We start from the raw sequence: 50358 nt of genomic DNA on the forward strand, positions 1-50358 counted from the left end.
CCGACGGCGGGGCCGGCATGCTGTCCGCGCTCGGGGCGCGGTTCCTGGACGAGGACGGCGAACCGGTGCCGCCGGGCGGCGGTGGCCTCGCCGGCCTCGCCCGCGCGGACCTGTCCGGCCTGGACCCGCGGCTCTCGGCCGTCGACCTGGTCCTCGCCAGCGACGTGGACAACCCGCTGACCGGGCCGAAGGGCGCGGCGGCGGTCTACGGCCCGCAGAAGGGCGCCTCCCCGGACGACGTGGACCTGCTGGACGGCGCGCTGGCCCACTACGCGAAGGTCCTGGAGGCCGAGGTCGGTCCGCGCGCCGTCGAGTACGCCGTGGCGCCGGGCGCGGGGGCCGCCGGTGGCATCGGATACGGCGCCCTGCTGCTCGGCGCCCGCTTCCGGGCCGGTATCGAGGTCATGCTCGACGTGCTCGGCTTCGCGCCCGCGCTGGAGCGGGCGACGCTCGTCATCACCGGCGAGGGCTCGCTGGACGAGCAGACGCTGCACGGGAAGGCGCCGGCCGGGGTGGCCGCGGCCGCGCGTGCCGCCGACAAGGAGGTCGTGGCGGTGTGCGGCCGCCTCGCGCTGCCCCCGGAGGCGCTGGGCCGGGCGGGGTTCCGCCGCGCCTACCCGCTGACCTCGGAGGAACCGGACGTGGTGAAGTGCATCGCGGACGCGGGACCGATCCTGGAGCGCGTCGCGGAACAGGTCGCACGCGACTTCCTGACCTGAGCCGGCACCCCCAGGGACAGCGAAGGGCCCCGGACCAGTCGATGGTCCGGGGCCCTTCGTCTTTCGGCTACGACTACGGCAGCTGCGCCGCGCGTGCCTCTCGGCGGTTGTCGCGGAAGTTGTTCACCCGGCGGGCCGTGGCGAACAGCGGGATCACCGCGCCCGTCACCAGCTGCAGCGCACAGCCGGTCTGGAGGAGCAGCTGGCCGCCCGGGGCGTCGAAGGCCCAGGCGGCCAGGAGACCCACCCCGAGCACGATCCAGGACAGCATCGCCACCGCGAGGCGGCCGCGCGGCTTCGGATACTCGACCCGGCTCACCATCAGCCACGCCGTGCCGAGGATCGCCATCAGCGTCGCGAAGAACGGCAGCTCAAGGAGCACGATCGAGACGACCGTGAGCGCGCCGAACGGCGAGGGCATGCCCTGGAACATGCCGTTCGGCGGTGTCACGCACGAGAAGCGCGCGAGTCTCAGCACCACGGCCAGCAGTACCACGACCGCACCGACCGCGGCCACCTTCTGGTACGCGTCGTCCGCCACCATGCCGTAGACGAGGACGAAGTACGCCGGGGCCAGGCCGAAGCTGATCAGGTCCGAGAGGTTGTCCAGCTCCGCGCCCATGGGGGAGGAGCGCAGCTTGCGCGCCACCAGGCCGTCGAACAGGTCGAAGATCGCCGCGCAGAGCATCAGGATGACCGCGGTGGCGGCGCTGTGGCGCGCCATGCCCGCCGACTGGTCGTCCCCGGTGAGATGCGGGATCAGGATGCCGGTGGTGGTGAAGTACACCGCCATGAAGCCGCAGGTGGCGTTGCCGAGCGTGAGGGTGTCCGCTATCGACAGGCGGAGAGAGAGCGGCATCTCCTCCTCGTCGTCGCCGATCTCGTCGGCCTCGGGCACCCAGCCCGCCTGGGTCTCAGGATCAATCACGGTCAATGCGAGTCACCCCAGCCACGGTCTTCTGGCCGACCTCGACCGCGACCTCCACGCCCTCGGGCAGGTAGATGTCGACGCGCGAGCCGAAGCGGATCAGCCCGATGCGGTCACCCTGCTCGACCTTCGTGCCCTGCGGGATGTACGGCACGATGCGACGGGCCACCGCGCCGGCGATCTGGATCATCTCGATGTCGCCGAGTTCGGTGTCGAAATGCCAGACTACGCGCTCGTTGTTCTCGCTCTCCTTGTTGAAGGCGGGAACGAAGCCACCGGGGATGTGCTCCACCGACGTCACCGAGCCCGACAGGGGCGCGCGGTTGACGTGGACGTTGAGCGGGCTCATGAAGATGGCGACGCGGGTGCGTCCGTCCTTCCACGGCATGATGCTCTGCACCACACCGTCGGCGGGGGAGATGACACGGCCCTGGGCGATCTCACGCTCGGGGTCGCGGAAGAACCACAGCATGCCCGCCGCGAGAGCGGTGGCGGGCACGGCGACGGCCTTGGCGGCGCCGGAGCGACGGGCGCGGAGCAGGCTGACGGCTGCGGTGGCGACGGTCGGGAGAAGCCACGGCGATGCTCCGCGCGCGAGGCGTACGCCGGCCAGGCTGTCTCGATGTGCAGAGGTTTGGCTGTGGGGCATGGATGACCTTCGTAGCGGATGATGCCGCGCAAGGAATCGGGGACGGCGGCTTTCCGGGGATCGTACCGGTCGGGGGCTACAACTGGGCAAGCCAGGAAGCCGAGTCGGCGGCCGAAGACCGTTGACGGGGTGTGATCTTCTTCTCGAAGAAAACACCCCGTACCGGGATAATCAGCCCTGGAATCGATACTCTTCGAGCAACCTGCGCCCGATGATCATTTTCTGGATCTCGGCGGTACCCTCGCCGATCAGCAGCATCGGGGCCTCGCGGTAGAGACGTTCGATCTCGTACTCCTTGGAGAAGCCGTAGCCGCCGTGGATCCGGAAGGCATCCTCCACGACCTCCTTGCAGTACTCCGAGGCGAGGTACTTCGCCATCCCCGCCTCCAGGTCGTTTCGTTCCCCGGAGTCCTTTTTGCGTGCAGCGTTGACCATCATGGCATGCGCGGCCTCGACCTTGGTGGCCATCTCCGCCAGCTTGAACTGGATGGCCTGGTGCTGGGCGATCGCCTTGCCGAAAGTGTGACGCTGTTGGGCGTACTGGACACCGAGCTCGAACGCGCGCTGCGCGACACCGCAGCCGCGTGCCGCCACGTTGACCCGGCCGACCTCGACTCCGTCCATCATTTGGTAAAAACCTCGGCCGGTGACGCCGCCGAGCACCCGATTGGCCGGAACCCGCAGCCCGTCCATGATCAGCTCGGTGGTGTCGACACCCTTGTAGCCCATTTTGTCGATCTTGCCCGGGATGGTGAGGCCGGGGCGGACCTCCCCGAAACCGGGCTCCTTCTCGACCAGGAAGGTCGTCATCGACTTGTGCGGGGCCGTGCCCTCGGGGTGTCCTTCGTCACTTCGCACGAGGACGGCCACGAGCGAGGACGTGCCGCCGTTCGTCAGCCACATCTTCTGGCCGTTCAGGACGTACTCGTCGCCGTCCCGGACCGCCTTGGAGGTGATCGCGGAGACGTCGGAGCCCAGACCCGGCTCCGACATCGAGAAGGCGCCGCGGATGTCGCCGGCCGCCATGCGCGGCAGGAAGTGCTCCTTCTGCTCCTGCGTGCCGTGCTGCTTGAGCATGTACGCCACGATGAAGTGCGTGTTGATGATGCCGGAGACGGACATCCAGCCGCGGGCGATCTCCTCGACGCACAGCGCGTACGTCAGGAGGGACTCGCCCAGGCCGCCGTACTCCTCGGGGATCATCAGGCCGAAGAGGCCGAGCTCCTTGAGGCCGTCGACGATCGCTTGCGGGTACTCGTCGCGGTGCTCCAGCTCGGTGGCGACCGGGATGATCTCCTTGTCCACGAAGTCGCGGACGGTGGAGAGGATCTCCTGCTGGACGTCGGTCAGACCGGCGGTCTGGGCGAGACGGGCCATCGCTTACTTCCCCTGTTCCTTCAGCTCGGGGCGGCCCGGCTGCTCGCCGCCGCGCTCCTTGATGTACGTCTCGGTCGGCACCATCACCTTGCGGCGGAAGATGCACACCAGCGTGCCGTCCTGCTTGTAGCCCTTGGTCTCGACGTAGACGATCCCGCGGTCGTTCTTCGACTTGGACGGCCACTTGTCGAGCACGGTCGTCTGGCCGTAGATCGTGTCGCCGTGGAAGGTCGGCGCCACGTGCTTGAGCGACTCGATCTCCAGGTTGGCGATCGCCTTGCCCGAGATGTCCGGGACGGACATGCCGAGGAGCAGCGAGTAGATGTAGTTCCCGACCACCACGTTCTTGCCGAAGTCCGTCGTCTTCTCGGCGTAGTTGGTGTCCATGTGGAGCGGGTGGTGGTTCATGGTGAGGAGACAGAACAGGTGGTCGTCGTACTCCGTGACCGTCTTCCCGGGCCAGTGCTTGTACGTCGCCCCGACCTCGAACTCCTCGTACGTGCGTCCGAACTGCATCGCGCTCACGCCTCCGGGATCTCGAACTTCGACGTGCGCTGCATCCCTGCGGCCCGGCCCTTGCCGGAGATGACCAGGGCCATCTTGCGGCTGGCCTCGTCGATCATCTCGTCGCCGAGCATCGCGGAGCCCTTCTTGCCGCCCGCCTCGGACGTGTAGTAGTCGTACGCGTCCAGGATCAGCTCGGCGTGGTCGTAGTCCTCCTGGGACGGCGAGAAGATCTCGTTGGACGCCTCGACCTGGCCCGGGTGCAGCACCCACTTGCCGTCGAAGCCGAGCGCGGCGGCGCGCTGGGCGACCTCGCGGTAGCCGTCGATGTTGCGGATCTGCAGGTAGGGGCCGTCGATCGCCTGGAGGTTGTTGGCGCGGGCGGCCATCAGGATCTTCATCAGGATGTAGTGGTAGGCGTCCGCCGGGTAGCCGGGCGGCTGCTCGCCCACGACCAGCGACTTCATGTTGATGGACGCCATGAAGTCGGCCGGGCCGAAGATGATCGTCTCGACGCGCTGGGAGGCCGTCGCGATCTCGTTGACGTTGTTGAGGCCCTGCGCGTTCTCGATCTGCGCCTCGATGCCGATCTTGCCGACCTCGAAGCCCATGGTCTTCTCGATCTGGGTGAGGAGGAGGTCCAGGGCGACGACCTGCTGGGCCGTCTGCACCTTCGGCAGCATGATGCAGTCGAGGTTCTGGCCGGCGCCCTCGACGACCGTGACGACGTCGCGGTACGTCCACTCGGTCGTCCAGTCGTTCACGCGCACCACACGCGTCTTCCCGGTCCAGTCGCCCTCGTTGAGGAACTTGACGATGGTGTGCCGCGCCTCGGGCTTGGCGAGCGGCGCGCACGCGTCCTCCAGGTCCAGGAAGACCTGGTCCGCCGGGAGACCCTGCGCCTTCTCCAGGAAGCGGGGGTTCGAGCCGGGCACGGCCAGGCAGGAGCGCCGCGGGCGGAGCCGGTTGACGGGCGTGGTCATGCGGGGACCTCCAGAGGGTCGAGCTTGTTCGCTTTCCGGATCTCGTCGACGATGCGGCCGATGATTCCGGTGATGTCGAAGTCCTTCGGGGTGAAGACCGCGGCCACTCCGGCTTCCCGCAGCTGCTCGGCATCCCCGTTCGGGATGATGCCACCGGCGATCACGGGTATATCTGTGGCACCGGCCACACGGAGTCGTTCCAGGACATCCGGAACCAGTTGCGCGTGCGACCCGGAGAGGATCGACAGGCCGACCGCGTGCACGTCCTCGGCGAGGGCCGCGTCCACGATCTGCTCGGGGGTCAGCCGGATGCCCTGGTAGACCACCTCGAAACCGGCGTCCCGGGCGCGGACGGCGATCTGCTCGGCGCCGTTGGAGTGCCCGTCCAGACCCGGCTTGCCGACCAGGAACCGCAGCTTGCCGCTGCCCAGCTCGCGGGCGGTGGCGTCCACCCTGGCCCGCACCTCGGCCAGCGCCGAGCCCGGCTCGACGGGGACCGCGATCGGAGCCGAGGAGACCCCGGTGGGCGCCCGGAACTCGCCGAACACCTCGCGGAGCGCGCCCGCCCACTCGCCGGTCGTGACCCCGGCACGGGCACACTCCAGGGTGGCCTCCATGAGGTTGTCGGTGCCCTTGGCGGCCTCCTTCAGCCGCTCCAGGGCCTTGCAGGGCCGCGGGTGGTTGAACGGCGGCTGGTAGCGCGTGTCGCGCCAGTGCCCGATCGCCGCGACCACCCTCGCCTCGACCGCCGGGTCGACCGTCTGGATCGCGGTGTCCAGGTCGGCGGTGAGCGGGTTCGGCTCGGTCGTCTCGAAGATGTTGACGCCGACGATCTTCTCCTGGCCGGATTCGATCCGGGCCCGGCGCTCGGCGTGCGAGGAGACGAGCTGCGACTTCAGGTAGCCCGACTCGACGGCGGCCATCGCGCCGCCCATCTCCTGGATCCGGTCGATCTCCGCGAGGGAGTCCTCGACCAGCTGGGCGACCTTCTTCTCGATGACGTGCGAGCCCTCGAAGATGTCCTCGTACTCCAGCAGGTCGCTCTCGTGCGCCAGCACCTGCTGGATGCGCAGCGACCACTGCTGGTCCCAGGGCGTCGGCAGGCCGAGCGCCTCGTTCCACGCGGGAAGCTGCACGGCACGCGCGCGTGCGTCCTTCGACAGCGTCACCGCGAGCATCTCCAGCACGATCCGCTGGACGTTGTTCTCCGGCTGCGCCTCGGTCAGGCCGAGCGAGTTGACCTGGACGCCGTACCGGAAGCGGCGCTGCTTGGGGTTCTCGATGCCGTACCGCTCACGGGTGACCTGGTCCCAGATGCGGCCGAACGCCCGCATCTTGCACATCTCCTCGACGAACCGGACGCCGGCGTTCACGAAGAAGGAGATACGGGCGACCACATCGCCCATCCGCTCCTGCGGCACCTGGCCGCTGTCGCGCACGGCGTCGAGGACCGCGATCGCCGTCGACATCGCGTACGCGATCTCCTGGACCGGCGTGGCGCCCGCCTCCTGCAGGTGGTAGCTGCAGATGTTGATCGGGTTCCACTTCGGGATGTGGGAGACCGTGTACGCGATCATGTCGGTCGTCAGGCGGAGGCTCGGCCCCGGCGGGAAGACGTGCGTCCCCCGGGACAGGTACTCCTTGACGATGTCGTTCTGAGTCGTGCCCTGGAGCCTGGTGATGTCCGCGCCCTGCTCCTCCGCGACGACCTGGTAGAGCGCCAGCAGCCACATGGCGGTGGCGTTGATCGTCATCGAGGTGTTCATCTGCTCCAGGGGGATGTCCTGGAACAGCCGGCGCATGTCACCGAGGTGCGAGACGGGCACGCCCACCCGGCCGACCTCGCCGCGGGCGAGGATGTGGTCGGGGTCGTAGCCGGTCTGCGTCGGCAGGTCGAACGCCACCGACAGGCCGGTCTGGCCCTTGGCGAGGTTGCGCCGGTACAGCTCGTTGGACGCCTCGGCCGTGGAGTGCCCGGCATACGTGCGCATGAGCCACGGCCGGTCCTTTTCCTTTTGCGCCTGCGGCGCAGTGCGCTCTGTGCCGATGTCGACGTTCCTCAGCCCGCGGTCGCTGCGCTCCCTTGTCTTCGTCTCTTTCGACATCGGCGCGCACTGCGCCGCAGGCGCGGGCTCCCGCGTGCCTTCGGCATTCTGACGCTCAGTCATCTATGACCTCGGGTGTCTCAGATGTTGCGGAAGCGGTTGATGGCGTCGAGGTGCTTGGCACGCATCTCCGCGTCGCGCACGCCGAGGCCTTCCTCGGGGGCGAGGCAGAGGACGCCGACCTTGCCCTGGTGCAGGTTGCGGTGCACGTCGTAGGCGGCCTGGCCGGTCTCCTCCAGGGAGTAGGTCCTCGACAGCGTCGGGTGGATCTTGCCCTTCGCGATCAGCCGGTTGGCCTCCCACGCCTCGCGGTAGTTGGCGAAGTGCGAGCCGATGATCCGCTTCAGGGACATCCACAGGTAGCGGTTGTCGTACTCGTGCATGTAGCCCGAGGTGGAGGCGCAGGTGGTGATGGTGCCGCCCTTGCGGGTGACGAAGACCGAGGCGCCGAAGGTCTCGCGGCCGGGGTGCTCGAAGACGATGTCGATGTCCTCGCCGCCGGTGAGCTCACGGATGCGCTTGCCGAAGCGCTTCCACTCGCGCGGGTCCTGCTCGTGCTCGTCCTTCCAGAACTTGTAGCCCTCGGCGTTGCGGTCGATGATCGCCTCGGCGCCCATGGCCCGGCAGATCTCCGCCTTCTGGGGGCTGCTGACGACACAGATCGGGTTGGCGCCGCCGGCCAGCGCGAACTGGGTGGCGTACGAGCCCAGGCCGCCGCTCGCGCCCCAGATCAGGACGTTGTCGCCCTGCTTCATGCCGGCGCCGTTGCGGGAGACCAGCTGCCGGTAGGCGGTGGAGTTGACCAGGCCCGGGGCGGCGGCCTCCTCCCAGCTGAGGTGGTTCGGCTTCGGCATCAGCTGGTTGGACTTGACGAGCGCGATCTCGGCGAGGCCGCCGAAGTTGGTCTCGAAGCCCCAGATGCGCTGCTCGGGGTCGAGCATCGTGTCGTTGTGCCCGTCGCTGGACTCCAGCTCGACGGAGAGGCAGTGCGCGACGACCTCGTCACCGGGCTTCCAGGCGTTGACGCCGGGGCCGGTGCGCAGGACGACGCCCGCGAGGTCGGAGCCGATGATGTGGTACGGCAGGTCGTGCCGCTTGGTCAGCTCGCTGAGGCGGCCGTAGCGCTCCAGGAAGCCGAAGGTGGACAGCGGCTCGAAGATCGAGGTCCACACCGAGTTGTAGTTGACGCTCGATGCCATGACGGCGACCAGGGCCTCGCCCGGGCCCAGCTCGGGCAGGGGGACCTCGTCGAGGTGGATCGACTTGCGCGGGTCCTTGTCGCGGGTCTCCAGACCGGCGAACATGTCCGTCTCGTCCTTGTGCACGGTGATCGCGCGGTACGACTCGGGGAGCGGCAGGGCGGCGAAGTCGGCCGGCGTCGAGTCCGGTGACTGGATCGCGTCCAGAATGGCCTGAGTGGTCACGGTGTTGCCTCCGGCGATGCTTGCGCCCCTTGAGGGAAGGGGCGCTGAGGGTTACGTCGGTGCTGCTGAGGGTTTCGGGAAAGATGCCGTCGGTTCGGCGGGGGTGGTGCTTCGGCAGCGCTTTGTGGCGCGGGAGGTTGCCTGTGACGCAGGCGTCCGGCGGGTGAGCTGGTGGGCTCTCCGGGACAGGCCGGACACCAACAACGTATGACACCGCGTGTCAGGCGGCAAGGCACTGAGTGCCAGAACCTGCTCTCAGATGAAATCTTTACGTAACAAATGAGCGATGATCGATCAAAGATCCCATCGAGTAGGGGAAAATGGCCCGTCTTGCGGGAGACGTCCGAATGTCGGGGACGCGCTGTGAGGCGCAGGTCACAGCCGTGCGGGACGGGTCACAGCAGGTCGGCGAGGCAGGCCAGATAGACCGCCATCGCCGTCCGCGGCTCCCGGACCGCCCGCCCCGACAGCTCCTCGATCTTCGCGAGCCGGTAGAGCAGGGTGTTCCGGTGGATCGCCAGCCGTTCGGCGGTCCGTACCAGGTGGAAGCCGCACTCCGCCCAGGCGATCAGCGTCTCCCGCAGCACCGGCCAGTCCTCGCGCTCGCGCATCCCGGCCAGCAGGGCCGCCGCGTACCGGGCCCGCTCCTGCCGTACCGCGGCCGCCACGAGCTGCGGCACCCGCAGCTCGGCCACCGCGAAGACGCTCCGGCCCGGTTCGAGGCGTGACCCGGCACGCAGTGCCATCGCCGCGTCCCGGTAGGAGTCGTGCAGCCCGCCGACGCCCCGCCCCGGCTCCCCGATCCCGACCCGGGCCGCCACCCCGTGCCGCTCGGCGAGCCGCTCGACCAGGGCCGCGCACCGGGCCTCCGGTCCGCCCGGCACCGCGTACCGGCCCTCCGGCCCGCCCGGCACCGCCGCGCACAGCACCGCGTACCGCCCGGCGGCCAGTTCCCCGGCCAGGTCCTGTCCGCCGCCGAACACCTCGCGCACGGTCCGCAGCAGCGACAGCCGGGACACCCCGCCGGCCCGGACGCCGGCCCGGACCTCCAGCACCACGGCGGCCCGCGGCGACCGCGGGTCCAGCCCCAGCTCGGCCAGCCGCGCCTCCACCGACTCGGCGTCGACGACCTCGGGGTCGTACAGCGCGATGTCCCGGACGACGTCGTCGACCGCCCGCTCGTGCAGCAGCCGGGAGCGCAGCAGGGCGGCCTCCTCCAGCAGGATCTCGGTCTGCCGCCGCACGACCAGCCCGAACCGGCGCACCTCCTCCGGATCCCCGGTCAGACACACCGTGCCGACCGCCTCCGCCCCGACCGTGATCGGCAGGCTCATCCCGGACCGCACCCCGCGCATCCGCCGCGCCTCCTCGGCCGTGTGGGTGGCGGGCCGCCGGGTGCGCAGCACCTCGTACGACGCCTCGTGCACCGTGCCGAGCCGGGCGGTGTCCCCGCAGCCGATGACCACCGCGTCCCGGTCGGTGATCAGCACGTTGAACCCGGTGATCCGCCCGATGTCACAGGCGATCTCCTGGGCGAGTTCCGGCGTGAGGACGGCGTCGACGGCAGCCATGGACGGAACGTACAGGCGAAGCCCGTGAGAACGGGAGACCTCCCGTGCACTTCGTACGATGACGCGACCGTCGCGGATCCCTACCTTTCTCCGACAACGGGCGGCCCGCACCCACCCGTCCCCGTCCCCCTCCCCGTCGTCTGGAGACGGTCATGTCCGCAGCAGCACAGGTGTCACTCGAGAAATCCAGGCCCACCAGAACCCACTGGCTCATCACCCTCTACGCCGGCGGCGGAGAGTTCTGCGACGGCTACATCCTCAGCATCATCGGAGTCGCCCTCCCGCTCATCAACAGCCACTTCGGCCTCGGCTCCACCATGTCCGGGTTCATCGGATCGGCCTCGCTGATCGGCATGTTCGTCGGCGGACTGGTCTTCGGGTACGTCACCGACCGCATCGGCCGGCAGAAGGTGTACCTCGCCGACATCACCGCGTTCATCGTGCTGTCCGGCGCCCAGTTCTTCGCGTCCGACCCCTGGACCCTCGCCCTGCTCCGGTTCGCCATGGGCATCGCGATCGGCGCCGACTTCGCGATCGCCGGCACCATCGCCTCCGAGTTCGCACCCCGCAGGTCACGGGGGCCGCTGCTGGTCGTCATGGTCACCATGTGGTCGGTCGGCGCGGCGACGGCCTACGTCGTCGGCTGGCTGATGCTGCGCTCAGGGCACGACGACTGGCGCTGGATGCTGGCCAGCAGCGCGGTCCCGGCCGCCCTCATCCTGCTGCTCCGCTTCGGCACCCCGGAGTCCCCGCGCTGGCTGATGAACCAGGGCCGGACGGACGAGGCCCGCCAGGTGGTCCGCCAAATGCTCGGTCCGGACGCCGACTTGAGCGACCTGGAGACGGAGTCGACCGTCCGCAGCCGCTACACCGACATCTTCCAGGGCGTCTATCTGCGCCGCACGGTCTTCGTCGGGGTCTTCTGGGCCTGCCAGTTGCTCCCGATCTACGCCATCACCACCTACGAGCCGACCATCCTCAGCTCCCTCGGCCTGGACCACGGCAACAGCGCCTACCTCGGCTCGGTGGCGCTCCAGATCTTCTACATCCTGGGCTCGCTCTCCGGGATCCTCTTCGTCAACAAGGGCCGCAGACCACTGCTGTTGTGGAGTTTCGCGCTCTCGGCGGTGCCCCTGCTGGTCCTCTCCCTGCTCGCCGACCCGAGCCCGGCCGCCGTACTCGTCCTCTTCGCGGTGTTCGGCGTCGCCTCGTTCTCCAGCCAGTGTCTCCAGGCCATCTACCCCTCCGAACTGTTCCCGACGGGCGTGCGCGCCACCGCCAACGGCTTCGCGACCGGCGCCAGCCGCGTCGGCGCCGCGATCGGCACCTGGGGCGCCCCGGTCGTCCTCGGTGCCAGTACTCGGCTCGCGATGCTGCTCGGCGCGCTGATCTGCGGGGTCGGCTGGCTGGTCTCCTACCGGCTGGCACCGGAGACCAGCGGCAAGTCCCTGGCCGAGTCCAGCGGCGACGGAACGGTCACTCCCACACCCGTGAAGGAGCTTTCGTGACCCCCACGTCCGTCCTCGTCGTCGGCGGCGGAGTCGTCGGCCTGGCCTGCGCCCACTACCTGGGCCGGGCCGGGCTGCGGGTCACCGTCCTGGAACGGGACCGCCTCGGCAGCGGGGCCTCCCGGGGCAACGCCGGCGAGGTCTGCCCCGACCTGGTCGAGCCGCTGGGCGCCCCCGGGGTGGCCGCCAAGGCCCTGACCGGCCTCTTCCGCCCCGCGAGCCCCCTGTGGATCAACCCCGTCCCCTCCCTCCCCCTCCTGGGCTTCCTGGCCCGCCTGGGCCTGCACAGCACGGCTCGCCGCCACGGCACCGGGGCCGCCGCCCTCGCCTCCCTCGCCGAGGACACCTTCGCGCTCTTCGAGGAACTGGAGGCGCTGGGCGTGGACGGCGGGGCGGAGAAGGAGGGCTTCCTGTTCGCCTACCCGACGGACGAGGACGCGGCGCACGGCCTGGCGGCCTTCCGCGGCCTGGGCGCCCCCGCCCGGGAGCTGCTCCGCGGCCCGGCCCTGCGCGAGCTGGAACCGGCCCTCGGCGCCGCCGCCCGTGCCGGGTTCCTGGTCGAGCGCCAGTGGTCCCTGGACCCCGGCCGCTTCGTGGACGCGCTGGCCGACCGGCTGCGCCGGGACGGGGCGGAACTGGTGGAGGGCGCGAGGGTGACGGCCGTACGGGACGGACAGGTCCGTACGACAGCGGGGACGTACACCGCCGACGTGGTCGTGATCGCCGCCGGCGTGTGGTCCCGGGAGCTCTGCCGCCCCCTGGGCGTACGCCTCGACCTGGCCGCCGGCAAGGGCTACAGCTTCTCGGTCCCGGCCGACCCGCTGCCCCGCCGTCTGATCCACCTGGGCACGGCGAAGGCGGTCCTCACCCCGCTGGGCAAGCAGGTGCGGGTGGCGGGCACGATGGAGTTCGACCGAGACCCCGACCGCTTCCGGCAGCGCCGGGTCGACGCGATCGTCGCGGCGGCCCGCCCCTGTCTGCCGGGCGCGGACTGGGAGGCCCGGGAGAGCGAGTGGATGGGCCCCCGCCCGATGACCCCGGACGGCCTGCCCCTCATCGGCCCGCTACCCGGTCACCCCCGCGTACTGCTGGCAACGGGTCACAACATGCTGGGGTTGATGCTGGCTCCGGCGACGGGACGGCTGGTCACCGGGTTGGTGACAGGGGAGGCCCCCCTGGAACTGGCGGCAAGATTCGCGCCCCGAAAGGGGCGCGGGGAACTGCGCGACCAGCCACAACCCACCCGCACCCGCAGGACGACATGACGCGGCACCCCTCTAGGCGCGCTCCTTCAGAGCCTGCTCAATCGTCCGCATGACCTCGTCCAACGGCGCATCCGTCCGCGCCACCGTCACCAGCACCTCCCCCTGGGAGGCCACCGACGCCGACGCCGGCCGAGGCGCGGCATCCCGCCCCGCCCCGATCCCGTTGCCGAAAGTCTTCCGCACGATCGCGAAGGCATGATCGAGCTGCGCCTCCACATCCCCCTGCCCGCCCGCCCGCAGCCAGCGCCGCAGCACGTGGTTGTGGGCGGTGACCACCGCCGACGCCGCGACCTCCGCCAGCAGCGGGTCGTCGTTCGCGTCGTCCGCGTGGGCGTGCTCGTCGAAGTGGCCGAGGAGGTAGCGCGTGAAGAGCCGCTCGTAGCGGGCCACCGAGGCGATCTCGGCCTCGCGCAGCGTCGGCACCTCGCGGGTGAGCTTGTAGCGGGCGACGGAGATCTCCGGCCGGCCCGCGTACATCTTCATGACTTCCTTGATGCCGCGGCACACCGTGTCGAGCGGGTGCTCATGGGCCGGGGCCGCGTTCAGCACCGCCTCGGCACGGATCAGCGTGTCGTCGTGGTCGGGGAAGATCGCCTCTTCCTTGGAGCGGAAGTGACGGAAGAACGTACGGCGGGCGACCCCGGCCGCGGCCGCGATCTCGTCGACGGTGGTGGCCTCGTACCCCTTCGTCGCGAACAGTTCCATCGCGGCGGCCGCCAGTTCTCGGCGCATCTTGAGCCGCTGGGCCGCCGCGCGACTGCCTGCGGCACTCTCCGGCGCGTCGGGCGTGGCTGGTGTACGTGAGGACCTGGCGGGCTGGGACATGACCCGAACGTACTGCATGTGCGCAGCTTGATGCGCATGTCCCGGGTTTCCCCCGCCCACGGAGGGCGGGGGAGTACCGGGCCGGGCGGGCGGGAGACGGCCGCCGGGGTCGAGCAGTCCGCCCCAGTCCTTCTCGTCCCGGAACCAGTCGCCGACGCCGTCAGCGGCGGGCATATTCGCGGAAGCCACGGCCGGTCTTGCGGCCGAGGCAGCCCGCGGCCACCAGGTGCTCCAGCAGGGGCGCGGGCGCGAGACCCGGGTCCCGGAACTCGCGGTGCAGGACCTTTTCGATCGCGAGCGAGACGTCCAGACCGACCACGTCGAGGAGCTCGAAGGGGCCCATCGGGTAGCCGCCGCCGAGCTTCATCGCCGCGTCGATGTCGTCCAGCGTCGCGTAGTGCTCCTCGACCATCTTGATCGCGTTGTTCAGGTACGGGAACAGCAGCGCGTTCACGATGAACCCGGCCCGGTCGCCGCAGTCGACCGCGTGCTTGCGGATCTTCGCGCAGACCTCGCGGACGGTGGCGTGGACGTCCTCGGCCGTGAGCACGGTCCGGACGACCTCGACCAGCTTCATGGCCGGCGCCGGGTTGAAGAAGTGCATGCCGATCACGTCCTGGGGACGCGAGGTGGCGCGGGCGCAGGCGATCACCGGCAGCGAGGAGGTCGTGGTGGCCAGGACCGCGCCCGGCTTGCAGATCTTGTCCAGCGTCGCGAACAGCTGCCGCTTGACCTCCAGGTCCTCGGCGACGGCCTCGACGGCCAGGTCGACGTCGGAGAAGGCGTCGTACGAGCCCGCCGGGGTGATCAGGTCCAGGGTCTGGGCGGCCGCCTCGGCGGTCATCCGGCCCTTGCCGACGGAGCGGTCCAGGGACTTGCCGATACGGGCCTTGGCGGCCTGGGCCTTCTCCTCGCTGCGGGCGGCGAGGACGACCTCGTACCCGGCCTTGGCGAAGACCTCGGCGATGCCCGAGGCCATGGTGCCGGAGCCGGCGACGCCGACCGAGCGGACCGTACGGCCCGGGGTGGACGCGGCGCCGTCCAGCGGGGTCCCCGCGTCCCGGACGACGGTGGCGCTGCCCGGGGCCTCGTAGGTGTAGAAGCCGCGCCCGGACTTGCGGCCGGTCAGGCCCGCCTCGCTGAGCTGCTTGAGGATCGGGGCGGGGGCGTGCAGGCGGTCGCGGGACTCGGCGTACATGGCCTCCAGGACCGTACGCGCGGTGTCGACGCCGATCAGGTCGAGCAGGGCCAGGGGGCCCATCGGCAGGCCGCAGCCGAGGCGCATGGCCGCGTCGATGTCCTCGCGGGAGGCGTACTTCGCCTCGTACATCGCGGCGGCCTGGTTGAGGTAGCCGAACAGCAGCCCGTCCGCGACGAACCCGGGGCGGTCGCCGACCGCGACCGGCTCCTTGCCCAGTTCGAGGGCGAGATCGGTGACGGCGGCGACGGCGCTCGGCGCGGTGAGGACCGAGGAGACGACCTCGACCAGCTTCATCGCCGGGGCCGGGTTGAAGAAGTGCAGGCCAAGGACGCGCTCCGGGCGGGCCGAGTCGGCGGCCAGACGGGTCACGGAGAGCGCGTTGGTGCCGGTGGCGAGGATGGTCTCCGGGCGGACGATGCCGTCCAGCTCCCGCAGGACCTGGTGCTTGGTGTCGTACGACTCCGGGGTCACCTCGATGACGAGGTCGGCGTCGGCCGCGGCCCTGAGGTCGGTGCCGGTGCGGACCCGGGCGAGGACGTCGGCGCGCTCCTGCTCGGTGAGCCTGCCGCGCGCCACGGCCCGTGCGGTCGAGGTCTCCAGGGCGGCGGCGCACCGGGCGGCCTGGGCCTCGCTGACGTCGATGCCGATCACCTCGCGGCCGGCCTTGGCGAGGACCTCGGTGATTCCGGTGCCCATGGTGCCGAGGCCGACGACGGCGACGGTCTTGAGCGGGGACAGGGAAGGGTCGGACAGGGGAGTGGCCATCGCGGGACTCCAGGAATGAGGGTGACGACTGGAAGCGCGCCCGGGTGCGCCGAGGGGCGCACCGGGTGCGGAGAGAGCTGCGTGAATGCGGGTGTCTTTGCCGGGCTTCAAGCGCACACGCCCGGTGCTGCTGCCTCGGGCACGCACACGCCCGGGAGCGGCGGATTCCGACCGGCCCTGTCCCGGAGCCGAGTCGTACTGCGGTACCGAGGTACCGAACCGACCTTGGTGCTCACGGCGGCTGCGTCACCAAACCGGTGTGAGCGTTGGTGCGAGTGGGTGACTCGCTCGATTGAGCTTAACCGGCGGGTAACGAGCACGCCAGTCCCCCGACTTTGTGATGTACGTCCCTCTCCTCCCGCAACCCCTCTACGCTGGGCTTCGTGGACGAAGAGTTGCGATCACTCACGGAGCGTCTGCGCCAGGAGTCGCAGGGAACGGCCGCCTACGACCGGCTCCTGGGCACCGAGGACCACGACGAACTGGCGGAGGTGCTCACCGCGGCCGGACAGCCCCTGTGGGCCAGGGAACTGGCGGCGTACCGGCTGGGGACGGCCGGGGACCGGCGGGCGTTCGAGACCCTGGTCCTGCTGCTCAACCACCGCGACCCACCCCGCTGCGCCTCCGCCGCGCACGCCCTGGCCCGCCTCCAGGACCCGCGTACGGCTCGCGCGGCCGCGGCCCTCGCCACCAACGAACTCCGCGTCGCCTACGCCCTCCACCCGGTCCGTCTGCTGGTCGAACTCCGCGCCCCTGAGTCCGTCCCGGCCCTCATCACCACCCTGGAACGCCGGCTGCGCCCGCACGACCCCTACCGCAGGGTCGCCCTCGCCTGTGTGGAGGGCCTCGGCACCCTGGCCGACCCCCGCGCCCGCCGCGTCCTGAACGAGGCCCTGGCCCACCCCACCCTCGCCGAGGCGGCGGTCCACGCCCTGGCCCACATCCCGAGGCCGAGGTGACGTCCCGTCGGCCGGTCAGCCGGCGACGACCGCGAAGGCCTCGATCTCCATCAGGAACTCCGGCCGGACGAGGGCGGCCACCTGCACGGCGGAGGAAGCCGGGAGGCGGTCGTCGGGTATGTGGGCGGCACGGGCTGCCCGGATCGCCGGCATGCAGGCCATGTCCGTGACGAAGTAGGTGAGTTTGACGACGTCGTCGAAGCCGGCGCCCGCCGCCGCCAGGCAGCGGCGCAGGTTCTCGAAGACCTGGCGGGCCTGTGCGGCCGGGTCGCCCTCGCCGACCGGCCTGCCGTTCTCGTCCAGGGGCAGCTGCCCGGAGACGGCGACGAACCTGCCGGTGGCCGCCACGACGTGTGTGTACTGGGTGGCGGGGGCGACACCGTCGGGGGCGGGGATGCGGATCGGATCACTCATGCGTCCATGGTGGACCACGGGTCCGACAACGCCCCCGACGGAACGTCAGGACCGGCTCAGCCGCGGAATCCCAGCAGCCCGTGCAGGGTCGAGCCGCGGGAGGATGTCGAGGCTGTCTTGGTCGTCAGGGGCTTGGGGTCCGGGGACTTCCGGCAGGTCGCGTCGGCGGTGCCGTCGCCGTGCGGGACCGTGCCGTCGGTCAGATAGGTGGCGAGGTACTTGTCCAGACAGGTGTTGCCGCTGAGCGTGATGCCGTGGTTGCCGCCGCCCTGTTCGACGACCAGGCCGGAGCCGGCCAGCAGCCGGTGGGCCGCGACGCCGCCCTGATAGGGGGTGGCCGCGTCGTCCGTGGCCTGGAAGAGGAGGGCCGGCGGGAGTTTGCCGTTGGCGATGTTCGGCGGCTTCAGCGTCTTCGTCGGCCAGTAGGCGCACACCGCGTTGTACCAGGCGTTGTTCCAGACCATGAACGGCGCCTTCTCGTACGCCGCCCAGTTGTCCTTGCTCCACTGGTTCCAGTCCCGCGGCCAGGAGGAGTCCCGGCACTGGACGGCCGCGTAGACGCTGTAGCCGTTCTCGCCCGAGGCGTCGACGGCGGCGAAGTTCCGGTACGCCTCGACCAGCGCGGCCGTCTTCTTGCCGTTGACGTAGGCGGAGAACGCCTCGGCCAGGTAGGGCCAGTAGCCGTTGTAGTAGCCGCCCGGGATGAAGGTGTCCTCCAGTTCGGAGGCGCCGACCTTGCCGCCCGCCGGCTTCTTCGCCAGCGCGGCCCGCATGGCGTACCACTTGGCCTCGACCTTCTCCGGGTCGGTGCCGAGCCTGTAGGTGGCGTCGTACTTCGCGATCCACGTCATCAGGGCGCGGTGGCGGTCGTTGAAGGCGTAGTTCTGGCTCAGGTTGTCCTCGTACCAGACGCCCGTCGGGTCCACGATCGAGTCCAGGACCAGGCGGTGGATCCGGTCGGGGTGCAGCTTGGCGTAGACGGCGCCCAGGTAGGTGCCGTACGAGTAGCCGAAGTAGCTGACCCGGCGGGCCCCGAGGGCCTGGCGGATCGAGTCGAGGTCCTGCGCGGCGCTGACCGTGTCGAGGTACGGCAGCAGGCTCGCGTACTTCTTGCCGCAGGCCGCCGCGAACGACTTCACGCGCTCGGTGTTCGCCTGTTCCAGGGCGGGTGTGCCGGGGAGGGAGTCGGGGCGCACCGCCTTGAAGTAGCCGGGCGCGCAGTCGATCGACGGGCTGCTCTTTCCGACCCCGCGCGGGTCGAAGCCGATGACGTCGTACTGGGCCGCCACCTTCTTGGGCAGCGTGGACGCCACGAAGCCCGCGAGGCCCAGCCCGCTGCCGCCGGGGCCGCCGGGGTTGACCAGCAGCGGACCCTGAGAGGCCGACGCGGTGTGGGGGACGCGGGAGAGGGCGAGGGTGATCTGCTTCCCCGCGGGTGCGGAGTGGTCGAGGGGCACCTTGACGGAGCCGCACTGGAGTGTCGGGTAGTCGGTGGTGCCGCACTTCTTCCAGGTCACCGGGGACACCTGGAGGGGGGCTCGGGCGGTGGCGCTCGCGGGCAGGGCGGTGACCGACCCGGCCACGACAGCGGCGGCGGCGCACAGCACGGCTGCGCGTGTTCGCATGGGGTCCTCCCAGGACGGAGGGATCGCGGACCGCACGTGTCACGGTCCTCGCCGCATCGTCCCGGAAACGGCGCCCGGAGGAACATGTTCTGATGATTATTGACCCAATTGGTCGGTGGGTTGCCCTCGAACGCGCCCCGGCGTGAACGCGCTCAGAGCAGCGTCAGCTGGGTCGGCTCGGGCAGCTCGGGCTCGTCCGTCGCCGGTACCGGGATCCGGCGGGGCGTGCCCGCCCGGTTGGGTCCGATGCCGTACTCCTCGGCCAGCTCGTGCACCTGACGGGTGATCCGGCGCTGGTACCACTTGGGCGCGTAGGCGCCCTCCGCGTACAGCCGCTCGTAGCGCCGCACCAGGTGCGGGTGGTGGGCGGCGAGCCAGCTCATGAACCACTCGCGGGCGCCCGGCCGCAGATGCAGCACCAGGGGCGTCACGGAGGTGGCCCCGGCGGCCGCGATCGCCCGCACGGTGGCCCGGAGCTGGGCCGGGTGGTCGCCCAGGAAGGGGATCACCGGCGCCATCAGGACTCCGCAGCCGATGCCGGCCCCGGTGAGGGCGCGGACGACGTCGAGGCGCCGCTCGGGGGCCGGGGTGCCCGGCTCCACCGTGCGCCACAGCTCGGGGTCGACGAAGCCGACCGAGACCGAGATGCCGATGTCCGTGACGTCCGCCGCCCGGCGCAGCAGGTCGAGATCGCGCAGGATCAGGGTGCCCTTGGTGAGGATCGAGAACGGGTTCGCGTGCTCGGTGAGGGCGGAGATGATCCCCGGCATCAGCCCGTAGCGCCCCTCGGCGCGCTGATAGCAGTCGACGTTGGTGCCCATCGCGATGTGGTCGCCCAGCCAGCGGCGCGAGCCCAGCTGGCGGCGGAGCAGTTCGGGCGCGTTCACCTTGACGACGATCTGGCTGTCGAAGCCGATCCCGGTGTCGAGGTCGAGGTAGCTGTGGGTCTTGCGGGCGAAGCAGTACACGCAGGTACTGCTTCCCCCGCGGTGTCTTCTCGTGCCCGACACGGGAGGCATGAGGCAGGGTCGTTTCCAAGTGAACGAGCGGGCGGATCCGTCGAAGCTGGTGCGTAAATCGCTCGTATCGGATCAAAGTGTCAGTGTTGTGCGCAGGGGTCGGACGGTAGGGTGAGAGCTGTTCTGTAGCGGATTCCGCGGCGCCGCAGTGCAGGTAGGGAGGGTCGGCGTGGCTCTGGAGCCGAGCGTGCTCGAAAGCCGGTTCACGGACCTGCACTACAGCCGGAGATCTTGTGACCGCGCCCCGGAGCTGTCGTTGACCGGGCATGATGCGGGATGTGACGGCTGAGCTGATAGCCGAGTGGCGTGACGAACTGGTCAGACTGACAGGCTCGTTGGGGTACTTGTTTAACCGTCCGGAGCCGCGGGTGGTGTTCGCGCAGTTCATCGAGGGACTGCTGGCGGAGCTGCCGAAGAAGAATGGGTGGACGCTGGCCGAGCGGGCCGGGCATGCGACGGCGGACCGGATGCAGTGGCTGTTGAACGGTTCGGTGTGGGACGCCGACCGGTTGCGCGATGCGGTCCGCGACTACGTCGTGGAACACCTCGGCGACGCGGAGGCGTCGCTGGTCATCGACGACACCCAGGCCCAGAAGAAGGGCACCAAGTCGGTCGGGGTGGCCTTCCAGCACTGCGGGCTGACCGGGGACGTTCGCAATTGCCAGACCATGGTCATGCTGACCTATGCCGCCGGGGCCGGGCACGCTTTCCTCGACCGCCGCCTCTACCTGCCCGAGGAGTGGACGCGGGACCGAAAGCGGTGCCGTGAGGCCGGTGTCCCCGGGGAGACCGGCTTCGCCACCAAGCCCGAGCTGGCCATCGCCATGCTCGCCGACGCCCTGGCCGCTGGTGTCCCCTTCGCCTGGGTGCTGGCCGATTCCGGCTACGGGCGTGATCCGCAGCTTCGGGCCTTCTGCCACGAACGTGTCCTGCCCTACGTCCTGGGAGTCCCCGTCGACCTGCCGCTGGACGGCCCGCCGGGCAAGCCCCGCCTGCCGGCCGTGAAGCGCGCCGACGACCTCCTGCACTATGCAAAGGTCCGTGACCAGTGGGAACGCCGCTCCTGCGGGTACGGCACCAAAGGCGAACGGCTCTACGACTGGACCGCGTTCGCCGTCGACGTCAAGAGCGAGACACCGGCCGAGGGCTTCACGCACTGGCTGGTCCTGCGCAGGTCCCTGCACCCCAACCGGCGGGGCAAAGACGGGCAACTCCACCGCGAGATCGCCTACTTCCTCGTCCACGCACCCGCCGACACCACAGTGTCCGAGATCATCGCCCGGGCCGGCGGCCGCTGGCAGATCGAGGAGGACAACGAGCTCAACAAGCAGCTCGTCGGCTTCGACCAGTACCAGGTCCGCAAATGGACTCCCTGGCACCGGCACGTCACCGCATGCATGCTCGCCACCGCCTTCCTCGCCGTCCAGCGCGCAGCGTTCCCCGAAGCCGAAGCCGAAGCCGAAGCCGAAGCCGATCCGGACAACGATGACACCCCGGGAAAAGCCCCTGCCACGGCCGAGAGCGAGGCCACCGGCTGATCCCCGGACCGCTCCTGCGGCCCTCAGCCCACGCCATCCGGCACTGCCTCGCCACCACCCACCTCAACCCCCACCATCCCGTCGAAACCATCCTGGCCTGCGACTTCTGGCGCCGACTCCACCAGACCCGCGCCCTCGTCAGCCACTACCGCCGCCGCGGAGACCCTCTCCCGCACCACCTACAAGCCTGGACCAACCACCAGCCGATCTCACCGATCACCGATCCTCAAGATCTCCGGCTGTAGTACCAGCGTCGTCGCCATGACAGTACGTACGGGATCACCCTGCGCCAGACCGGCGATGATTCGGAACCTGAAGCCCTGAAGGTCACGGCAGATAGCAGCGCTCACCTGTCGGCCGCGACCGCCTACGACGGAACTCTTCACTGCCTGAGTCAGGTGAATTCATAGATTTACCAATACAAACGGGCGTCAGTGCCAATTATGGTCGCGCGAATCCCAGCGGCCTCAGGGCCTCACGAACGGAGTATTCAATGGTAAACGGTGAGATCCGTCGTCGACGGCTGATGGCCGCTGCGGGCGGCGCCGCGTGTGCCGGCCTCGTGTCGATGGTTCCTGCCTCCGCCCAGGCTGCTCCCGGGCACGCGGAAGAGTTGGTCGTGGCCACGCGATACGGTCGCCTCAGGGGCGAGCAGACCGCAGCAGTCCGTTCGTTCAAGGGGATTTCCTACGCGGCGCCGCCCGTCGGACGCAACCGGTTCCGTGCTCCCCAGCCCCCGCAGCCCTGGCAAGGTGTCCGAGACGCCGTCACGCTGGGGCATCCGTGTGTCCAGAACAACCCGGACTTCCCGGCCTGGGTCGACCCCGAGCGGGAGTCCGAGGACTGCCTCTATCTCAACGTGTGGACGCCCAGCCGGCGCAAGGATAGCGCCGAGGCCAGGCCGGTCATGGTGTGGATCCATGGCGGCGAATTCAGTTACGGATCCGCAGGAGCCCCCGTCTACGACGGAGCACACCTGGCCGAGGTCGCAGACGTCGTGGTGGTGTCGGTCAACCACCGCCTCAATGTCTTCGGGTACCTGTGGCTCGGCGACGCCGTTCCGGAACTCGCGGAGCATGCCAACCTCGGTCAGCGTGATCTGGTGGCGGCGCTGAAGTGGGTCCGCGAGAACATCGCCGGGTTCGACGGCGACCCGCGCAATGTCACCGTCTTCGGCGAATCGGGCGGCGGCGCAAAGATCAACGCCCTCCTTGCCACGCCCGCCGCTCGCGGTCTGTTCCACAAGGCGATCGTCCAGAGCGGCTCTCAGCTGGCTGTCAAGACGCGGGATCGGGCGAACAAGGTCACCGCTGCCGCATTCGCCGCCCTGGGAGGTGGGGAATTCACCGTGGAGCGACTGCAGGCGCTGTCGTCGGACGAGCTCAAGCAGGTCGCGCGGACCGTTGAGGGGGAGTTTCCGGGCCTCCCCTTCCAGCCCGTCGTCGACGGCTCCTTCATCCCCGAGCAGACCTGGCAGGGCGGCGCACCGGCGGGCAGTCGAGGCATCCCCATGATGATCGGCACCAACAGCCACGAAACGGCGGTCTTCCTGCCAGGCATGACGGACCAGATCGATACGGATGCGGAGCTCAAGCAGAGGCTCACCACGTCCGGCATGGCACCTGCCCTGTCGGACGCGGAGTTCGATCAACTGCTTACCGGGTACCGGAGCGCCCTGCCATCCGCCACCCGTCTGGAACTTCTCGTGGCGATGACCACGGACCTGTGGATGTGGCACTCCGCGCTGCTCCAGGCCGAGCGGAAGGAGTCCGTGCCCGGTCCTGTCTACTTCTATGAATTCGCCTGGCGTACACCGTGCTTCGGCAGCTCATGGGCAGTCCACTCGGGCGAACTGCCGTTCGTCTTCGGTAATCTCACCTACCCCACGGCCTGGGACGGCACGGACAGCGACGCCACACGCTCCGCGGACGACCCCACCGGACAGCGGTTCGTGCTGGCGGACCAGATGATGCACGCCTGGGGGGCGTTCGCCCGAAACGGCAACCCGTCGACCGAGGGTCAGGCCTGGCCCCGGTACAACAGCCACACGCGTCCGAGCATGGTGTTCGACCGGGGCTCCTCTGCCGTCGTCCGTGACCGGAACGCACAGCGTCGACTCCTCATAGAAGGGCTGCCCACCGTGTGGTGAAGGCCCGGCGCGGCTCCTCCCAAGGCGGTACAGCGAACCGCTGCAGACGGGTGCCTGCAGCGGTTCCGCCCCCGCCCCGGAGCCATGTCGTTCGCGTCACTACGGGCGCACATCCTCTAGACGGCCGAATCGCTCGCCCACGGGCGCGACCACATTCAACGCACCTGAAAGGCATATTCCGAGTCGATCTGTACATCCCCGCACCTCGACAGGACAGCGCTTGTTCCTGCGGTGTGGAGACCTCGATCGGGGCGGCTTTGGAATTCTCACTGCCATTACCCATGAGATTTGGCGGATCAACAGTACTGGTTCGGGAACGGGCCTCCTTAGGCTGCCGGACAAGTGAGCGCGCTCACAGCCAGAACGGCCCCGCCGGGAGAGCGGGGGATCACAGGTCCACCGAGGAGACTTCAGATGACAGTAGTCGGGCAGCCGCCGGACCGGGCGGTTACGGATGTCCTGATCATCGGGGCCGGTCCCTCTGGCGCTACATCGGCGCGCATCCTGGCGGAGAGCGGCTACCGGGTCACCGTCCTGGAGCAGGGCGGCTGGGTGAACCGCATCGACTATCCGAGCGACAAGCCGGAGAGGGACGTCCTGCTCGCGAGTACGTGGTCGGCCGATCCCAATGTGCGGCGCGGCGCCTGGGACTACCCCTGCGACGTGTCCGAGGCCGACGTGCACCCCTTGAACTTCAACGGTGTCGGCGGCAGCAGCATCTTCTACGGCGCCGAATGGCCACGCTTCGTTCCTTCCGACTTCCGGGTGCGCAGCCTGTACGGATTCGCCGACGACTGGCCGCTGACGTACGAGGACCTGGAGCCCTACTACACCCTGCTCGATGAGATGGTCGGCGTCTCCGGGCGCGCGGGTGACCCGGCGTACCCGCCGTCCGTCGAGCCTCCGATGCCCGGCGTTCCCATCGGCCGGATCGGTGTGAAGGCCGCCGAGGGCATGAACAGGCTCGGCTGGCACTGGTGGCCGGCCACTCAGGCCATCATGACGAAGACCCATGGCGACCGGGGTGCGTGCGCGCGCTGGGGTACATGCATGTCGGGGTGTCCCGAGGGCGCGAAGGGATCGTTCGACGTGGCGATGTGGCCTGCGGCGCTCGCCGCGGGCGCGACCCTGATCACCGAGGCCCGGGTGCGCGAGGTGACCGTCGACAAGGCCGGCCTGGCAAACGGTGCGACCTGGATCGACGGCGCAGGGCAGGAGCACCACACCGGCGCGGCGGTCGTCATCGTGTGCGCCAACGGCGTCGGCACCCCGCGCCTGCTGCAGTTGTCGACCTCCAACCGGTTCCCGGACGGCCTCGCGAACTCCTCGGGCCTGGTCGGCAAGCGGCTGATGATGCACCCGTTCGTCGGCGTCATGGGCGTCTACCCGGACCAGCTCGAAAGCTGGCTCGGCCCGTTCGGCGCCAACCTGTACTCCCTGCAGTTCGCCGAGACCGACCTGAGCCGAGGTTTCGCCCGTGGCGCCAAGTGGTCCGCGATGGCGATCCCGGGCCCCATGGAGATTCTCGCGAGGTACGCCGACCTGCCCCTTGCCGAGCGGACCGGCGCGGCCGGCCAGGCCCTCGTCGAGCACGCCCTCGGCCGGGCCTTCGAATGGGCGGCCTCGATCGAGGACCTGCCGGACGAGAGCAACAGCGTGACCCTCAGTCCCGACATGGTCGACGGTTCCGGAATCCCGGCGCCGAAGATCACCTATCGGCTCTCCGAGGACAGCGTGCGCAATCTGGAGTGGAACGTGGAGCGCATGCACGAGGCGCACCGGGCCGCCGGAGCGATCGAGACGAAGGCCGTGCCGTGGATGCCGGGTGTCGGCTGGCACATGCTGGGAACGGCCCGGTGCGGTGACGATCCGGCCACCTCGGTGGTCGACCAGTACGGCCGTGCCCACGACGTCCCCAACCTCTTCGTCCTGGACGGCAGCGTGTTCGTGACCTCGTCCTCCGTCAATCCGACGTCGACGGTCGTGGCCTTCGCCGCTCGTGCGGTCGAGCACCTGATGGAGACGGCGAGCAGCCAGAAGGTTCCGGTGTGACCATGGACATCCAGATTCAGCAGCCCCAGCGGAAGACCCTGATCGACGACCGGACCCGCACCGGCCTCGCCTCGATCCTCGACGTACTCCTCCCCGGGACCGGGAAACTCCCCTCCGGCCGTGCGGTGGGCGCACACCTGGAGCTTCTCGACAAGGTCCTGGAGGCCGACCCGAGGCTGGAGGCGTCCGTCACCAGAGTCGGCGAGTCGGCGGCGGCCGCACCGACGTGCACGTTCGCGGACCTGGAGCGCTGGGCGGGCGAGGACCTCGAACACGTGGTGTTCGCCCTGCACTCCGCCTACTACATGGCGGGCGAGGTGCGGTCCGCGCTCGGCTACCCCGGCCAGACCCGCCGTCCGATCGCGCTCGCCACACCGGAAGAGGTGTGCTCCGACGAACTGGTCGCTCCCGTTCTGGCACGCGGGGCCGTGTACGTGCCCACACCGGAGTAATAGCCCGTCGCGGCCTGCGGCCCGAAGCCACCCCCTTGATCCACCCACGCACCACAGGAGAAGAGTCAGGTGTCCAAGCCGAGAAGCGTGATCATCACCGGTGCCGGCAGCGGCATCGGCGCCGCGGTCGCGGAGACCTTCGCCGCCGCCGGTGACCGGATCTACCTCGCCGACCTCTCCGCCGAGCGGCTGAAGTCGACGGCGGCCGCCGTCGGCTCCGCCGACGTGAGCACCCACGAGGTCGACGTCACCGACGCGGCGGCCGTCCAGGCGCTGGCCGAGCGGGTTGTGGCCGAGCATGGCGGCATCGACGTCCTGGTGAGCAACGCGGGCGTGTTCGACGGCTGCGCGAGCATCCGGGACACCTCGGCGGAGCTGTGGGACAAGGTCATCGGGATCAACCTCACCGGGACGTTCAACGTCGTCAAGGCGGTCAGCGAACAGATGATCGCCCAGCGGTCGGGCCGTGTGATCAGTATCGGCTCGATCGCCGCCCAGCGGGCGATGCCCGACGGCCTGGCGTACTGCGCCTCGAAGGCGGCGCTCGAAGGACTCGTCCGCCGCCTCGCCTACGACCTCGGCGGCTACGGGGTCACTGCCAACCTCGTGGCGCCGGGGGTCGTCCGCACCGGAATTCGTGCGACCTCCGAGGAGATCCTCGGGAGTCTCGTTCCCGACACCAACGTCGGCGTCGGCACGAGCACGGACCTCATGGACCTGCTCATCCCCGCCCGGCGCGGCGGAGAGCCGAGCGAGATCGCGGCCACCGTCTTCTTCCTGGCGAGCGCGGGGGCCGCCTACATCAACGGCGAGGTCATCCACGTCGACGGCGGCTGGATCGCCAGCTGACGCCGCCGGCGGTACCGCTGACCGGACCGTACCGAACGACGATGGGACGTGCTCATGCCACTTCGGATGCCTGAGGGCAAGCGACTCGCGATCTCGCTGGGCCCGGACTTCGACGCGCACAGCGTCTGGATGGGTACGTTCCGCGCCACCTCCCAGAGCCTGCTGTCACGCGGCGAGTTCGGTGCGGAGGTCGGCGTCCCCCGGCTGCTGGAGACCTTCGAGCGGTACGGGATCACCACCACCTGGTCCGTTCCGACGCACACGATCCAGACCTTCCGTACGGCCGTCGACACGATCATGGCCGCGGGCCACGAGATCGCCGCCCACGGTGTGTACCACGAGTTCGTCCCCAAACTCGATCCGGCCGAGGAACGGCGCCTCATCGAGCTGCAGCTGCAGCTGCACGAGCGCCTCCTCGGCGTCAGGCCGTGCGGGTACCGCTCACCGGCCCTGGACGTCACCGATGTGACACTGGCCCTGCTCGCGGAGTACGGCTTCGACTGGGACTCCTCGCTGATGGGCCGCGACTTCACGCCGTACCACCCGCGCATGGTCACCCACCTGGACCTCGAACAGGGCAACGCATTCGGGCCCGAGAGCCGGGTGCTGGAGTTTCCCGTGCACTGGTCCCTCGACGACTTCCCCGAGCTCGAATCGTTCAAGGGCAGCCCGCTCATGCAGTCGAACCAGGCGGTCCTCGAACGCTGGAAAGACAGCTTCGACTTCGCCTACCAGCGCTGTCCCGGCGGAATGATGACCTTCGCCCTGCACCCGCAGACCATCGGGCGGGCGCACAACATGGTCATGCTCGAACGCTTCCTGGACCACGTCGTCGGCCACGACGGCATCTGGTTCCCGACCCTGTCCGAGGCGTTCGACGCCTGGTCCGACGCCGATTCGGCCGGACCGGACAGCTCCCCGAACCCCACCAACCTGGAAAGCACCCGGCATGTCTGAACAGCCCGCTGTCCTCGGCCTCACCGAGGACCACCACGCCCTGCGCGACGTCGTCCGGCAGTTCGTCGACGAGCGCGTCATCCCCACGGTCATGGAACGCGAGGAGAAGGACGAGTATCCCGCGGACCTGATCCCGGAGATGGCCGCCCTCGGCATCATGGGCATGTCCGTCCCCGAGGAGTACGGCGGCTCCGATGTCGACTACGTCAGCTACGGCCTGGTCTTCGAGGAACTCGCCCGCGGCTGGATGGGACTGGCCAGCGTAGTCGGAAGCTCCGCGAGCGGCGCGTTCCTGATCGCCCGCTACGGCACCGAGGAGCAGAAGCGGACGTACCTCCCCGGACTCGCCGCGGGTACCCGTACGAGCGGCATCGCGATGACCGAGCCCTCTGTGGGCAGCGATCTGAAGAACATCAGGCTCACGGCGCAGCGGGACAAGGACAGGTACGTCCTCAACGGCACCAAGACGATGATCACCCAGGCCCGGCACGCGGCCCCCCTCGTCGTCATGGTCCGCACCGACCCGACGGCACAGCCGCCGCACCGGGGCGGCATGAGCCTGATACTGGTCGAGCCGGACACCCCCGGCTACACGATCGGCCGCGACATCAAAAAGCTTGGCCACAAGGGTCTCGAACTGTGTGAGCTCACGTTCGAGAACGCGGTGATTCCCGCGAGCCAGCTGCTCGGTGACACCGAGGGCCAGGGCTTCTACCAGATGATGTCCGCCCTCGACCGCGGCCGTATCTACATGGCCGGCGCCTCCATCGGCATCGCCCGCGCGAGCCTGGAGGCCGCCGCCCGCTATGCGAAGCAGCGCGAGGCGTTCGGCAACCCGATCGCCGACTATCAGGCGGTCAAGCTGAAGCTCGCCGACATGGCCCTGCGGATCGACGCCGCCCGCTTGCTCACCGTCAACGCGGCCGTGAAGACCCAGGCCGAGGGCCGGGCCAGCGTCGAGTCGGCGATGGCCAAGGTCTTCGCCTCCGAGACCTGCATCCAGGCCTCGCTCGAAGCCATGCGCATCCATGGCGGCTACGGCTACACCACCGAGTTCCCGGTCGAGCGCTTCTACCGCGACGCGCCGCTGATGGCCATCGGCGAAGGCATGAACGACATCCTGATGCTCTCGATCGCCGACAGCGTCCTCGCCCGCATCCGCTGACCCCGGCGGGTCGACACAGCAGGGGAACAACCATGAGCCAGACGATGAAAGCCCTGGTCCTCCGCGGCGGGAAGGCTGTGATCGAGAGCCGTCCGCTGCCGCAGGCCGGCCCCGGCGAGGTGGTCGTGCGCACCACGGCGGCGTCGCTCTGTTCAGCCGACGCGGCGTGCATCGACGGAGAGTTCCCGACTCCGGACGGCACTGTGCTGGGGCACGAGGCCGTCGGAGTCGTGCACGAGATCGGCCCGTCCGTCAGCGGGTTCTCGGTCGGCCAGCGGGTCACCGTCGCCTCGACGACCCCGTGTGGGCAGTGCGCCGACTGTCAGCGAGGCTTCAGTGGCCACTGCCAAGGGGCCGCGTGGGGCGGCTACACATTCGGAGTCAGCCGCGACGGAAGCCTCGCCGAGTACTTCACCGTGCCGTTCGCGGCACACAATCTGGTAGCGATCCCGGACGGCGTCACCGACGCGGCCGCGCTGTGCGTGACGGACACCATCGCATCAGGGAGCACGGGTCCGGAAGCCGCGCGGCTCCCGCTCGGTGGCACCGTGGTCGTCTTCGGACAGGGACACGTCGGTCTCGCCGCGACCATGACCGCTCGCGCACTGGGAGCCGGTCTGGTCGTGACGGTGAAGGCCCGTCCGGGAGGAGAGGCCCTGGCGCGGGCCGTCGGCGCCGACCACACGCTCAATCTCGCGGAGCACGACATCGAGGCGGAGATCCGGCGGCTCACGGCCGGCGCGGGAGCCGACTGCGCCGTCGAGGCATCAGGAGCGGTCGCGTCCTTCCCGCGAGCGGTGGCCGTCACCCGCCTGGGCGGCGTGATCGCCGTTCTCAGCTCCTACAGCGGACCCGACAACGCCTCGCTCCCGATTCCGCTCGCTCAGTGGGGCTGGGGTATCGGCGACAAGACGATCCTCAGTACGTTCCAGCGCTCCGGCAGCGAGCGGCTGGGACGACTCCTGCGGCTCATCGAGACCGGACGGCTCGATCCTGCGCCTCTGCTGACACGAACGTATGTCTTCGACGACAGCGAGCGTGCGCTCGCCGACCTGGCCACGCGCGAGCCCGGTCACATCAAACCGCTCATCACGTTCTGAGCCCGCCACCCCGTCCTCTCTCACGACGCACCTCTAAGGAAGCAACATGGAAAAGCCGTACGACGCGGTGGTCGTAGGAGCGGGCTTCGCCGGGATCACGGCAGCCCGCGATCTGGCCGACCGCGGATACTCCGTCGTGATCCTCGAAGCGGCGTCCAGGATCGGAGGACGCACCTACGCACGGCCCTTCGCCGGGCGGGAGGACCTGCGGGCCGAGCTCGGCGGAAGCTGGGTCAACCGGGACCTCCAACCCGGGGTCCGACGCGAGATCGCGCGGTACGGCATCGCGCTGACTGAGGACCCGGAACCGGGCGGCGCCGTTTTCCTCACCGACGGCACCCTGCGCTCGTTCCCGGTACCGGCGCGGGAACTGCCCGATCTCGAACGGCTCATCTGCCATCTGCGGGACGCATCGAAGCGCATCGCGCCCTCCCAGAGACTGAGCAGCCAGCCGATCCGTGACCTGGACGTCTCCGCCGACGAGTTCATCGCACCGCTCGAACTCGGACCGGCGACACGCGATCTGCTCTACGCGACGATCGGCTGGTACTCCGGCGCCGACCCGCGCGAGGTCTCCATGCTCGGGTTCATCGCCCAGACCGCCGGCTTCGGCCACAGCCCGTACGGGTTCTTCGGCGCGCTGACGGAACGCTTCGTCGGCGGCGCCGGTACCCTGCTCGACCGCATGGTGGAGCAGTCCCGCCTGGAGGTCCGCCTCGGCCATCACGTCGCCCGGATCGAGCGGAGCGAGGACGCCGTGACAGTCCGTACCCGCGACGGGCAGTCCGTCGAGGCACGGTCCTGCGTTGTCGCGGTTCCCACCAACGTCCTTCGGCACATCGACTTCAACCCGGCCCTCTCCGCCGACAAGCAGAAGCTCCTCGCCGTCAACCACCAGGGCCGCGCCTACAAGCCGTCCATCGTGGCGCGGAACGTGCCGCCCCGGTCCTTCGCGCTCGGCACGGGCTCCCTGCAGTCGATCTGCCACGGCTACGAGCTCGCCGACGGGTCCGTCCTGCTCATGGGCTTCGGGGGAGAGGGCGCCGCCCGGCTCGACCCGACCGACCGGGACCAGGTCGAGGCCGCGGTGCGCGAGTACTACCCCGAAGCAGAGGTGCTCGCCGTTGACGCCCACGACTGGAACGCCGACCCCCTCTTCGACGGGACGTACCGCATCGACCGCCCCGGACAGGCGTACGACTTCCTGCGTGCGATGAACGAGCCCGAGGACCGGGTCGTCTTCGCCGGTACCGACCTCGACGACTCGGTCTGGCGCATCTGGATCGAGGGGGCGGTCAACAGCGGCCACCAGGCGGCGGACGGGGTGAGCGTCGTCCTCGGTCGAGGCTGAGCCCCGCGCGCCACGTCGTCTCTGGCCTTCCAGGTGTCCCGCACGCCTGGGAGGCCAGAGTCGTTTCGCACATACGGCCCGAGTCGTTTCGGGCATACGAACGGCCCGGCCTGTCGAGGCCGGGCCGGAAGGACCGCGGGTGGCGGTACGCCGGTCAGACGCGGCGCTGGAACATCACGAACCACTGGCCGTCGTGGCAGACCTCGCCGTGCTGGTTCTTGACCTGGACGTCGAAGGTCACGATCCCGCGGTCCGGCTTCGACTTGGACGGCCGCACCTCGGCGACCTGCTGCTCCACCCGGATAGTGTCGCCGATGCGCACGGCACCCTTGAGGTTCCAGGTCATGCCGAGGAAGGCGATCGCGGTGCCTTCCTTGATGCCGAGACGGGACTCCAGCCCGGTCGCGATGGCGAACACCCCGGGCCCGTGGAAGATCCGGCCGCCGAACTGCGTCCGCTTGGCGAACTCCTCGTCCGTGTGCAGGGGGTTGAAGTCGCCGGAGATGCCGGCGAAGTTCACCAGGTCGGCATCGGTGATGGTGCGGGCGGGCGTGACCCACGACTGGCCGATGGTGAACTCGTCGAAGTAGAGGCCGCGTTCCACGGGCGCCTGGACGGCTGCTGCCTGGCTCACCAGGGGCTCCTATCGTTTTCGATGAATCTGACATCTGAATTCTGGTCGCGCGGGCCGTCATGGGTGACCGTGGGAATCCCGAAATCCGGCGGCCCTAATCGTCGCTTCTCCAATTCGCCGGGAGCACTTACCGCTCGGGGCCGAATACGACCCCGAGGTCGCCACGCCCGTCGCCCCCGAAACCCGTGGCGCCCCGCGCGGCGTCGACCTCGCCGATCGGGAGTTCGTCCTTGGCCCGGCCGGCCCGAGGTTTGAGGGCCCCTGGCTGCCGGGTGAGGTCGATGGCCGTGAGCGCGAGAAACACCGAGGAGACCGCGGCGGGCTGCTTCAGATTGATCGTCAGCAACTCCTCCACCTTGGTCAGGCGGTACCGCAGCGAGTTGTGGTGGATGTTGAGCGCCTCCGCCGCCACGTTGATGTTCTGGTCGTGCTCGAAATAGGCGCGCAGACCGGCCAGCAGGTTCTCCCGGTCCGCGAGGGGCCTCAGGAAGTCCTCCGCCCAGGCCACCATCCGGTCCAGACCGACATCGGCGAACAGCCGGGTCGCGAAGTCGAAGTCCTCGTAGGCCATGATCCGCTGTTCCCGGGCGACACGCCGGAGAGTGCGGACGGCGAGCTGGGCGTCGTTGTAAGAGTCGACCACCGCGCCGACGGCGGTGACGGGCCGGCCGATGCCTATCTGCAGCGCGGGCAGTTCGGCCTCGCGGACTCGCAGCAGCCGTTGCAGTGTGGCGACGCCGCACTGGACGAGCAGCGTGACGCCGTTCCCGCGCGCTGTGATCAACGAGGGGTGACCGTCCGCGGACAGCATCTGGCCCAGCGTGTCCATCAGCGAGTCGGACGCCTGCTGGCGCTGGTCGCCACGGGGCGAGCGGGCGAAGGCCGCGACGACGACCCGGACCTCACCGCCGAAGGTGATACCCAGCCCGGCGACCCGTGCGGCCAGTTCCGCGTCATGGCGTTCCCTGCGCAGAGCCAGCGCCTGTTCGAGCACCGCGGCCCGCACGGCCCGCTCCTGCTTGCGGACCAGGAGTCCCATGCGCTGGTCGGCCTCGACCAGACTGGCCGCCACATGCACGGCGGAGGTGGCGTAGACGTCCGGGAACTCCGGACGGCGACTGGTCACGACCAGCCAGCCGGTGTGTTCCTCGGGCGAGGAGGGGTCGGCGATACGGGCGGCGAGACCGTGCCAGCCGTCGATGTCCAGCGTCTGCGTGTCGGCCTTCGTCGACGAGATCTCCTCGAACAGGAGCGCGCGGGGAACGGGGCCGGTCGCGTGTACGACCTCGCCGTGCCGGTCGATGAGCGCGGTCGTCGCGTTGCACACCCGTTTGAGCCGAGCGAGCAGGGCCGGGATCGGGGACGGTTCGGCGAGGGCCAGACCCAGCGACCGCTGAAGCGAGCCGAGACGCCGGGAGACCGCCTCTTCCACGCTCTGACTCGACCGGGCCACGGAGGCGACCACCTCACCGGCCCCGGCGTCGACCACGCCCACGACATTGTCCGCGATTTTCGTCGCGATCTTCGTGGCATCGAGGCTCCCGGCGCCGACGGGCAGGCCGCAGAGCATCACGACGCGGGAGCCGTCCGCCTCCAGCAGCGGGTAGGCGTCTTCGACGCCCACCCGCAGTCCGGTACAGACGACGATCACGGCGGGATCGCGGGGGACGGGATCGCCCGGCACCCAGACGGCCGCACCGTGCACCGCGCGGGTCGGGTCGACCGGGCCGCCAGGAAGCAGCCGTACGCTCGACCCGAGCTCGGCCAGGACGGTGCCCAGCTCGACGGAGTGCTGCGAGGCGGGCATGGCGACCTTTTCGCTGGGCGACAGACCGCGGACCATGGCGGCGACGTGACGACGACGATCCGAGGGGCGACTATTCCGAAGACTAGTTCAGCCGCCTGAGGACCGGCTTGGTCAATCTCCAGCGATTGCGGCCCATCATTGGAAAACATCCGATTGGCCATCGGGCGGCCCCCTCCTAGATTGCGGTTCATCCGCACCAAGCGAAGGAGAGCGCCGCGTGACGACGAAGGCAGAGACGAGCGAAGGCCGTTATTGGCATTCCGCGGTCAGCGAGATCACACCCGACACGGTCTTCGTCCGGGGTTACAAGCTGGACGACCTCATCGGTCTCTCCTTCACCACGTCCACGTTCCTGCTGATCAAGGGCCGGCTTCCCACCCCGCAGGAGGCGCGGGTCCTCGACGCCGTCCTCACCGGGGTCCTGGACTACGGCCTGGAGAAAGCGGGGACGGCCGCCGCCCGGTACGTCGTGTCGGCCAACCCGAGCATGCAGGCCGGCCTCGCCACCGCGGTCCTGGCCGCCGGCGACCACGGTCTGGCGACCGAGAACAGCGCGCGGTTCATCACCGACACGTACGCCGCCTACGAAGCCGCGGGCAAGCCGGACATGGGCGCCTACGCCGAGAAGGTCGTCGCCGAGTCCCGCGCCGCGCGGTTGCGCATCCCCGGCTTCGGGCACCCGGTCTTCAAGGGCACCGATCCCCGGGCCCAGATCCTGCGGCAGATCGCGGTCGACGCCGGCCTGTGGGGCGAGGCCGCACAGCTGTACGAGGCGGTGCACCAGGCGTTCACCCGCCTCCCTGGCCGTGAGGAGTTCCCGATCAACGATGTCGGCATGCTCGCCGCGATCTCCGTAGCGCTCGGCTTCACCCCCCAGGAATCCACCGCGCTGGCCGTCATGGGCACGTTGCCCGGCGTCGTCGCCCACATCTCGGAGGAGTACGCCTCCGGTAGGGTCGGACGGGTCGTTCCGGTCGAGGATGTCTCCTACACCGTTCCCCGTCGCGATCTCACCGCCGACCTCAGGGCGGCAGGATGGACAGCGACGCAGTAACGCAGTGACGCAGTGCCGCCTCGACCGTTACAGAAGGGACCCGGTCCATCGTGAGCCCGGACGTTCTTGCAACCTCAGACATCGTGGTGGTCGGCGCGGGGCTCGCCGGTCTGTGCACGGCCTTCGAACTGCGCCGGCGGGGCTTCGACGTCGCCGTGGTCGAGCAGCGCTTCCCGGCCTTCGGCGCCTCGGGCCGCAACCCCGGATGCCTGTGGGTACAGACCCGCCGCAGCGGTGTCGAACTCGCGATCGCCCGCGCGGCCCGGGCCAAGTACACCGAGTACGTCGACGAACTCGGAGACGTCTTCGAGTACCGCGGGCTCGGCGGCCTGTTCTTCTTCGAGACCGAGGAGCAGGGCCGGATCCTGGAGGACTACGTCCGCAGCCGCCGCGCCGACGGCGTCCAGATCGAGCTGCTGTCGCGGAGCCAGGCCACCAAGCACGCCCCCATGCTGCCCGCGACCGCGATCGGAGCCGTCTACTGCGCCGAGGACGCGCAGATCGACACCCAGCAGTTCGTCGGCGCCCTGAGCGCGGCGATCGTCCGGTCGGGTGTGCGCCTCTACGAGAACACCGCCGTCCTCTCGGTCATCCGGCAGGGCAACCACGTCGACGGGGTCCGGACGGTCCGCGGCGACATCAGGGCCTCGGGAGTCGTATGGGCGACCGGCGCCTGGACGCTCAACCTCACGGCCGAAGGCATCGTGCTGCCGGTCACCACCGCCCGCATGGGGCAGGTCGTCACCCAGCCTGTCGACCAGCGGCCGAGCGCTATCCTGCACGGCCCGCGCGGGGTCGCGCACTGCGGCGCCCTGACCGATCTGCCGTCGTACGAGGCGAGCGTCTTCGCCCACCCCCACGCCCGCCCCGTCCCGGGGGCCGACCGCCTGGACTACGACGACTCCCTGGCGCAGAACCGCAGCGGATCCCTGGTGATCGGCGCCGGTATCGACGCCTACGGATCGCTCAACCCGCACATCAGCATCGCCTCCACCGAGGCCATGGTCTCCACCACCCTGGAGCGCTACCCGAACCAGACCCACCTCGGCGTCACCGGGCTGTGGGCCGGCCTGATGAGCGACACCCCCGACCATCTGCCGATCGTCGGCAGGATCGACGCGGCCCACGTGAACGCGGGCCACAGCTGGGGAGTGGGCAGTGCCCCGGTCGCGGGCCAGGTCCTCGCCGAGCTGATCGCAGGCGAGCAGAGCGAGTTCGCCGCAGCCCTGAAGGCCGACCGTCCCTCGCTCGAAGCCGCGCGCTGAGCCGCCCGCCAGGACCGCCACCCATTCCTCCGCGGGACCCCACCCGCCCACCGTTTCGGAACACGGCTCGCCCCTCCTGACGGCGTGTCGTGCGTTTCGCGATCAATCATGGAGAAGGTCATGCCCTCAGACGCAGGTACAGGCGGTGACTACCTCGCCGAGCTGCGCCGTGTCGCCGCCTCGCAGCCGACGGCGACGGCGGTCATCGGTGATGGCCGCCACCTCACCTACCGCGAGCTGATCGAGGAGGTCGACCGGCGCGCCGACCGCCTGGCGCAGGCCGGGCTGCGACCCGGTGACCGGGTCGCCCTCGTTGCCGAGAACTCCCCGGAATTCCTCGTCTCGGCCCACGCCGTGTGGACCGCGGGCGGAGTCCTGGCCACCATCTACCCCTCCACGGGGCGCGCGGACCTGCGCTACACGCTCCGCAACGCGGATCCCGCGCTCGTGCTCGTCGACGGCGGTACGGCGGCCCCGGTCTCCGCCGCCGAGGCCGAACTGCCGACCGCACGCATCGACACCCCGGACTTCGCGCCGTCCGCCGTCCGCACCGGCACGATGCCGAACCCGCAGGGCCTGCGCGAGCCCGTCGCCCTCATCTGCTACTCGTCGGGGACGACGAGCCGCCCCAAGGCGATCATGCTCTCGCAGACCGCCCTGTACAACGGCGCCCGCACCTACGCCGACGTCTGGCGTCTGACGGCCGCCGACCGGACCGTCGTATGCCTGCCGATGGCCTGGCTCTACGGCCTCGACAGCACGTCCATGGCAACCCTGCTGGTCGGCGGGACGGTCGTCGCACTGCGCCGGGCACGCCCCGAACTCCTCGTCGAGGCCATCGAGAAGGAGGGCGCCACCTTCCTGCCCGGCGTGACGACGATCTTCACCAAGCTGGTGGACTTCCTGGAGCGGTCCTCCGGCCGCCCGGACCTCTCCTCGCTCCGGCTGGCGGTCTCCGGCGGCGAACCCCGTAACGAGGCCGCCTTCCAGCGGTTCGCCGACCTCACCGGCCGCCCGGTGCACGACACGTTCTGCGCCTCGGAGTGCTTCCCGCTCATCACCTACGACCCCGTGGTCGACCCGTACCCCGTGCCCGGCTCCGCGGGCAGGCTCGTCCCGCGCTCCGACCTGCGGATCCTCGACCCCGAGGGCAAGGAGGTGCCGACCGGCGAGGTCGGGGAGGCCTTCTCGCGAGGGCCCGGTCTGATGCTGGGCTACTGGCGGGACGAGGAGGAGACCGCGAAGGTCCTCACACCGGACGGCTGGTACCGCACGAAGGACCTGGTCCGCATGGACGAGGACGGGTTCGTGTACGTCGTGGGCCGGCTCTCCGACATGATCATCCGCGGTGGCAGCAACGTTTCGCCGGCCGAGGTCGAGCGAGCTCTGCGCCTGCACCCCGGCATCCGCGACGCCACCGTGGTCGGGCTGCCCGACCCCGTCTACGGGCAGGCCGTCGCCGCGGCCGTCGTGGTCGCCGACGGCGTGGACTTCGACCCCGACGGCATCGTCCGCGGCCTGGCGGAGCATCTGGCCGCGTACAAGGTGCCGACGCGGCTGGTACGCGTCGACCGTCTGCCGAACAACGCCACCACCGGCAAGGTGGACCGCCGCGCGGTGGCCGCCCTCCTGGCCGAGGAAGGGACCGCAGCCCGATGAACACCCTGAAGATCGCCATCACCCAGTTCGAACTGCGCGCGGAGCCCTCGACGGCGGCCTTCCTCGCCCACGTGGAATCGCTGGTCTCCGAAGCGGCCGCCGCCGGCGCGGCCGTCGTGGTCCTGCCCGAACTGGCCAGCACCGGCCTCCTCGCGAGCCTCGACCGCACCGTCACGGCCGCCACGGTCGCCGACGACTACCGGAACGGTCTGACCCGCAGCACCGACGCCATCGTGGACGGCCTCGTGCGCATGGCACGCGAGCACGACATCGTCGTGGTGGGCGGCAGCCACAACCGCACGGCGGACGACGGATCACTGCGGAACACCGCGTACATCGTGTTCCCCGACGGCCGCGTCCAGCAGCAGGACAAGATCCACCTCACCCCGCCGGAACACGCGATGGGCACCCAGGGCGGCGGCGACCTGCTGGTGACGACCATCGGCCCGTTCACGGTGGGCCTGCTCATCTGCGCCGACATCCAGTTCCCCGAACTCTCCCGCTCCCTCGTCGAGCGCGGGGTCGAGCTGATCATCTGCCCCTCGCTCACCTGGAACCGGCGCGGCGTCCACCGGGTCCGCCTCGGCTGCCAGGCCCGCGCCATGGAGAACCAGGCCTACGTCGTCATGTCGCCGCTCGTCGGACACAGCGGACTGCCTGCCGACAGCCCCCTGTACGCAATCGGACGGGCCTTCGCCGCCTGCCCCGTGGACAGGACGTTCGGCCGCAACAACGGGATCCTCGCCGAAGCGACCGGCGACAAGGAAGAGATCGTCCACGTCGAACTCGACCGGGAGCTGCTGCTGGCCTCGCGCGCTAAGCCGGAGACCCCGGGCCTGAAACTGCGCCGCACCGACCTCTACCCGAAGCTCCTCGCCGACTCCGGCAACTGAGCTGGACGAGTTGAGCACATGACTGCCTACCAGCACCGCGTGCGCTACCACGAGGCCGACGCCCAGGGCTTCCTCTTCAACGCCCGCTACCTGGAACTCGCCGACGTGGCGATGACCGAGTTCTTCCGCGTCCTCGGCTGGCCCTACGAGGACCTCGTCGCGGGCGGCACCGACCCCTCGGTGGTGTCGGCGACGCTCACCTTCAGCAGACCGGCGCGCTTCGACGACCTGCTGGACGTCACCGCCCGCTGCACCCGCGTCGGCACCTCCAGCTTCGGCCTCGACGTGCACGTGACCCGCGGGGCGGACCTCCTCGCCACCATCCAGCTCGTCTACGTCAACGTCGACGCCGCCACGGCCACCTCACGGCCGCTGCCCGACGAACTCGCCGAGGCCCTGCGCATCGCCGCCGCTGCCGCGCAGTAGGCGGCGACCGGGGTTCCGCCCGCTTCTGGTGGTTTCACAAGTGGCCGCGCCGGTCCTTGTACAGATCACAGTTCCAGGACTGGTACCTCGGGACAAAACTGGCCAGTCAAGAGGCCGTACCTCGGTACTCAACCCGAGGCCGCGGCCCGCACCTCACCGTTTTTCCAGGAGGTCGACGTCCGAATGCTCACCGCCCCGCTCGCAGGTCCGCTCTTCGACCACTGGCGCGCAGATCCCGAGGACGGCACCGCCTCCGTCGCCCATGACCCCGCGACCGGTGAGGTGCTCGCCGCCTTCCGGAACGCGACGCCCGGCGAGGTCGGCGCCGCCGTCGAGAGGGCCACCGAGGCGTTCCGGATGTGGGGCCGCACCACACCTGCCGAGCGGGCCGCACTGCTGCTCACCCTCGCGGACCGGCTGGAAGCCGTCGGCGAGGACTTCGCCAGGGCCGAGAGCGTCAACGTCGGCAAGCCGCTCTCCCTGGCCCGTGAGGAGATCGCCTACGACGCGGACGTGCTCCGCTTCATGGCGGGTGCCACCCGGACCTCCCACGCCGGCGCGGCGGGCGAGTACGTGGCCGGAAGCACCTCCATGACTCGGCGCGACCCCCTCGGCGTTGTCGGGCTGATCACTCCGTGGAACTATCCGCTGATGGAGGCGATGTGGAAGCTCGCCCCGGCGCTGGCGGCGGGCAACACCGTCGTCCTCAAGCCCTCCGAGCTGACCCCGCTGTCGACGCTCCTGTTCGCCCAGCTGGCCCGGGAGGTGCTCCCCGACGGCGTCCTGAACCTCGTCCTCGGTGACGGTGCCACCGGCGCGGCCCTCGTGGCGCACCCCGCCGTGCGCCTGGTGTCCCTGACTGGAGACGTCGCCACCGGCAAGAAGGTCGCCTCCGCCGCCTCCGCCACGCTCAAGCGCGTCCACCTGGAGCTCGGCGGCAAGGCCCCGGCTCTGGTCTTCGCCGACGCGCCCCTGGAGACCGCCGCCGCCGAACTGGCCGCGACCGGCTTCCTCAACGCAGGGCAGGACTGCACCGCGCCCTGCCGCGTCATCGTCGAGGACACCGCCTACGACGCCTTTACCGAGGCATACGGCAAGGCTGTGGCCGGTCTGCGGTGCGGTGGCCCCGAGGACGAGCTGTCCCACTTCGGCCCGGTTATCTCTGAGCGGCAGCTGGAACGCGTCGAGGGATTCGTCCGGCGTGCCCGCTCCGCAGGTGCTTCCGTCCTGGTCGGTGGCGGCCGGGTCGACCGTCCGGGCTGGTTCCACGAGGCCACCGTGATCACCGACGTGCGGCAGGACGACGAGATCGTCCAGAGCGAGGTGTTCGGCCCGGTGGTCACGATCCAGCGGGCGTCCTCGGACGATGAGATGCTCGCGATGGCGAACGGGGTCGACTACGGCCTGGCCGCCAGCGTCTGGACGACGGACGTCGCCCGGAGCCTGCGCTTCACACGGGAGCTCGCCTTCGGGACGGTGTGGCTCAACCAGCATCTCGTCCTGGCCAACGAGATGCCCTTCGGGGGCTTCGGCCAGTCCGGCTACGGCAAGGAACTCTCGGCCCACGCCATCGACGAATACTCCCAGGTTAAGCACATCATGCTGAAGGCTGCAGCGTGATGCGCCGCCTCGCCGCACCCCGGACCGCCCTCCCCATGTTCACCCCTCTCGGAAAGGGACGCCGATGAGCGCCGATCGCTACGACATCCTCTTCGAACCGGTCGTGATCGGCCCCAAGACGGCACCGAACCGCTTCTGGCAGACCCCGCACGCCAATGGTTTCGGCACGGAGTATCCCGACATGCAGGCCGCCTACCGGGGGATGAAGGCCCAGGGCGGCTGGGGTGTGGTGTTCACCGAGGCCACCTCGGTCGCCCCGGAGACGGACAAGGGCCCCTACGTCCTCGGACGCCTGTGGGATGAGGGCGACGTGCGCAACTCGCGCCGGATCGTCGAGCGGATCCATGCTGGCGGCGCCCTGGCCGGCGTCGAACTCGAATACCACGCGTCGATGTCGGTCGCGGCCGAGGGCCGGGTGCCCGCCTACGCCGTGGACCCGGTCGCCGGAGAGGGCACCCTCCCGGTCGCCCACGCCGGTACGGCCGCCACCATCCACCTCTCGGACATCGCCCGCATCCAGGACCTCCACGTCGAGGCGGCGCTGCGTGCCGTCGACGCGGGCTACGACCTGATCACCCTGCACTGCGGCCACGCCGCGTCGCTGATCTCGCACTTCCTGATCCCGTACTACAACACCCGCACCGACGCCTACGGCGGGTCCTTCGAGAACCGCGCCCGTTTCGCCCGGGAGACCCTGACCAAGGTGCGGGCCGCCGTCGGTGACCGCGCGGCCGTCGGCCTGCGGTTCGGCGTCGACACCCTCGACGGGCCGCTCGGGCTCGGTGACCGCGGAATGCGGCATGACGGCGAGGCCCCCCGGGTGCTCCAGTACCTGGACGACGTCGTGGACTACTGGGACCTCATCATCGGCGGGGTCGACTGGGGACAGGACGCCCAGTCCTCCCGCACCGCCAGGGAGAACCACGAGGCGCGGTTCACCGGCGGCATGAAGCAGTACACCACCAAGCCCGTCGTCAACGTCGGCCGCCTGAACAGCCCCGACACCATGGTCAAGGTGATCAGGTCCGGACAGGCCGACTTCATCGGCGCCGCCCGCGCCGGCATCTCCGACCCCTTCCTGCCCGTCAAGATCCGTGACGGTGCCATCGAGGACATCCGGGAGTGCATCGGCTGCAACATGTGCGTCTCCCGGGCCAACCTGGCGAACGGGCGCATCGTGTGCACCCAGAACCCCACCATCGGTGAGGAGTTCCGCCGCGCCTGGCACCCGGAGTCCTTCGAGATCGCGGGCAACCGCGACCGGTCCGTGCTGGTCGTCGGCGCCGGTCCGGCCGGACTCGAATGCGCCATGGTCCTCGGCAAGCGCGGTTTCGACATGGTGCACCTGGTCGACGCGGCCGAGGAGATCGGCGGCTGCCTCAACTGGATCACCAGGCTGCCCGGACGCCAGGAATGGCGGCACCTCGTCGAGTACCGCCAGCACCAGCTCTCCAAGCTGAAGAACGTCACCACGATCCTGGGCACCCGCCTCAGCGCCGACGACATCCTCGACTACGGCGCGGAGATCGTCGTCATCGCCACCGGATCGCACTTCGACGCCGACGCCGTGTCCCCGTACGACCGCCGCCCGCTGCCCCTCGCGGAGACCTTCCGCGGCAACGTCCTCACGCCCGAGGAGGTGATGTCCGGCGAGGCCACGGTCGGCGAGCGGGTCCTGGTCTGGGACACCGACGGCTACTTCGTCGGCCCCGGCGTCACCGAGCACCTCGCGGGCCTCGGGCACAAGGTGACCGCCGTGACACCGGCGTCGGCCTTCGGCGCGTACCTGCACCAGACGATGGAGGACGCCCGCATGACCGAGGACCTGCGCGCCCTGGGCGTACGCGTCTACCCCAGCAGCGCCCTGACTCCGGCCGGCGCCGACACCCTCACCATCGAGACCCTGGCCGGACCGGTCGACGCGGGCGTCGACACCGTGGTCGTCGTCGGCCAGCGCGTCGCCGACTCCGCTCTCCACCGCGAACTCCACGACCGCAGTGCGGAGTGGGGCGAGGCCGGGCTCCGGAGCGTCTACCGCGTCGGCGACGCGCTACGCCCCAGCTTCATCGCCGACGCGGTCTTCTCCGGCCACCGGCTGGCCCGCGAGATCGACAGCCCCGATCCGGACCAGCCGCTGCCCTACATCAGGGAACGGCGCCTGCTGAACGCCACCGAGTCGGACTTCACCCTCACCGGCCCCGCCCAGTCCCGAGCCGTCTGACCCACCACCGCCGCTGCCGTGCCCCCGGAGGAGCCCTCATGACGACACCGCCGAAGGTGACCGTCCTTCCCTACGACGAAAGCAGCGGCAAGCCTTTCGGCCCCGCCACCATCGAGCACCGCACCGCACAGGCCGGCTTCAGCCGCCTCGGCACGTACTTCATGAACTTCCCCGACGGCGGTCACGCCGATCCGTGGCGCCTGGAGTACGAGGAGTCGATCTACGTCATCAGCGGCGAGGCCTCGATGCTCGTCGTCGGCGACGGGGGCGAGACCGAGCTGCGGGCCGGCGCGGGCGAGCTGATCGCGCTCCCCAAGGGCAGCACCGTGCGCTACGGCGGCGAGCCGGGCACCCGGCTGCTGCTGTCCATCGCGCCCGTCGACTGGGCGACGCGCGACTCCGCGGCCGAGGAGCCCGGCGCCGCGCCGCGCGTCCTGTTCCTGACCCCGTTCCACTTCGAGAAGCCCGAGCACGACGACGAGTTCGACGCCGTCCTCACCTCACTGCTGACCGGACACGGGAACCAGATCGTCTTCGCCCAGCACGTGGAGCCGTTCGAGTCCGAGGACGCCGACTACGACGAGGCGCAGACCCGGGCCATCCTCAAGGCGGTCGAGCAGGCCAACGCCGAGCAGTACGACGCGGTCGTCATCGCCTGCCACTACGACCCCGCGCTGGACGAGGCACGCGCCGTCTCCCGGATCCCGGTCGTCGGACCGCTGCAGTTCAGCGCCTCCGTCGCCCTGCAGTTCGGCCCGAGGTTCGCCGTGATCACCGACATCCCGGAGGCCGTGCCGGTCATCCGGGGCCTCGTGGACGACTACGGCCACGAAGCCGCCTGCGTCGGCGTGTCCGCCATCGGCTGGGAGGGCGACGCCATCCTGGAGGACCCGCTCGGCGCGGCGGAAGCGGTGGACCGCTTCGTGGCCGAGGTGGCGGCGGCGGGCGAGGCGCAGTCCGTCGTCATCGGCTGCACCATCGTCTCCTCCGCCTACGAGCGGCACCGGCACCGCTTCGCGGACCGCGGAGTCGTCGTGCTCAACAGCAATCTCGTCACCCTGAAGGGTGCCGCGGCCCTGGCCGCCAACTGACCGAAGGATCTCTCTGCTCATGAACATTGTCGTCCTGGTGAAGTACGTGCCCGACGCCACCGGTGACCGCCGCTTCGAGGCGGACAGCACGGTCGACCGGGAGGGTGTCGACGGTCTGCTGTCCGAGCTCGACGAGTACGCGGTCGAACAGGCGCTGAGGATCAAGGAGGCACATGACGACGAGGAGATCGTGGTCACGGCCCTGACGGTGGGCCCCGAGGACGCCGAGGACGCCCTGCGCAAGGCGCTGCAGATGGGCGCCGACAACGCCGTGCACGTCTGCGACGACGCCATCGCCGGCTCCGACGCGGTCGCCACTTCGATGGTGCTCGCCGAGGCCGTGAAGAAGGCGGGCGACGGCGTGGTCCCGGACCTGGTCATCACCGGGATGGCCTCGACCGACGGCGGCATGGGCGTCGTCCCCGCCATGCTGGCCGAACGCCTGGCCGTTCCGCAGGTCACCCTGGCGTCGGCGGTGGAGACCCAGGGCGACCAGGTCCGCATCCGGCGCGACTCGGACGCCGCCACCGAGTCGATCAGCGCCACCATGCCGCTGCTGCTGTCGGTGACGGACCAGACGGGGGAGGCCCGCTACCCGTCCTTCAAGGGGATCATGGCGGCCAAGAAGAAGCCCCTGCGGACCTGGGACCTCTCCGACCTCGGCGTCGACGAGGCCCTGGTCGGCCTGGGCGCGTCCAGGACCACGGTCGCCGCCACCGCCGCCCGTCCGCCGCGCACTGCCGGCGAGATCGTCAAGGACGAGGACGGCTCGGGCGCCGCAGCGCTCGCCGGCTTCCTCGTCGGCAGCAAGTTCATCTGAGTTCATCCGAGAAGGAACGACATATGTCTGAGGTTCTGGTCCTCGTCGACCATCTGGCGGGCGCGGTCAAGAAGCCGACGTACGAGCTGCTCACGATCGCCCGGCGGCTCGGCGAGCCGTCGGCCGTCTTCATCGGCGCCGCGGACGCCGGCCCGTCCGTCGCCGCCGCGGTCGCGGCCTACGGCGCCGCCAAGGTCTACGTCATCGACGACACCGACATCCGGGACCACCTGGTGGCCCCCAAGGCGGAGGCGCTCCAGCAGCTGGCCGCCGACACCGACCCGGCCGCGATCCTGCTGCCCTCCTCGGCCGAGAACAAGGAGGTCGCGGCCCGGCTCGCCATCAAGCTCGGGTCGGGCCTGATCACCGACGCCGTCGATGTCGAGACCGACGGCACGGCCACGCAGTCGGTCTTCGCCGGTGGCCACACCGTCACCGGCAAGGTCACCACCGGCACCCCGATCATCACGGTCAAGCCCAACTCGGCGGCCCCGCAGGAGTCACTCGCCGCCGGTACCGTCACGCCCTTTGCGGTGACCGTCTCCGAGGCCGCGAAGGGTGCCCGTATCGACGACAGCCGGCCGCGAGCGGCCAGTGGACGCCCCGAGCTGACCGAGGCGGCCGTCGTCGTCTCCGGCGGCCGCGGCACCGGCGGCGACTTCGGACCGGTCGAAGCCCTGGCCGACGCCCTCGGTGCAGCCGTCGGCGCCTCCCGTGCCGCCGTCGACTCGGGCTGGATGCCGCATGCCTACCAGGTGGGCCAGACCGGCAAGACCGTCGCCCCGCAGCTCTACGTCGCGGCCGGCATCTCCGGCGCGATCCAGCACCGCGCTGGCATGCAGACGTCGAAGACGATCGTGGCCGTCAACAAGGACGAGGAGGCGCCGATCTTCGAACTCGTCGACTTCGGCGTCGTCGGCGACCTCCACGCGGTCCTCCCGGGGCTGACCACCGAGATCGACAAGCGCAGGGCCTGAGCCCGAGCCCGGACCGGCTCGCGCGGCCGACGCACCAACGACGCTCCCAGCACCCCCGCTGGGAGCGTCGTTCTGTCCGCACGGCCGTCCCGGCGCGGAAGCATGACGTCGAGCCGTCGTAGATATGGTGGAGGCGACTCCCGGTTTTCGGACATCTTCCAATAGAGGTGACCGAAAGGAATACCTACGGTTCTGGCATCCCAAACGACGCGTGGTGCACGCCACAGACAGACCCGGGCAGCGGGCGGCGTCGCATCCGTGAATCAAAAGTGATGGAGGGTGCCGTATGAGCGCAGCGAGTGAGGCTGCTGGTACCGAAGTGGCTGCTAATGACATGAGCGCCGCGAGTCTCCGCGGCAACATGGGACCGCTCGAACTGATCTTCACGGTCGTCGCCTACAACGGCCCGGTCGTGGTGTTCCTGGGTTTCATCCCGGTCTCCGTTCTGCTCGGCAACGGAGTCGGAACGCCGGCGGCCTTCCTGTTCTGCGGAGTCATCGTCACGATGCTGGCGGTGGGGCTCCTCACCATGTCGGCACGCCTGCGGAAGCCGGGTGGCTTCTACGCCCTCATCACCGCCGGCCTCGGCCGGGTGGCCGGCCTGGGCTCCGGCTTCGCCGCTCTCACCTGCTACTTCGTGGCCCTTCTCAGCGCCTACGCGCTCGGCGGGATCGCCCTCAACGCCGCCATCGTGGAGCTCTTCCACGGACCTCAGGCCCCCTGGTGGCTGTGGGCGGGCCTGATGCTCGTCGTGACCACCGTGCTCGGTCACTTCAACATCAGTTTCTCGAGCCGCGTGCTCACGGTGTTCCTGGCCTGCGAGCTCCTCCTCATGATCGCGTACGACATCTCGGTCCTCGCCAAGGGCGGCGCGCACGGGATCGGCTTCGACTCCTTCGCACCGCACCAGGTCTTCTCGGGGTCGATCTCGATCGCCTTCCTCTTCGGAATGGGACTCTTCGGCGGCTTCGAGGCGACCGTGATCTTCCGCGACGAGGTGCGGAACCCGGAACGCACCATCCCGTTCGCCACCTACGGCGTGGTGGCGCTGCTCGCCGTCACCTACGCGGTGACCGCGTGGTGCTTCATCAACTCCTACGGTGCCGCCGCCGTCATGGACGTGGTCAGCAAGAACCTGGTGAGCGCCTCGACCGACAGCATCCAGCAGTACACCGGCCAGTTCGCGTACGACGCCGCGACGATCATGCTCTTCACGAGCTCGTTCGCCCTGGTGCTGGCGGCCCACAACATCACCGCGCGCTACGTCTTCAACCTCGGCGCCGACGGCATCCTGCCCCGGAGCCTCGGCCGGCCCCACGAACGGCACGTGTCCCCGCACCGGGCCTCCTTCGCCCTCAGCGTGACCACTCTGCTCGTGCTCGGCGTCTTCGTGATCGGGAACGTCTCCGAGGACGCGCTCTACGCACGGCTGGCCGGTCTCTACAGCTACGCCTTCGTCATCCTGCTGGTCCTCGTCTCCCTGGCGATCGGCGTCTACCTGCTGCGTGACCGCGTGCACGGGAAAGCGGTCGGACCCGCCGTGGCCTCCCTCGTCGCCTTCGCCGTCCTGTGCGTGACGCTGGTCCTGGGAACTGTGAACTTCACCCTGCTCAGCGGGGCGACGGGCACCCTCAAGAACGTCCTGATCGGAGCGATGTGGGGGGTGACCCTGGCTGGCGCGGGCTGGGCCTTCCACCTCAAGCGAAACCGCCCTGACGTGTACAGCAGCATCGGCCGCCAATAGGCGCGCCGTAGGTGCGGGTGGCCGACCGGACAACCTCCGGTCGGCCACCTCTGTGTTCCGGACAGCTGGAACACCGCACTTCCCTGTCAAGTTCTGCTTGTTGAACTCAGAGGGAGAACGTCGGCAGGGCGACACTCAGGCCGGACTCAACTCAACGCTTGGGGAGCAGAGAGTTGAGCCGTATGAACAGCTGGTCGGCGCGCGTGATCGTGGCCGCGTCGATTCTCGGGGCGAGTGCGGCTTGCTCGCGGAGGAGCACCGCGGCCGGCCTGTAGTGGTTGAACCGCGTAGTGATCTTCCGCTTCTTGAACACCGCCTCGATCTGCCGGAGGACGCGGGGGTCCTTGGCGTTGAGCTCGGAGGCTGTGATCGGCTTGGTGAGCTCGGAGGCGTAAGCGCGGTTGACGAGTTCGAGGTAGAAGTCCCGGTCGAAGAGGTCCTCGATATCCGCGTCCGCAGTGCTGGTGAACTCGCTGATCTCGACGAGCCCGTTCTTGGCGAGCTGGTCGTTGTCCCGCAGGCGCTGGACGGCCCCGACGTCCTTGGTACTGGAGTCGACGAGGACGGCGACACTCAGCTTGTTCGCGCCCAACAGGGTCACGAAGGTGGACAGCTTGCCGGAGCCACCGATGGGCGTCTCGACCCAGCGCGGGTCGAGTCCGGTGGACCCGTTCGCCTCGGCGACGTCCGTGAGGACATCGAGGTAGATCAGGTCGCTTGGGCCTTCGAGGAGCAGGGTGTGCTCGCCCACGAACAGCGTCTGGGTCATCTCGACGCCCATCGCTGCCAACAACGGGAAGGCGGTGTCCTCGTCGGCCTTGAAGATCTCCGAGGAGACCTTCGCACCGCCGCGCTCCATATCGATGACTGTCCGAACCCTCTCGAGGTGATCGGGGTCGACCATGAACGGGGAGTGAGTGGTGTAGATGACCTGGTGGTTGGGGGCCAGCCGCTCGTCGATCAGCCGGAGCAGGTCTTCCTGTGCCCGGCCGTGAAGAGACAGCCCCGGCTCGTCCAAGAGGAGGATCAGGTCGTTGGTGCCCGCCGCCTCCAACTCGTTGAAGTAGGCGAGGAAGGAGAAGAACCAGACGAAGCCGCGGGAGCGGTCGTCGAAGGGTACCGATGCGCGGTGGCGGCGATTGAAGACGCGGACCTGAAGGATCGGTCCCTCGTGGAAGGGCGGCTGGGCCCCGGTCTCGGGGGCAGGACCTTCAGCTGGACTTTTAGCTCGGTGTTCTGCGACCAGTACTCGAAGACCTCGTCCGAGATGACGTTGCCGGAGTTCTCCAGCTCGCGCAGAAGTCGTTCGTGCTGGTCAGAGTCCTTGAAGTCCTCTGGTGAGACCCCTGCCATGTCCAGGAGGCTCAGCAGTGCGCGCTCACCGCGCGTGAGCTGTCCCGACTCTCGTCGCTGGATCAGATCGGGTAGCGCGACCTTGCCGGGCATCGAGTCGTACTCGGCGAAGTAGACGAACTTCGGCATGAGCGGGCTGGCGTACTCGTCGATCAGGTGCAGCACGAGGCTGCTGTCGCGCCATCCTCGGATGTGGTCGGCCAGCGCGATCGCGTCGGACGGGGACTCGTCCAGTTCGCCGAGAACGTGGAGGAGGTCCGCGATGGTCTTCGCGTCGCCGATGGCCTTGGCGGCCGCCGCCGGGAGGTCCAGGGTGGAGCGCAGGTGGTCGACGACCGCGGCCTCGTTGTAGGGCAGCGTGAAGTTCTTGATGCTCTTCCGATAGCCGATGACCACGTCGAACTCGGCGTTCCTCAGGACCTTCGGGCCGAGCTCCTCCTGGATCGCCTTCATCTCGGCGTCGTCGAAGCGGAAGGTCGCCCGGACCACGGGGATCTTCTGGCCGGCCGGGAGCTTTTTGCGCTCGCTGGTCTTGCGGGCGGGGAAGTCGACCACCTCGTCGAAGGCGGCGGGCTCCACGGGGTTGAGTCGGAAGAGCGCCTGGAGGAGGGTCGTCTTGCCCGACTCGTTCTTCCCGACGAGACAGGTGACGTCCTCCTCGACATCGAATATGTCGGAGTCCTCGACGGACCTGTAGTCGGTGATGCGGGCTCTGATCAGTTGCACTTCGCCTGGAGCCCTTCCTCGGTTTTCCGCGAGGAGGCCCGGCGTGCCGTGTCGAGAGGCGATGATCACAACAGCATGACACTGCGTGCCTTCGGTGTTGTGTTCGAGGTATGTTCCAGACGCCAATCAGGAGAGACCCCGGTGCCCGTCGACCTCGACGCCGCCGGGGTCCTCTTTTGAGCCACCTGTGAGGATAACCCTCGGTGCTGACAGCCCCTCACGAATATTCGAAGGGGCCGCGCGGTGCGGGCGGTGCGCCCCGGACGGGGGCGGCAGGCCGTCCGTAACCACGATCAGCTTGCGGTGTCCTCCCCGGCATCCTCGATCACGTCGTGCGCGGCCTCCGAGATGCCGTCGATCAGGTCGTCAGGCCCTTCGATCGCTTCGTGCGCCAGGAGGCCGATTCCGATCTTGCGTGACTTCACCGGTTCCGGCTCCGGTGCGCTTTCCTGTTCCGCCTCGCCCGCCGGGTCGACCGGGGTCTTGACGGAGTCGAGGAGGAGCTGGGCCACGTCGACGACCTGGATGGACTCCTTGGCCTTGCCGCCCGCGGCGGAGCCGCTTTCGGCTGCAGCCTTCTTGCCGTTGACGGAGTCGGTGAGCATGACGAGGCA

Annotated in this window: 39 protein-coding genes and 3 pseudogenes (1 of these 42 only partly in view); 24 read left to right on the forward strand and 18 right to left on the reverse strand. The window is 69.6% G+C overall.

What is annotated here, in order from left to right; genetic code table 11:
* Positions 1 to 719 carry the 3' portion of a glycerate kinase gene (locus AB0D85_RS46140; protein WP_362335538.1) on the forward strand. It extends 418 nt beyond the left edge of the window, so the window shows 719 of its 1137 coding nt (coding positions 419-1137); the start codon falls outside the window, past its left edge; it ends in the stop codon at positions 717 to 719.
* Between the two features lie 73 nt (positions 720 to 792).
* Here AB0D85_RS46140 and pssA read toward each other — a convergent pair whose 3' ends face one another.
* The 8 genes from pssA to AB0D85_RS46180 form a co-directional block, all read right to left on the reverse strand.
* A complete protein-coding gene (gene pssA / locus AB0D85_RS46145) occupies positions 793 to 1617 on the reverse strand; it encodes a CDP-diacylglycerol--serine O-phosphatidyltransferase (protein ID WP_362335541.1) in 825 nt (274 codons plus the stop codon).
* A gap of 22 nt (positions 1618 to 1639) precedes the next feature.
* On the reverse strand, positions 1640 to 2296 hold the full coding sequence (locus tag AB0D85_RS46150; protein ID WP_362335437.1) for a phosphatidylserine decarboxylase: 657 nt from the start codon (positions 2294 to 2296) through the stop codon (positions 1640 to 1642).
* A gap of 171 nt (positions 2297 to 2467) precedes the next feature.
* Positions 2468 to 3673 (reverse strand): acyl-CoA dehydrogenase family protein, encoded by a 1206-nt coding sequence (locus AB0D85_RS46155; RefSeq protein WP_362335440.1) that lies wholly within the window; start codon positions 3671 to 3673, stop codon positions 2468 to 2470.
* A gap of 3 nt (positions 3674 to 3676) precedes the next feature.
* A complete protein-coding gene (locus tag AB0D85_RS46160; RefSeq protein ID WP_217547894.1) occupies positions 3677 to 4189 on the reverse strand; it encodes a MaoC family dehydratase in 513 nt (170 codons plus the stop codon).
* Between the two features lie 5 nt (positions 4190 to 4194).
* Entirely contained in the window at positions 4195 to 5160 is a 966-nt protein-coding gene (locus tag AB0D85_RS46165; RefSeq protein WP_099932428.1) for a CoA ester lyase, read from the reverse strand.
* Positions 5157 to 7208, reverse strand: coding sequence for a protein meaA (locus AB0D85_RS46170; RefSeq protein ID WP_362335545.1), 2052 nt, complete (start codon positions 7206 to 7208; stop codon positions 5157 to 5159). The genes AB0D85_RS46165 and AB0D85_RS46170 overlap by 4 nt, the downstream gene beginning before the upstream one ends.
* A 137-nt stretch (positions 7209 to 7345) precedes the next feature.
* A complete protein-coding gene (ccrA, locus tag AB0D85_RS46175; RefSeq protein WP_362335444.1) occupies positions 7346 to 8689 on the reverse strand; it encodes a crotonyl-CoA carboxylase/reductase in 1344 nt (447 codons plus the stop codon).
* A gap of 395 nt (positions 8690 to 9084) precedes the next feature.
* Positions 9085 to 10260 (reverse strand): sugar diacid recognition domain-containing protein, encoded by a 1176-nt coding sequence (locus AB0D85_RS46180; RefSeq protein WP_362335447.1) that lies wholly within the window; start codon positions 10258 to 10260, stop codon positions 9085 to 9087.
* Between the two features lie 152 nt (positions 10261 to 10412).
* Between AB0D85_RS46180 and AB0D85_RS46185 the strand changes: the two genes are divergently transcribed.
* Both AB0D85_RS46185 and AB0D85_RS46190 read left to right on the forward strand, forming a co-directional pair.
* Entirely contained in the window at positions 10413 to 11768 is a 1356-nt protein-coding gene (locus AB0D85_RS46185) for an MFS transporter (RefSeq protein WP_362335450.1), read from the forward strand.
* Positions 11765 to 13033 carry an FAD-dependent oxidoreductase gene (locus tag AB0D85_RS46190; protein WP_362335453.1) on the forward strand — a complete coding sequence of 423 codons (1269 nt, stop codon included), beginning with the start codon at positions 11765 to 11767 and terminating at the stop codon, positions 13031 to 13033. The genes AB0D85_RS46185 and AB0D85_RS46190 overlap by 4 nt, the downstream gene beginning before the upstream one ends.
* A 12-nt stretch (positions 13034 to 13045) precedes the next feature.
* Here AB0D85_RS46190 and AB0D85_RS46195 read toward each other — a convergent pair whose 3' ends face one another.
* Together AB0D85_RS46195 and AB0D85_RS46200 are read right to left on the reverse strand one after the other, a co-directional pair.
* Positions 13046 to 13858, reverse strand: a complete 813-nt coding sequence (locus tag AB0D85_RS46195; RefSeq protein ID WP_362335456.1) for a TetR family transcriptional regulator — start codon at positions 13856 to 13858, stop codon at positions 13046 to 13048.
* Positions 13859 to 14018: 160 nt separating this feature from the next.
* Complete coding sequence (locus AB0D85_RS46200) at positions 14019 to 15824, reverse strand: 3-hydroxyacyl-CoA dehydrogenase family protein (RefSeq protein WP_362335459.1); 1806 nt, start codon at positions 15822 to 15824, stop codon at positions 14019 to 14021.
* A gap of 383 nt (positions 15825 to 16207) precedes the next feature.
* On the opposite strand from AB0D85_RS46200, the gene AB0D85_RS46205 reads away from it, so the two are divergent.
* Positions 16208 to 16783, forward strand: coding sequence for an adenylosuccinate lyase (locus tag AB0D85_RS46205; RefSeq protein ID WP_362335462.1), 576 nt, complete (start codon positions 16208 to 16210; stop codon positions 16781 to 16783).
* 15 nt (positions 16784 to 16798) lie between these two features.
* On the opposite strand, the gene AB0D85_RS46210 is transcribed toward AB0D85_RS46205, so the two are convergent.
* The 3 genes and pseudogenes from AB0D85_RS46210 to AB0D85_RS46220 all read right to left on the reverse strand — a co-directional run.
* Positions 16799 to 17197, reverse strand: coding sequence for a RidA family protein (locus tag AB0D85_RS46210; RefSeq protein WP_362335465.1), 399 nt, complete (start codon positions 17195 to 17197; stop codon positions 16799 to 16801).
* Positions 17198 to 17253: 56 nt separating this feature from the next.
* A complete protein-coding gene (locus tag AB0D85_RS46215) occupies positions 17254 to 18822 on the reverse strand; it encodes an alpha/beta hydrolase (RefSeq protein ID WP_362335468.1) in 1569 nt (522 codons plus the stop codon).
* A gap of 152 nt (positions 18823 to 18974) precedes the next feature.
* A pseudogene (locus tag AB0D85_RS46220) lies at positions 18975 to 19814 on the reverse strand (radical SAM protein); the annotation flags it as partial.
* Between the two features lie 296 nt (positions 19815 to 20110).
* Between AB0D85_RS46220 and AB0D85_RS46225 the strand changes: the two are divergent.
* The 9 genes from AB0D85_RS46225 (at position 20111) to AB0D85_RS46265 (ending at position 31454) form a co-directional block, all read left to right on the forward strand.
* On the forward strand, positions 20111 to 21379 hold the full coding sequence (locus tag AB0D85_RS46225; protein WP_362335548.1) for an IS701 family transposase: 1269 nt from the start codon (positions 20111 to 20113) through the stop codon (positions 21377 to 21379).
* 493 nt (positions 21380 to 21872) lie between these two features.
* Positions 21873 to 23528 (forward strand): carboxylesterase family protein, encoded by a 1656-nt coding sequence (locus AB0D85_RS46230; protein WP_362335472.1) that lies wholly within the window; start codon positions 21873 to 21875, stop codon positions 23526 to 23528.
* A gap of 414 nt (positions 23529 to 23942) precedes the next feature.
* Positions 23943 to 25580 carry a GMC family oxidoreductase gene (locus AB0D85_RS46235; RefSeq protein ID WP_362335475.1) on the forward strand — a complete coding sequence of 546 codons (1638 nt, stop codon included), beginning with the start codon at positions 23943 to 23945 and terminating at the stop codon, positions 25578 to 25580.
* Between the two features lie 2 nt (positions 25581 to 25582).
* The gene (locus AB0D85_RS46240; protein ID WP_362335478.1) at positions 25583 to 26032 is read left to right on the forward strand and encodes a hypothetical protein; all 450 of its coding nucleotides are present in this window, start codon (positions 25583 to 25585) and stop codon (positions 26030 to 26032) included.
* A 69-nt stretch (positions 26033 to 26101) separates the two neighbouring features.
* Positions 26102 to 26881: an SDR family NAD(P)-dependent oxidoreductase gene (locus tag AB0D85_RS46245; protein ID WP_362335481.1), complete on the forward strand. Its 780-nt coding sequence runs from the start codon at positions 26102 to 26104 to the stop codon at positions 26879 to 26881.
* Positions 26882 to 26947: 66 nt separating this feature from the next.
* Complete coding sequence (locus AB0D85_RS46250; RefSeq protein ID WP_362335484.1) at positions 26948 to 27838, forward strand: polysaccharide deacetylase; 891 nt, start codon at positions 26948 to 26950, stop codon at positions 27836 to 27838.
* Positions 27831 to 29003 (forward strand): acyl-CoA dehydrogenase family protein, encoded by a 1173-nt coding sequence (locus AB0D85_RS46255; RefSeq protein ID WP_362335487.1) that lies wholly within the window; start codon positions 27831 to 27833, stop codon positions 29001 to 29003. The genes AB0D85_RS46250 and AB0D85_RS46255 overlap by 8 nt, the downstream gene beginning before the upstream one ends.
* Positions 29004 to 29035: 32 nt before the next feature.
* Positions 29036 to 30103, forward strand: coding sequence for an alcohol dehydrogenase catalytic domain-containing protein (locus tag AB0D85_RS46260; protein WP_362335490.1), 1068 nt, complete (start codon positions 29036 to 29038; stop codon positions 30101 to 30103).
* Positions 30104 to 30149: 46 nt separating this feature from the next.
* Positions 30150 to 31454: an NAD(P)/FAD-dependent oxidoreductase gene (locus AB0D85_RS46265; RefSeq protein ID WP_362335493.1), complete on the forward strand. Its 1305-nt coding sequence runs from the start codon at positions 30150 to 30152 to the stop codon at positions 31452 to 31454.
* A 154-nt stretch (positions 31455 to 31608) separates the two neighbouring features.
* On the opposite strand, the gene AB0D85_RS46270 is transcribed toward AB0D85_RS46265, so the two are convergent.
* Both AB0D85_RS46270 and AB0D85_RS46275 read right to left on the reverse strand, forming a co-directional pair.
* Positions 31609 to 32088, reverse strand: coding sequence for a MaoC/PaaZ C-terminal domain-containing protein (locus AB0D85_RS46270; RefSeq protein ID WP_362335496.1), 480 nt, complete (start codon positions 32086 to 32088; stop codon positions 31609 to 31611).
* A gap of 127 nt (positions 32089 to 32215) precedes the next feature.
* Positions 32216 to 33931, reverse strand: a complete 1716-nt coding sequence (locus tag AB0D85_RS46275; RefSeq protein ID WP_362335499.1) for a helix-turn-helix domain-containing protein — start codon at positions 33929 to 33931, stop codon at positions 32216 to 32218.
* A 181-nt stretch (positions 33932 to 34112) separates the two neighbouring features.
* Here AB0D85_RS46275 and AB0D85_RS46280 point away from each other — a divergent pair, with 181 nt between their 5' ends.
* From AB0D85_RS46280 to AB0D85_RS46330, 11 genes are all read left to right on the forward strand, one after another.
* Positions 34113 to 34949, forward strand: coding sequence for a citryl-CoA lyase (locus AB0D85_RS46280; RefSeq protein ID WP_362335502.1), 837 nt, complete (start codon positions 34113 to 34115; stop codon positions 34947 to 34949).
* An 83-nt stretch (positions 34950 to 35032) separates the two neighbouring features.
* Entirely contained in the window at positions 35033 to 36214 is a 1182-nt protein-coding gene (locus tag AB0D85_RS46285; RefSeq protein ID WP_362335505.1) for an FAD-dependent oxidoreductase, read from the forward strand.
* Positions 36215 to 36334: 120 nt separating this feature from the next.
* Positions 36335 to 37873 carry a class I adenylate-forming enzyme family protein gene (locus tag AB0D85_RS46290; protein WP_362335508.1) on the forward strand — a complete coding sequence of 513 codons (1539 nt, stop codon included), beginning with the start codon at positions 36335 to 36337 and terminating at the stop codon, positions 37871 to 37873.
* A complete protein-coding gene (locus AB0D85_RS46295; protein WP_362335511.1) occupies positions 37870 to 38766 on the forward strand; it encodes a nitrilase-related carbon-nitrogen hydrolase in 897 nt (298 codons plus the stop codon). Before AB0D85_RS46290 ends, AB0D85_RS46295 begins: the two co-directional genes overlap by 4 nt.
* Positions 38767 to 38784: 18 nt before the next feature.
* Complete coding sequence (locus AB0D85_RS46300) at positions 38785 to 39192, forward strand: thioesterase family protein (protein WP_362335515.1); 408 nt, start codon at positions 38785 to 38787, stop codon at positions 39190 to 39192.
* A 183-nt stretch (positions 39193 to 39375) separates the two neighbouring features.
* Positions 39376 to 40812, forward strand: a complete 1437-nt coding sequence (locus tag AB0D85_RS46305) for an aminobutyraldehyde dehydrogenase (RefSeq protein WP_362335518.1) — start codon at positions 39376 to 39378, stop codon at positions 40810 to 40812.
* A gap of 64 nt (positions 40813 to 40876) precedes the next feature.
* Positions 40877 to 43033, forward strand: coding sequence for an FAD-dependent oxidoreductase (locus AB0D85_RS46310; RefSeq protein WP_362335521.1), 2157 nt, complete (start codon positions 40877 to 40879; stop codon positions 43031 to 43033).
* Positions 43034 to 43071: 38 nt separating this feature from the next.
* Positions 43072 to 44124, forward strand: a complete 1053-nt coding sequence (locus tag AB0D85_RS46315) for an aspartate/glutamate racemase family protein (RefSeq protein WP_362335524.1) — start codon at positions 43072 to 43074, stop codon at positions 44122 to 44124.
* A 13-nt stretch (positions 44125 to 44137) separates the two neighbouring features.
* A complete protein-coding gene (locus tag AB0D85_RS46320) occupies positions 44138 to 44944 on the forward strand; it encodes an electron transfer flavoprotein subunit beta/FixA family protein (protein ID WP_362335551.1) in 807 nt (268 codons plus the stop codon).
* 23 nt (positions 44945 to 44967) lie between these two features.
* On the forward strand, positions 44968 to 45921 hold the full coding sequence (locus tag AB0D85_RS46325; protein WP_362335527.1) for an electron transfer flavoprotein subunit alpha/FixB family protein: 954 nt from the start codon (positions 44968 to 44970) through the stop codon (positions 45919 to 45921).
* A 334-nt stretch (positions 45922 to 46255) separates the two neighbouring features.
* Positions 46256 to 47665 (forward strand): APC family permease, encoded by a 1410-nt coding sequence (locus AB0D85_RS46330; protein WP_362335529.1) that lies wholly within the window; start codon positions 46256 to 46258, stop codon positions 47663 to 47665.
* A gap of 151 nt (positions 47666 to 47816) precedes the next feature.
* Here AB0D85_RS46330 and AB0D85_RS46335 read toward each other — a convergent pair whose 3' ends face one another.
* The 3 genes and pseudogenes from AB0D85_RS46335 to AB0D85_RS46345 form a co-directional block, all read right to left on the reverse strand.
* The gene (locus tag AB0D85_RS46335) at positions 47817 to 48911 is read right to left on the reverse strand and encodes an AAA family ATPase (protein ID WP_362335554.1); all 1095 of its coding nucleotides are present in this window, start codon (positions 48909 to 48911) and stop codon (positions 47817 to 47819) included.
* Between the two features lie 713 nt (positions 48912 to 49624).
* Positions 49625 to 49813, reverse strand: a pseudogene (locus AB0D85_RS46340) (hypothetical protein); the annotation flags it as partial.
* Positions 49814 to 50163: 350 nt separating this feature from the next.
* Positions 50164 to 50358: pseudogene (locus tag AB0D85_RS46345) on the reverse strand (hypothetical protein); the annotation flags it as partial.

This window comes from Streptomyces sp. NPDC048277 (genome assembly GCF_040652235.1).
Classification (GTDB): domain Bacteria; phylum Actinomycetota; class Actinomycetes; order Streptomycetales; family Streptomycetaceae; genus Streptomyces.

Excerpts from the sequence above, each read along its gene's own strand:
- AB0D85_RS46150 (WP_362335437.1), bottom strand. The coding sequence starts at position 2,296 with ATGCCCCACAGCCAAACCTCTGCACATCGAGACAGCCTGGCCGGCGTA.
- AB0D85_RS46155 (WP_362335440.1), bottom strand. The coding sequence starts at position 3,673 with ATGGCCCGTCTCGCCCAGACCGCCGGTCTGACCGACGTCCAGCAGGAG.
- AB0D85_RS46160 (WP_217547894.1), bottom strand. The coding sequence starts at position 4,189 with ATGCAGTTCGGACGCACGTACGAGGAGTTCGAGGTCGGGGCGACGTAC.
- AB0D85_RS46165 (WP_099932428.1), bottom strand. The coding sequence starts at position 5,160 with ATGACCACGCCCGTCAACCGGCTCCGCCCGCGGCGCTCCTGCCTGGCC.
- AB0D85_RS46180 (WP_362335447.1), bottom strand. The coding sequence starts at position 10,260 with ATGGCTGCCGTCGACGCCGTCCTCACGCCGGAACTCGCCCAGGAGATC.
- AB0D85_RS46185 (WP_362335450.1), top strand. The coding sequence starts at position 10,413 with ATGTCCGCAGCAGCACAGGTGTCACTCGAGAAATCCAGGCCCACCAGA.
- AB0D85_RS46195 (WP_362335456.1), bottom strand. The coding sequence starts at position 13,858 with ATGTCCCAGCCCGCCAGGTCCTCACGTACACCAGCCACGCCCGACGCG.
- AB0D85_RS46200 (WP_362335459.1), bottom strand. The coding sequence starts at position 15,824 with ATGGCCACTCCCCTGTCCGACCCTTCCCTGTCCCCGCTCAAGACCGTC.
- AB0D85_RS46210 (WP_362335465.1), bottom strand. The coding sequence starts at position 17,197 with ATGAGTGATCCGATCCGCATCCCCGCCCCCGACGGTGTCGCCCCCGCC.
- AB0D85_RS46215 (WP_362335468.1), bottom strand. The coding sequence starts at position 18,822 with ATGCGAACACGCGCAGCCGTGCTGTGCGCCGCCGCCGCTGTCGTGGCC.
- AB0D85_RS46225 (WP_362335548.1), top strand. The coding sequence starts at position 20,111 with ATGCGGGATGTGACGGCTGAGCTGATAGCCGAGTGGCGTGACGAACTG.
- AB0D85_RS46230 (WP_362335472.1), top strand. The coding sequence starts at position 21,873 with ATGGTAAACGGTGAGATCCGTCGTCGACGGCTGATGGCCGCTGCGGGC.
- AB0D85_RS46235 (WP_362335475.1), top strand. The coding sequence starts at position 23,943 with ATGACAGTAGTCGGGCAGCCGCCGGACCGGGCGGTTACGGATGTCCTG.
- AB0D85_RS46240 (WP_362335478.1), top strand. The coding sequence starts at position 25,583 with ATGGACATCCAGATTCAGCAGCCCCAGCGGAAGACCCTGATCGACGAC.
- AB0D85_RS46250 (WP_362335484.1), top strand. The coding sequence starts at position 26,948 with ATGCCTGAGGGCAAGCGACTCGCGATCTCGCTGGGCCCGGACTTCGAC.
- AB0D85_RS46255 (WP_362335487.1), top strand. The coding sequence starts at position 27,831 with ATGTCTGAACAGCCCGCTGTCCTCGGCCTCACCGAGGACCACCACGCC.
- AB0D85_RS46260 (WP_362335490.1), top strand. The coding sequence starts at position 29,036 with ATGAGCCAGACGATGAAAGCCCTGGTCCTCCGCGGCGGGAAGGCTGTG.
- AB0D85_RS46265 (WP_362335493.1), top strand. The coding sequence starts at position 30,150 with ATGGAAAAGCCGTACGACGCGGTGGTCGTAGGAGCGGGCTTCGCCGGG.
- AB0D85_RS46275 (WP_362335499.1), bottom strand. The coding sequence starts at position 33,931 with ATGGTCCGCGGTCTGTCGCCCAGCGAAAAGGTCGCCATGCCCGCCTCG.
- AB0D85_RS46290 (WP_362335508.1), top strand. The coding sequence starts at position 36,335 with ATGCCCTCAGACGCAGGTACAGGCGGTGACTACCTCGCCGAGCTGCGC.
- AB0D85_RS46295 (WP_362335511.1), top strand. The coding sequence starts at position 37,870 with ATGAACACCCTGAAGATCGCCATCACCCAGTTCGAACTGCGCGCGGAG.
- AB0D85_RS46300 (WP_362335515.1), top strand. The coding sequence starts at position 38,785 with ATGACTGCCTACCAGCACCGCGTGCGCTACCACGAGGCCGACGCCCAG.
- AB0D85_RS46305 (WP_362335518.1), top strand. The coding sequence starts at position 39,376 with ATGCTCACCGCCCCGCTCGCAGGTCCGCTCTTCGACCACTGGCGCGCA.
- AB0D85_RS46310 (WP_362335521.1), top strand. The coding sequence starts at position 40,877 with ATGAGCGCCGATCGCTACGACATCCTCTTCGAACCGGTCGTGATCGGC.
- AB0D85_RS46315 (WP_362335524.1), top strand. The coding sequence starts at position 43,072 with ATGACGACACCGCCGAAGGTGACCGTCCTTCCCTACGACGAAAGCAGC.
- AB0D85_RS46325 (WP_362335527.1), top strand. The coding sequence starts at position 44,968 with ATGTCTGAGGTTCTGGTCCTCGTCGACCATCTGGCGGGCGCGGTCAAG.
- AB0D85_RS46330 (WP_362335529.1), top strand. The coding sequence starts at position 46,256 with ATGAGCGCCGCGAGTCTCCGCGGCAACATGGGACCGCTCGAACTGATC.